The organism is Kitasatospora sp. NPDC029367 (assembly GCF_055569135.1).
This window is the reverse complement of the sequence record NZ_JBVHYH010000078.1, coordinates 1-45,133: the sequence shown is the minus strand read 5'-3', so window position 1 is coordinate 45,133 and position 45,133 is coordinate 1. Positions and strand designations below refer to the sequence as shown.

Sequence of the window (45,133 nt, the reverse complement as noted above, 5' to 3'; positions counted from 1 at the left end):
CCGAGAAGGGGCGGTGCCCCCCCCCCCCCCCCCCCCGACCACCCCCCCCCCCCCCCCCCCCCCCCCCCCCCCCCCCCCCCCCCCCCCCCCCCCCCCCCCCCCCCCCCCCCCCCCCCCCCCCACCGCCATGTCCGCACCGCCTGCGCTACTTCCTCAGCTTCCACACCGGGGCGGCGGCGATCGCCTGCATCTGGTCGTCGGTCAGCACCGGGGCCTTGCGGGTCGCCGGGCTGGTCTGGGTGCCGCTGTTGAACGAGCTGATCACCACCCGCAGGCCGTCCGGGTGCAGGGTGTCGACGGTCCACATGCCCACGCCCGGCTTGTCGCTCCCATGGCGGACGACCACCTTGGTGCCGTCCGGCAGCGTCCTGGCGTCGCCGAACAACGAGTCCCCCCGGTCACCGCTCCAGTCCTGCACGTTGAGCTGCACCATGGACTTGCCCTTGCCGTCGTCGAGCACGAAGTTGGCGTAGCCGAAACCGCTGCCCATGGCCTCCGTCTCGGTCAGCCCGCTCGGCAGCAGTGCGGCGACGTTCTGCAGGATCTCCTGCCCGCTGTACTCCCTGGAGGTGTCGCGCGCCGGGACCGGCTTCGGCTCCGGGATCGCGGCGATCACCGGGTCCCAGGACTTGTCGGTGACGATCGCCCTGAGCTGGTCCGGCGACAGCGGCGGGGTCGGCCGGCTGTCCGGCGCGCCCTTCTCGGCCGGGGAGTTCCACTCCGAGAGCTCGACCTGCCGGCCGTCCTGGCCGATCAGCCTGGCGCTCCAGGACTTGGTGGTGGCCCGCTTGTCCGGGTACTCGTAGCCCTGGAGCACGGTCAGCGAACCGCCGCCCGGCAGACTCGTGCTGGTGCAGGCGTCGTACGGGACCAGCTTCTTGTCCGGGCAGGCATTCTGCGCCCGGTTGGGGTCGTTCGGCGCCAGCCGGGTGAGCGAGATGCCCATCGCGGCCTTGCCCTTGCCGTCGTCGAACAGCAGGGTGGCGCCCGCGTTGCCGCCGCCGCCCGGCTTGCCGGCCGCCGGCTCGGTGCCGGTGCCCTTGCCGTCGGTGACCTGGCCCTTGGGCAGCAGGGCCTGGAAGGCGGCCAGCACCTCGTCGCCGCTGACCGCCTTCGGGGTGGGCGTACCCGTCGAAGCCGGGGTCAGGGCGGCGCTCGTGCCCGTACTCCCGGACGCGGCCCCGGTGGAGGCGGCCGCCAGCGTGGCCGTACCGGAGGGCGAGCCGGAACCGGTCAGGTACACCGCTCCGGTGCCCACCAGGGCCAGCGCGGCGGCGCCGCCCACCACCGCGGCGGCCGAACGGCTGCGCCAGCGGCGGCGGCCGCGCTGGTACCCGCCCGCGACCATCCCGGCCTGGTCGGCCTGCTCGGGGCGGAAGGCCTCACCGGTACGGGTGAGGGCGTAGAGGAGATCGTCTTCGAACTTGTCCTGCTCGGGCATGGCGGATCACCGTCTCCTTGCGTCGCGGAATTGCCGGGGAAATGGGGGGCGTCGGCGGGGCGTGCCGGTGGGTGCGGCGTAGCGATGGGTGTGACGTACCGACGGGCGTGCCGGTGCGCGGGGTGTGCCGGTGGGCGGGACGTTTCAGCGGGCCGAGAGCTCGGCCAGCGAGTCGCCGAGCAGGGTGCGCAGCCGGGCCAGCGCCCGGGTGGTCCTGGTACGGACCGCGCCGGAGGAGAGCCGCAGCACCTCGGCGGTCTGCTCGACACTGCGGTCCTCCCAGTAGCGCAGCACCAGCACGGCCCGGTCCGCGGCGGACATCCGCCCCAGCGCGTCCAGCAGGGTCAGCCGCAGACTGCTGTCCGCGTCCGGCCCGACCGCCTCCGGCAACGCCTCGGTCGGGCGCTCGCCGCTGGAGCGGCGGCGCTGCTGCGCGAGGAAGGTGCGCACCATCACGGTGTGGGTGTAGGCCGCCGGGTTGTCGATCCGGTGGCGGCCGCCGGTGAAGGCGCTGCGCCGCCAGAGCACGTACATCCGGCTGAGGGCCTCCTGCACGAGGTCCTCGGCGTAGTGGGTGTCGCCGCTGGTGAGCAGACAGGCCGAGCGGTACAGGTGCCCGGTGCGGCTGGAGACCAGTTCCAGGAACTCGGCGTCCTTGGCCTCCCGGCCGCCCCCGATCCACCCCATGTGCCCGTCGCTCCCCCGCGTCCGTGTGCCCCGCCGACACTTGATGGATGCGGTGAACCGGCCCCGGTGTTACGGGTGTTCCGCAGGAACTTTTCCGGACCGCGCAGGGGCGCGCGGGCGGGCGGGTCAGTCGGCGGAGCCGCGGCGCCGGTCGCGCAGCACGACGCCGCCGCCGATCAGCAGGGCGACCAGCAGCGCGCCGACGCCGACCACATAGGTGGCGGTACGGCCGTCGCGGTCGGCCTGGGTCTCGCCGAGGCCGACCGGGGCCGGCACGATCGGGGCCGCGGCCAGCTTCACGGGGGCGTCCTGGGCGGGCTCGGACGGCGGGTCCTCCGGCGCCGTGGTGACGGCCTTCACCGGGTCCACCACGCCCCAGCCGATGAACCGGTTCGGGCCGCGCTCGGTGCGCTGGGCGGTCTGCTCGATCCAGGCCCGCACCTGGGCCGGCGTCCACTTCGGGTGCGCGCCGACCAGCAGCGCGGCGAGCCCGGCGACGTACGGGGCGGCGAAGCTGGTGCCGTTGTCCACGCACTGGCCGCCGCCGGGCACCGTGGAGAGCATCTCGACGCCGGGCGCGGCGACCTTCACGAAGGAGCCGTACTGGGAGAACGGGGCGCGCTCGTTGTTGCGGTCGGAGGCGCCCACGGACAGCACGGTCGGGAAGGCGCCCGGGTAGGTGTCGCCCTCGTTGCCGTCGTTGCCGCTGGAGGCGACCACCACGACCTTGTTCTGCTCGGCCCGCTCGATCGCGGCCTTCAACTCCTGGTAGCCGCCGAACCGGGCGTCGCCCGCGCCGCGCACGTCCTGGGAGATGTTGATGACCCCGACGTGCCTGTCGACCGCGTCGTTGATGGCCTTGGTCAGGGTGGAGACGTCGCCGTTGCCCGCGCTGTCGTTCTGCCGGATCGCGTAGATCCTGGCGTCGGGGGCCAGTCCGACGAACCCGGTCCGGTCGCTGCGGCTCGCGGCGATGATGCCGGCCACCTTGGTGCCGTGGCCGACCGTGTCGGTCAGCGAGGTTCCGTCGACGGCCTTGTTGCTCTGCTTGTCGATCAGCAGGCTCGGGCCCGCGTCCACCTTGCCGTGCAGCTGCAGGTTGGTGTCGTCCACCCCGGTGTCGATGACGGCGACCGTCACGCCGCTGCCGGTGGTCGCCCCGCCCTGCCAGAGCTGGTCGAGCAGTATCCGCTGCAGCGACCACGGCACGGTCGGCACGTCGGGCGCGGGTCGGGGGCAGTCACCGGCGGCGGCCAGCCCGGGCCCGCCGTCCGCGTGCGCGGGGGCGGCCAGCGGGCCGCCCAGCACCGTGAGCGCGGCCAGCGCCGCGGCCGTCCTGCGGAACCCGCGTCCGGACACCCTGCCACCCCTCATGTTCGCCACCCCGTGCCGCGCCGCGCGCCGAAGGGCGGGCGCCCGGATCCCGGGCGCCCGCCCCTGTCGTTCCCGTCCGGGAACGGTCGGTCGACCGCTACTGCCAGAGACCGGCGTTCTTCTTCTCGGTCGCGTTGTAGCTCTGCGCGGCGCTCTCCAGCGAACCGGAGATCTTGGCGCAGGTGTCCTTGAGGTTCTGGGCGGCGGAGTCCCACTTGGCCTGCTGGGCGTTGTAGCCCTGCTGGGCCTGGCCCTGCCAGCCCTGGGAGATCTTGGTGACCTCCTTGCGCAGCTCGGACAGCATGCTCTCGATCTTGTTGGCCGAGTTCTGCACGTCCTGCGACGCCTGGTGGAGGGTCTGGAAGTTGACGAGGATGTGGTCGGTCACAATGTCTCCCTTGACGAGGATGCGGAGCACCCGGCGCTCAGCCGCGGGCGCCCCGTCGAACGGACGGTCGGAACAGAGTGCTGGTCAGCTCTTCGACGCTCAGCCCTGCGGGCCGAACAGCGCCTTCTGCTCCTCTTCCGCGCTCGCGTAGTGCTTGGTGGTCAACTCGATCGCGTGCTTGATCGCGGTCAGCGACTTGCGCAGCTCGTCGACGTCCGTGTTGACCTGGTTCTGCAGCACCTTGTAGGCGTCCGCCGCCTGGCCCTTCCAGCCACTGGTGATGTTGTCGACCGTGGTCTGGAGCGCCTTGCGCTCCGCCTCGATCTGGCCGATGGCCGTCTCGATCTTCCCGGCGAAGTCCATCATCTCCTGCGCGGTCACCGTGAACTGGCCGTCACTCATGCTCCACCATCCCCCATGAGACAAACATTGTGTGTACGTAGGGCCCCCCGGGGCCCCGCCGTCGCATCACCCGTCGTGATGTCCAGCAGCACTGTAGTCGGCACACGCAACTCACCCAACATCGAGCGCCCACTAGTTACCAGACCATGACACTGGGGCCAATTCCGTTGCCGGGCTTGGCCGATCAGGCGTTCTGCGGCTGCGCGGCGCTCTTCGCGGTCAGCGGCGGGCCGGCCGGGACCAGGTTCGACCACTCCTTGGGCACCGGCAGCGGCTGGACGTTCTGGTAGCCCAACCGCGCCTGGTTCCCGCCGGGTTGGTCGTCCGGGTTCTGGGTCGGCTGGCCACCCGGACCGGGGTTCTGGGCGCCCGGCGCCGGGGTCGCCGCCTTCGGCGCACCGCCGGGCGTGGCCGACGGGCTGGGGCCGTGGCCGCCGTCGCTGTTGGCCGGGACGGAGTAGCGCAGGCCGGTCTCGGTGATCAGGAAGTCGGTGCCGGAGCCGTCGGCCGCACCGGCGTTGCCGTTCGCACCCGCGTTGGCGTTCGCACCGGCATTGCCGTTGGCGTTGCCGTTCGCACCGCCGGCCGCCGTCGCGGCGGCACCGGCCGCGTTGTCCACCGCCCGGTAGAACAGCCCGTGGCCGGGCGTCACGTACGCCGCGCCCGCGCCGTTGTTGTACGCCGCCGGGTAGGACGTCCCGGCCCAGACGCTGCGCCTGGGCGTGCGGCCGTCCTCGGCCATGCCGTCGAAGGTGCTGCACACCACCTGGCGGGGGTCCTGCCGGTCCGTCCAGTTGTTCACCGGCGCACCGGACTTCAACGGCCAGTCGTCCGGCGTGTTCGGCAGCCGTACGTCCGTGTTGAACCTGGACTGGTCGTCCGGGGTCATCTCGTCGCTGCGCGGCCGCTTGTCCTGGTCGTACTTGTAGAGCATCTGGTAGGCCGGGTTCTGCCGGATCAGCTCCGCCTGGAACGGGGTGATCAGGAACAGGCCGTCCTTGCCGACCACGTAGTTGCGGTCCTGGTAGTGCACCAGCCGGCCGATCCGGCGGTCCGCCGCGTTGCCCAGGGCCACGTTCGAGTTGGGACCCTGGCTGTCCGCCATGTCCTTGACGTCGGGGAAGACGATCGGGCTCGCGGGCACCAGGGTGTCCAGCCACTCGCGCTTCACCCGCTGCGGCACCGCGTTGGGCCCGAAGACCGCGGTGACCAGCGCCCGGCGCTCCTTGTCGTCGGACTTCGGTCCGATCGCGTGCTTGCGGCCCTGCGCGTCGACCAGGAACAGGCTCGCCACCGCCTGGCCCGCCGCCGAGGTGGTCGACACCTGCTGGTCGTCGGCCTGCTGGACCAGCATCAGCTGGTCCGGGCCGAGCATCCGGTCCTTCGCGGACAGCGCCGCCGCGTCCGCCCCGGCCGCCACGAACACCGCCTGGTTGACGGTCTCCCGCTTGTCGTCCGACCCCGGACGGTCGCAGACCGCCCACTTCATCGGCTGGCTCGCGTTGTCCTTGCCCGGCAGCTTGTCCGGGGCGTACGGGATCCCGATGGTCGGGCCGTGGTTGGGGTAGCGGTCCAGCACCCCGTCGTCCACCACCACGACCTTGGCGTCGACCGGCAGCACCAGCCGCGCCGAGGACATGTTGAGCACCTGGTGCAACCGCTTGGTCCGGCCGTCCGGGTCGGTCAGCACCACGTAGCGGGTGGTCGACTGCTTGCCTTGGATGATGTTCTTGCCGCTGTCCCACTGCAGCGGGGCGGCGGGCTTGAACACCCCCCAGAGCCCGAACCCGGCCACCACCACGGCCCCCACCAGCACGCTCGGCAGCACCGCCTTCACCGGGCGCGGCGCGTCCTCGTCACTGCCGCCGCCGGAGGGCAGCAGGAACGCCCCCACCGTGCGTTTGCGGGCGAAGGTGTACGCGTTGAGCTCGTCCCGGCGCGATGCCATCCTCGTCGTCCCCCTCTGTCAGACGTGTGCCGGCGCCGTGCCGGCGGTGCCCGGCCTCCCGTCGGCCCGACCTGCCCGTGGTCCGCACCCGCCGGGCGGGATCCGGCCCGAACCCTCTACGATGCGGCAGCAGACGGTGAGTACGGTACGGGTACGGTCCGCGAACCAGCCAGCCGGGCCGCGGCAACGGATCAGAGAGGGCCATCGGGGGATGCCAAGCCAGACCGCTCCAGAACGCCGCGCGAGCGCGGGCGGCGGGAGGTCGCACCGGTCCGGGCGGGCCCGTCGCGGCGCCGCGCCCACCGGGGCCGCGGCCGGACGGCCGCCGACGGGCGGCGAGGGCGGCCCCGTCCAGGTGCGCGTCAACCCCCGGCCCGGGCTGCTCGGCGGCCGGTTGAAGCTCCAGCAGCTGGTCCTGGTCGAGGTCGCGGTCGCCCTGGTCGCGGTCGGCTGGACGATCAGCCGCCCGGTCGCGGCCGGCTTCGGCGCGGTCTCGCTGGTCCTGCTGGTGCTGGCGGTCGTCCCGCTGCGCGGCCGCACCATCCCGGAGCTGCTGCGGGTCCGCTCGGCCCTCAAGTCCCGCCGCAAGCAGGCGAAGTCGCTGCTGCCGCCGCCCGGCACCGACCCGGCGCTGGCGCCCGCGCTGGAGCTGGAGCCGGCACTGCGCACCTGCACCCACGCCACCGAGGCCGACTTCGGCGGCCGCCCCGTCCGCCGGGAGACCGGCATGGTCGGCGACGGCACCTTCCTCAGCTCGGTGCTGCTCGTCCAGGCCAAGGACCAGCCGCTGCGCCCGGTGCGCACCGCGCTGCCGCTGCCGCTGGACGTGATCTGCTCGGCGCTCACCGTGGACGACATCGCCCTGGAGTCGGTGCAGCTGGTCCAGCACACCCAGCCCGCCCCGGCCCAGCACGTGCCGGAGCAGTCGCTGGCCGCCCGCGGCTACCGCGAACTGCCCGACGGCACCGCCACCCCCGGCCTGCGGCTGACCTGGGTCGCCCTCAAGCTCGACCCGGAGCGCGCGGCCACCGCCGTCCGGGCCCGTGGCGGCGGCGAGGAGGGCGCCCGCAAGGCCCTCCAGCGGGTCACCGACCAGCTGGCCGGACGGCTCAACAGCGCAGGGTTCAAAGCCACCGTGCTGGACGAGCGCGAGCTGATCGCCGCCCTCGCCATCGCCACCTGCGCCAACCCGATCGCGGTGGCCGGGCGCCAGGGCACCGGCAGCGGCGGCGGCACCACCCGCCGCACCCAGGAGGGCAACCGCTTCTGGCGGATCGACGACCGCTGGCACAGCACCTACTGGATCTCCCGCTGGCCGCAGCTGACCCGCCCCGGCGGCGCGGCCGGCCGGATCGGCGCCCCGGACCTGGTCAACCTGATCACCGGCTCCCCCGCGCTGGCCAGCACGTTCAGCCTCACCGCCGGGCACGGCACCGGCGGCTCGGTCACCGTCAGCGGCCACCTGCGGGTGACCGGGCGCAGCGAGGGCGAGGTCGGCGACATCGGCCGCCAGCTGGAGGCGCGGGCGCAGAGCGCCGGCCTCGGCCTGGTCCGGCTCGACCTCGAACAGGCCCCCGGCATGCTCGCCACCCTGCCGCTGGGAGGAGCGTCCTGATGGCGTACCAGACCTACCCCGCCCCCGGTCCGACGCCCGGCACCGAGCAGCGCCGGCCGCGACCGCGGATCCTGCCCGGCTTCGGGCTGCGCGGACCGCGCCGGGAGAAGCACGTGCTGGAGGCCGCCGACCTGGCGGCGCTGGCCTTCCCGGTCGGCGACGACGGCGTGGTGATCGGCGTCGACCCGCAGGGCCTGCCGGCGGTGCTCGGCCTGTTCCGCCCCAGCGCGTACGACCTGGTGCTGGTCGGCGGCGTGTGGACGGCACAGGTGATCGCGCTGCGCGCGGCCGCGATCGGCGCCCGGGTCGCGGTGGAGACCGCCCGCGGCCAGCTCTGGGGCCCGATGGCGCAGGCCGCCGGCGGCGGCCAGCCGTGCGTGACGGTGCACCAGGTCGGACGGCTCGGCCCGCAGGGCGCCTCGGTGGCCTCGCCCGTCCTGGTGGTGCGCGACCTCGGCGCCCGCCCGCCGCGCACCCGGCTCTCCGCCGCGCCCTGGCAGACCACGCTGACCCTGCTGCCCTACCTCGGCCCGAACGCCTCCCGGGTGCTCAACGCGGCCGACCTGGTCGGGGTGCAGCGGATCATGCCCCAGGAGGCGGAGGTGGTCGGCCGGGTGCTGTCGCTGCCGCCGGAGGACGTGGCCGCGCTGCCCGGCCTCGGCGACGACCTCACCCTGTGGGCCACCCGGATGCGGCGCCAGTACGTCCGGACGGTGGCCGGCCAGGCCGAACAGCAGGTGCTCGGCGGCCCGCGCCGGATGGACTGAGGGGCGCGTCCGGGCCGGTCGTTCCCGGTCCGGAACCGAAGCCGCCTTCAACAGGGGCAGCCGAACGGCCTAGTCTTTGTTGCGGCAACGGCACCGCTGAACAAGCGGCGGCGAACACGAGGGAGCCCTAGTGAGCAGCGATCGGGACGGCGTCTACGTCGGCGACAACGCGGCGGAGGACGACGACGACTGGTCCGACGCGCCCGATTACACTCCCCCGTCCTGGTACGTGCAGTCGGGCCCGGCGGCGGCGCCCGCCGCACCGGGCCCGGGGGCGGACGGCGCGGCGGCCGGGGCTCCGGCGGGCGGGGCTCCGACGGCCGCGGCTGCGGCGCCGGAGTCGGCCGCTCCCGCACCGGCCCCGGTGCCGACGGCCGGACAGACGCCCGAGGCACCCCAGCCCACCCCTGCTCCCCAGCCGGTCGCGGCTCCCGCACCGGATCCGGCCGCGCCCCCGGCGCCCGCGCCCGCCCCGGCGGCGGAGCAGGCGCCCCTCCCTGCCCCGGTGCCGCCGGTCGCGCCCGTGCAGGCCGAGGCGCAGCACGTCCCCTTCCCGGTGGCGGCCCCGGCCGTGACGCCGGAGCAGCCGCAGGCGCCGGTCGCCGCCCAGCCCTGGCCGCCGGCTGCGGAGGCGCCGGCCCAGTCGAGCGGGCCGCAGCCGTACCCGGCGGCCGCGCCGGTGCCGCAGGCCGTACCGCCCGCGCAGCCCGGACCGTCCGCGCAGCCCGCCCAGCCCGGCCCGCCGGTGCCGCCGCAGCAGTTCGCGCAGCAGCCGCCGGCCCAGCCCGGACCGCCCCAGGGCCCGACCGCTCCGGCGGCTGACCCGCAGGTGAGCTGGGACCCGCAGGCCGCCTGGGCCGCCCAGCAGTCGGCCGCCGCCCAGCCCCAGCCCCAGCCCGGCCAGCCCTACCCCGGGCAGCCCGAGCAGCACGCGCAGCCGCAGCCGGTCCAGCCGCAGCCCGCGCCGCCCGCTCCGGTGGACCCGCGCCAGGGCGGCTGGCCGCAGCCCGGCGCCTACCAGCAGCCGGCCGCCGCCCAGCCCTACCCCGGGCAGCCCTACCCCGGCCAGCCCGGCCAGCCGCAGCAGCCCGCCCCCGCCCAGCCCTGGCCGCCGCAGGGCGGCGCCGCCACGCCGCCGCCCGCCGCGTTCCAGCAGGCCGCCGCCCCGCAGCAGACCGCCCACGGGGCGCCGCTGGGCTACACCGCCGCCGTCGAGCTGTCCTCGGACCGGCTGCTGCGCAGCCAGCCCAAGCAGCAGCGCCAGCAGCCGCGGTTCCAGTTCGGCGGCAAGGCCGCGGCGGCCGAGAAGGCCCGCAAGCTGGAGATCATCCGCACCCCGGTGCTGAGCTGCTACCGGATCGCCGTGATCAGCCTCAAGGGCGGTGTCGGCAAGACCACGACCACCACCGCGCTCGGCGCCACCCTGGCCAGCGAGCGCCAGGACAAGGTGATCGCGATCGACGCCAACCCGGACGCCGGCACCCTGGGCCGCCGGGTCAAGCGCCAGACCGGCGCGACCATCCGCGACCTGGTGACGGCCATCCCGCACCTGCGCAGCTACATGGACATCCGTCAGTTCACCTCGCAGGACCTCAACTCGGGCCTGGAGATCCTGGCGAACGACGTCGACCCGGCCGTGTCGACGACCTTCAACGACTCGGACTACCGCCAGGTCATCGAGGTGCTGGGCCGCCAGTACCCGATCATCCTGACCGACTCCGGCACCGGCCTGCTGTACAGCGCGATGCGCGGGGTGCTGGACCTCGCCGACCAGCTGATCATCGTCTCCACCCCGAGCGTGGACGGCGCCTCCAGCGCCTCCACCACGCTGGACTGGCTCTCCGCGCACGGCTACGCGGACCTGGTGCAGCGCAGCATCACGGTGGTCTCCGGGGTGCGCGAGACCAGCAAGATGATCAAGGTCGAGGACATCGTCGCGCACTTCCAGACCCGCTGCCGCGGCGTCATCGTGGTGCCCTTCGACGAGAGCCTGGCGGCCGGTGCCGAGGTCAACCTCGACATGATGCGGCCCAAGGTCCGCGAGGCGTACTTCGAGCTGGCCACCCTGGTCGGCGAGGACATCGCCCGGGCCCAGCACGCCGCCGCCCAGCAGGCCGGCTGGCAGCAGCAGGCGCAGGCGGGCCACCAGCAGCCGGGCCCGCCGCAGCCGTACGCCGATCCCCAGCAGCAGGGCTACCCCGCCCCGCCCGCCCCGGGGGCGCCGTGGGCTCCGCAGCCCGGCCAGGCCCCGCCGCCCCCGCCCGGGTACGGCTACCCCCAGCAGCCCGCCCCCGGAGCCCCGTGGCCGCAGCAGCCCGGTGCCCCGCAGCCGGGCCCCGGCTACGGCTACCCGCCGCAGGCGCCCCCGCAGTGACGAGCAGTGACGAGCGGAAGGGGCCCGCCGACTTCGAGTCGGCGGGCCCCTTCGGCATTCCCCGGCAGCGGCGGCCGGGCCGGGCTCAGGCCTCGGTCAGCTCCCGGGCGCGCTTGACGTCGTCGGCCATCCGGTCCAGCAGCGCCTCGATGGAGTCGAACTTCTCCATCCCGCGCAGGTAGGCCAGGAAGTCCACGGCCACGTGCAGCCCGTACAGGTCCAGCCCGACCCGGTCGATGGCATACGCCTCGACGGTACGGGCGGTGCCGTCGAAGGTCGGGTTGGTGCCGACCGAGATCGCCGCCGGCATCCGCTCGCCCTCGGCGGTCAGCCAGCCCGCGTACACGCCGTCGGCCGGGACGGCGCTGTGCGGCACGGTCTCCACGTTGGCGGTCGGGTAGCCGAGCTCACGGCCGCGCTGCGCGCCGCGCACCACCACGCCCTCGACCCGGTGCGGGCGGCCGAGCACCTCGTTGGCACCGGCCATGTCCCCGGTCTCGACCAGGCGGCGGGTCAGGCTGGAGGAGAACGGCTCGCCGTCCCCGGCGGTGCCGGACACCTGGAGGTCCACCACCTCCACCTCGAAGTCGTCCGCCCCGCCCAGCTCGGCGAGCAGCGCGACGTCCCCCGCGGCCCGGTGCCCGAAGCGGAAGTTGGGGCCCTCGATCACCACCCGGGCGTGCAGCGCGTCCACCAGCACCTGCCGGACGAAGGTCTCCGGGGACTCCTGGGAGAACTCGGTGGTGAACGGCAGCACCAGCACCGCGTCCACGCCGAGTTCGGCGATCAGCTCGGCCCGGCGCGGGTGCGGCGCGAGCAGCGGCGGGTGGCTGCCCGGGCGGATCACCTCGCGCGGGTGCGGGTCGAAGGTCACCACGACCGAGGGGAGGCCGAGTTCACGGGCCCGCTCGACGGCCCGCCCGATGATCAGCTGATGCCCGCGGTGCACCCCGTCGAACGAGCCGATGGTGACGACGCTGCGTCCCCAGTCACCGGGGATCTCCTCCAGGCCACGCCAGCGCTGCACCCGACTGCTCCTTGTTCCGTACGGTGCGTGCCCTCGGCACGCTCAAACGCTCACAACCGAACCCCTATAGCGTGCCATGCGCCTGCCCCGGCTCAGGCACCGGAATGGGGGTTGGGCGCACCGGCGCGCGGACGGCCCGCACGGCCGCCGTCCGCTCCGCCTCGGCGGCGGCGTACTGGGCGTCCCGGCCGGCCGCCACCAGGGCCCGCATCCGGGCCAGCCGGGGCCCGTCCGGGGCGGTCGGGGCGGCGTCGGCCGGCCACCGGGCGAGCAGCCGGGCGAAGGCCGCCGAACGCCCCGCGCAGCGCACCAGCAGCTCGTCCGCGCCCGCCAGCCCCGGCACCGCCCGGGCCAGCACGGCGCGCGCCCGGGCCGGGTTCTCGGCCGCGCAGTGCTCGGCGAGGCGCTCCACGGCCGCGGTGAGCACCGCCCGGTCGGCCTCGGTGGCGAGCAGGGTGTCCAGCAGCTCGCAGCGCAGCGCGTCCGCCGCCGGGTCCGCCACCGGGACGGACAGCGCCTCGGCGAAGGGCGTACGGACCGCCGCCTCGGGGGCGGCCAGCACGCCGCCGAGCAGCACCCGCAGCTCCAGCCGGGCGGCCGGCCCGTCGATCGCGGCCCGCCCCAGCCGACGGCCGAGGTAGTCGACGGCGACCGGCCCGGCCAGCGCCGGGTGGCGGCGCAGCAGCCGGGCGGCCAGGTCGGCGCTGCGCCGGGCGGCCACCGGGGCGCGGGCGTCGGCCAGCACCCGCAGGGTCTCGGCGGGGGCCGCGCCGGGCGCCGCCAGGGCGTCGGCGAGTGCGGCCAGCACGGGCTCCGGGTCGCTCTCCAGGGCCGGGGCGAGGGCGCGCGGGGTCAGGAAGGCGTCGCCGCCCGCGCGGTGGCGGGCGAGCGCGGCGTCCAGGTGCCCGGCCCTGGTCACCGGGTCGGCGACCAGCAGGGCCAGCGCGGCGCCGTGCAGGGCCGGTTCGTCCTCCCGGGCGAGCAGGGTCAGCGCGGTGAAGCGCAGCAGTTCGGCCCCGGCACCGCTCGCGTACGGGGCGGTCCGCAGCGCGTGCACGGCGGCCGCGACGTGCCGTTCGGGCCGGCGGTCGTGGCTCCAGCGGTCCACCGCGCGACAGAGCGCGGACGGCTCCTCGGCGGCGAGCACGGTGAGCAGCGCGTCCGCCCGCGGGTGCGCGGCGTCGGCCAGCGCGTCGGCCAACTCGTCCAGGGCGGCGCGGCGGTGGGCGTGCAGCAGCTCGTGGGCGAGGTCCGCCACCGTGCGGCCCGGGCGGCCCGGCAGGCCGGCCGGGTCGTCGAACCAGGTGCAGAGCAGCGGGAACACCGCGACCGGGTCGGCGCGCAGCCGCTCGGCCACCGCCGCGAGGAACTGCTGCCCCGGGCCGTCGGCGGCCACCAGGCGGCGCAGCAGGGCGAGTTCGGCCTCGACGGGCAGGCCGAGACCGGTCCAGAACGCGGGGTCGAAGCGGTTCAGCCCGTCGAGCGCCTCCCAACCGCCCGCGGTGGCCGCCCGTTCGGCCGTCCGGCGGGCCAACTGGTCGAGCAGCGCCAGGTGTTCGACCGGGTCGGGGCTGGCGGCGAGTCCGGCGGTGAGCAACCGGGCCGCCCACCAGGCGGGTTCGCTGCCGGGCGGGCGCAGGTCCAGCGCACGCCAGATCCGGTGCAGCCACGGGTCCAGGGCGGTCGCGCCCCAGGTCTCGGCGACCCGGCGCAGCGCGGCGGCGACCGGGCCGATCCGGTGCCGGGGGACGGCCGGTGCGGGGCCCTGCGGTCCGGGCGGGGTGTCCTCGGCCTCGCCGAGCAGCATCCGCAGCGCCGCGTCCAGGTCCAGGTGTCGGCCCTGCAGCCAGTCGGCGAACTCCCCGTGGGCGAAGCGGAAACCGGGCCCGGCGGGGACGAACAGCCCCTCGGCGAGCACCGCCGTGGCCCAGCCGCCGTCGACCGGGAACAGCTCCTGGAAGGCCTCCCGGCCGAGCGAGCCCGGCTCCTCGCCGAGCATCCGCCGGGCCGCCTCGTGCACCCGCCCGGCCACCGCCGCCGCGAGCCGGCGCACCCGGCCCCGGCGCGCTCCGGCGGGCCGGGCGGCGCCCCGGCGGTGGGCGCCCGGGCGGCGCGGCCGGACGTCCTCGGCCAGTCGCTGGGCCACCCGCAGGCAGAGCAGGTCCAGGTGGGCGCCGAACAGTTCGCTGCGCAGCGCCGGCCCGTCGTGCAGGCCGTGCGCCCACAGCTCGCCGGCCAGCCGGACGGCCAGCGGGTGCCGGGCGTCCTCGGCGGCGGCCGGGCGGCCGGGCGGCAGCCCGTAGCGGCGGCGCACCCGCTCGGCCGCCTCGGCGGGCAGCGGGCCCAGCCGGTGCCCGGCCAGGGTCGGGGTGCCGGGGCCGCCGCCGTCCATCCGGACGGTGGGGGCGCTGGCCAGGTCGCCGTCCGGGCCCGGTTCGGCCGGGCGGGGCACGCCACCGGCGCCGCTGCCCCAGGGCTCGGCCGCCAGCCGTTCCCAGAGCTCCTCGCCGCAGGCGGTGAGCAGCCGTGCCCCGCAGCCGGTGAGCCACTGCCCGGCGCCGCGCAGCCAGCGCGGGTCCAGTTCGGCCGGGGCCTCCTCGGGGCCGTCCAGGACGACCAGCAGCGGGCGCCCGGCCGCCGCGCACAGCGCCGCCACCGGCTCGGGCGCGGGCGCCGGGGTGTCGAGCTCGGCCGCGGCGGCGGCCAGCGCCCGTTCCACCGCCTCGGCGAGCGAGCGGTCCTCGGCGCGCAGGTCGGCGCCGCGCAGCCAGAGGGTGGGCAGCGGCCGGGCCCCGTCGCCGCGGCGGGCGGCCAGTGCGGCGAGTTCGGTGGAGCGGCCGCTGCCGGGGGCGCCGACCAGGGCGGTGACGGTCGCCGCCGGCTCGTCCCCGGCCAGGCCGTCCGGTCGGTCCACCCGGTCGGCGGCCAGCCCGGCCACCCGGCCCGGCCCGGCCCCGGCGGCGGCCAGCTGGGCGCCGGTCAGCCGCAGCACCCCGGCCAGGTTCAGCGCGGGGCCGTACCCGGGTACGGTCGCCGCGTTGCGCGCCAGCACTTCGGCCAGCGCCGGCGCGACCACCGCGCCGCCCCCGGCGGGCACCGCCCACAGCGCGCCGCCGTACGGCGCTCCCCCATACGGCGCTCCCCCGTACGGCGCTCCCCCGTGCTGCGGTCCGCGCAGGGCGGGCGCGGCCAGCGCCACCACCGCGCCGCTGCGGGCGTCCAGCACCGGTGAGCCGGCCGGCACCACGACCCCGGCCACCGCGGGCACGTCCAGCACCGGCACCCCCGCCAGCAGGTGCCCGCCGTACGCCGCGCCGCCGACGCCCAGCAGTCCGCAGCGCAGCACCACCGCCCGGCCGTCCTCGCCGGTCAGGGCGGGCAGCAGCACCTCGTGCCCGGCGCCCAGCGCGGCCACCGGCAGCGGCGGGACGGGGAGCCCGCCGACCGCGTCGGTGCGCAGCAGCGCGAGCCCGTGCTCGGGCAGCGGCAGCACCGCGTCGGTGCCGAGCACCCTGGTCTGTCCGCCGGGGGTGTGCAGCACCAGCCGGTCCAGGCCCGCCACGGCCTCGTGCGCGGTGAGCACCCAGCCCTGCGGGTCGGCGGCGAACCCCAAGCCGTGCAGCCGCCCGTCGAGGTCGCGGATCCGCAGCAGGTACCGCCCCGGATCGCCCTCCGCACACGCCGGCATGGAGCCCCCTCACCCGTCGAGCGGGCCCGTTGCCCGCTCGCCGCCCGGAGCCTGCCCCCCGCGGGGGCGCCCCGACCGCGCCCGCGCCGTTCACCACGGCGGTTCACCTCGCGCGCTCCCCCGTGCGGGTGAAGGACCCCGTTCGGGTGAAGGACCCCGCCGGGGGACCCCCGGACGGGAACGCGCGACCCCCGCCGGGAGGGCTCCCGACGGGGGTCGCGGTACGACGGAGGGCCGCCTCAGCCGACGAACACCGCGACCGGCTTCGCCTGGCCGCCCTTCTCCTCGACCAGCGCGAGGAAGCGCCCGTCCGGCCCGAACACCGCGATCGGCCCGTCCACGCCCAGCCCGGGCGCCTTCAGCCGGGAGCCGTGCGACAGCTTCTCCGCGGAGGCCTCGTCCAGGTCCCAGCGCGGGAACGCGGCCGCCGCCGCCTCCCCGATCGGCAGCACCTCCAGCCCGCTCGCGGACTCGCCGGTGACCGAGTCCTCCAGCTGCTCCAGGGTGCGCGCCGACTCGACCCCGTACGGCCCGACCTTGGTGCGGCGCAGCGCCGTCAGGTGCCCGCCGACGCCCAGCCCGGCGCCCAGGTCGCGGGCCAGCGCCCGGATGTAGGTGCCGGAGGAGCACTCCACGGTCACGTCCAGGTCGATCACCGGGGTGCCGTCCTCGGCGACCGCCGCGCGCTGCTCGTGCACGGTGAAGGAGTGGATGGTGGTGGGCCGGGCGGCGAGCTCGAAGTCCTCGCCCTCGCGCACCCGCGCGTACGAGCGCTTGCCGTCGATCTTGATCGCGCTGACCTTGGACGGCACCTGCATGATCTCGCCGGTGAGCGCCGCGATCCCGGCGTCGATCGCCTCCCGGGTGACGCCGTCCGCCGGGACCGAGGCGGTGACCTCGCCCTCGCGGTCGTCGGTGACGGTGGTCTGGCCGAGCCGGACGGTCGCCTCGTAGGTCTTGGCGGTCAGCATCAGGTGGCCGAGCAGCCGGGTGGCCCGCTCGACGCCGATCACCAGCACGCCGGTGGCCATCGGGTCCAGCGTGCCGGCGTGCCCGACCTTCCTGGTCCCGGCCAGCCACCGCAGCTTGGCGACGACCCCGTGGGAGGTGATGCCCTCGGGCTTGTCGACGATCACCAGGCCGTCCGGGCCGGTGCCTTTGCGCTTCATCGGGTTCTTTCTCTGGAACGTGCGGAAGTTGCTCTACGGGAAGGTCAGTGGAGGGGCCGCAGCGCGCCCCGGAACCGCTCGACCACCGCGGCGACGTCCTCCCGGGCGGAGAAGCCGGCCGCGAAGACGTGCCCGCCGCCGCCCAGTTCACCACAGGCCGCGGCGACGTCCACCGCGCCCTTGGAGCGGGAGGAGCCGCGCAGCGTGCCGTCCGGGTCCTGCTTGAGCACCAGGGCCACCTCGGCCTCGGCGGGCCGGCGCAGGATGTCGATCAGCCCCTCGATCTCCTCGACGGTGACGCTGAACAGCGCCAGGTCCTGGTAGGGCACCCAGGTCCACACCAGGCCCAGCCCGTCCGCCGCCTCCGGCTCGTAGACGGCCCGGTCCAGGGCGGCCGCGAGCACCTTGAGGTAGCCGAAGGAGGAGGTGTCCCACAGCTGCCGGGAGATCAGGTCGTGCCGGATGCCGGTGGCCAGCAGCCGCCCGGCGAGTTCGTGGGTCGCGGGCGTGGTCGCCCGGTACTTGAAGGAGCCGGTGTCGGTGGCGACCCCGGTGTACAGGCAGGTGGCCAGCTCCTGGTCGAGCTCGACGCCGAGCCGGCGCAGCAGTTCGTCCACCAGGACGGCGGTGGCCGGCGCGGTCGGGTCGATCAGCTGGTGGGTGCCGAAGCCCGGGTTGGAGGCGTGGTGGTCGAACACCACCAGGACGGGCGCGGCGAACGCCTTGTCGTGCAGCAGCCCCAGCCGGCTCTGCGCGGCGACGTCGAAGCAGAGCACCAGCTCGGGCACGTCCGGCACCTCGGAGGCCGGCACGATCAGCTCCTGGCCGGGCAGGAAGGCCAGCGACTCGGGCACGATCTGCGGGTCGTCGCCGAAGGAGACCCGCACCTGCTTGCCGAGCGCGCGCAGCGCCAGGGCCGCCGCCAGCGAGGAGCCCAGCGCGTCGCCGTCCGGGCAGATGTGGCAGATCAGGTCGATCGAGCGGGCCCGTCCGATCTCGGCCACCACCTGCTGCCAGATCAGCTCGAAGCCGCTCTCCTCGGCGCGCGGGCCGGGGAGCGCCGCGAGGGCACCCTCCACCGTGCTGGTGGAGGACGCCCCCGTGGTCGATCCGGCTCGCGAGGCGGCCTGCGCCGACTCACCCGCCATGTCTACTCGTCCTCGTCGTCACGCTCGGACGCCGGGACCTTGTACGGGTCCGCGTCACCGGCGTAGGTCGCGCCCGCGGCGGTGGTGCGCACCGCCGCGTCGATGGCCTTGGCCCGGTCGAGCAGGTCGTCGATGTTCCGGGCGTTGTCCGGCAGCGCGTCCGCGACGAAGGTCAGCGTCGGGGTGAAGCGCACCCCGATCTTGCCGACCTCGGAGCGGATCACGCCCTTGGCGCTCTCCAGCGCGGCCGCGGTGGCCTCGCGGTCGGTGTCGTCACCGAAGACGGTGTAGAAGACGGTGGCCTCGCGCAGGTCGCCGGTCACCCGGGTGTCGGTGATGGTCACGAACCCCAGTCGCGGGTCCTTGATCCGCCGCTCCAGGGTCTGGGCGACGACCACCTGGATGCGGTCGGCGAGCTTGCGCGCCCTAGCGGTGTCGGTCACGTTGCCTCCTCGTGCAATGGGCCCGGTACCCGGGAGAGCTGCGCACCCGTCTGGGCCCACGCCCCAAAGTACCGGCCCGCGCCCGGCCTTGCGGGCGCTCTCGGTCCTGATCCGTGTGAGAACGGCGACTTCCGTCGGCCGGCTCCACGGTCCTCATTCGTCGTCGTCGTTGTGGTAGCGCCTCCTCGCGGAGAGGAGCTGCACCTCGGGGCGGCCGGCGACCAACCGCTCACAGCTGTCCAGGACCTCGGTGACGTACCCGGCTTCGCCGGCGACCACCGCGAGGCCGATCTCGGCCCGGCGGTGCAGGTCCTGGTTCCCGGTCTCGGCAGCGCACACGCTGTACTTGCGCTGCAGTTCGGCCACGATCGGCCGCACGATCGAACGCTTCTCCTTGAGCGAGTGGACGTCGCCCAGCAGCAGGTCGAAGGTGAGTGTTCCCACGAACATGTATGACAGGTCTCGCCGACCTGGAAGGCCTCGGGGTGTCGGCGCGGAACCGGCCGACACCCCAGGACCCTACACAGCGAGACCGGGGCCGGTCGACGGAAATACCACCCGTCGACCGGCCCCGGTTGACACCGACTAGGCGCGCGGCTTCTCGCGCATCTCGTAGGTCTCGATGATGTCCTCGACCTTGATGTCGTTGAACGACCCCAGGGTGACACCGGCCTCGAAGCCCTCGCGGACCTCGGTCGCGTCGTCCTTGAAGCGGCGCAGACCCTCGATGGTGAGGCTCTCCGCCACGACCTTGCCGTCGCGCAGCAGGCGGGCCTTGGCGTTGCGGCGGATGATGCCGTCGCGGACCAGGACACCGGCGATGTTGCCGAACTTGGAGGAGCGGAAGACCTCGCGGATCTCCGCGGCGCCGAGGCGCACCTCCTCGTACTCCGGCTTGAGCATGCCCTTGAGGGCGTTCTCGATCTCCTCGATCGCCTGGTAGATGACCGAGTAGTACCGGACGTCCACGCCTTCCTTGTCGGCCGCGGCGCGCGCACGGCCTTCGGCGCGCACGTTGAAGCCGATGATGATGGCGTCCGAGCCCATCGCCAGGTCGACGTCGGACTCGGTGATCGCACCGACGCCGCGGTGCAGCACCCGGAGCTCGACCTCCTCGCCCACGTCCAGCTTGACGAGGGCGTCCTCGAGGGCCTCGACCGAACCGGAGACGTCACCCTTGATGATGAGGTTGAGCTGCTCGATGGAGCCGGCGGCGATGGCCTTGTCCAGGTCCTCCAGGGACACCCGGACCCGACGCTGCGCGAAGGCGGCGTTGCGGTCGCGGGCCGAGCGCTTCTCGGCGATCTGGCGGGCGGTGCGGTCCTCGTCGACGACGATGAAGCTGTCGCCGGCGCGGGGCACCGAGGTCAGACCGAGCAGCAGCACCGGGCGGGACGGGCCGGCCTCGGCGAGGCTGTTGCCGTTCTCGTCCAGCATGGCGCGGACGCGGCCGTAGGCGTCGCCCACGACGATCGAGTCACCGACGCGGAGGGTACCGCGCTGGACCAGGACGGTCGCCATGGCGCCGCGGCCCTTGTCCAGGTGGGCTTCGATCGCAATACCCTGCGCGTCCTGGTGCGGGTTGGCCCGCAGGTCGAGCGAGGCGTCCGCGGTCAGGACCACGGCCTCCAGCAGCTGGTCGATGTTCAGACCCTGGCGCGCGGAGATGTCGACGAACATGGTGTCGCCGCCGTACTCCTCGGCCACCAGGCCGAACTCGGTCAGCTGGCCGCGGACCTTGGTCGGGTCGGCGCCCTCGACGTCGATCTTGTTGACGGCGACCACGATCGGCACACCGGCGGCCTTGGCGTGGTTGAGCGCCTCGACCGTCTGCGGCATGACACCGTCGTTGGCCGCGACCACCAGGATCGCGATGTCGGTGGACTTGGCACCACGGGCACGCATGGCGGAGAACGCCTCGTGACCCGGGGTGTCGAGGAAGGTGATCGGGCGCTCTTCGCCGTTCACCATCGTCGCCACCTGGTAGGCACCGATGTGCTGGGTGATGCCACCGGCCTCGCCGGCCACCACGTTGGACTTGCGGATCGCGTCCAGCAGTCGGGTCTTACCGTGGTCGACGTGACCCATGACGGTGACGACCGGCGGGCGCGGGGCCAGCTGGTCCTCGTCGCCCTCGTTGGCACCGAAGTCGATGTCGAACGACTCCAGCAGCTCGCGGTCCTCGTCGTCCCGGCTGACGATCTCCAGCTGGAAGCCCATCTCGTCCGCCAGCAGCTGCAGCGTGGCGTCGGAGACCGACTGGGTCGCGGTGACCATCTCACCGAGGTTGAACATGACGGAGACGAGCGCGGCCGGGTTGGCGTTGATCTTCTCCGCGAAGTCCATCAGCGAGGCGCCGCTCGACAGGCGAACGGTCTGGCCGTTGCCGCGAGGCAGCATCACACCGCCGACGGACGGGGCCTGCATGGCCTCGTACTCCTGGCGCTTCGCCCGCTTCGACTTGCGACCGCGAGCCGGGCGACCGCCCGGGCCACGACCGAAGGCACCCTGCGTGCCACCACGGGCACCCGGGCCACCGGGACGACCGCCGAAGCCGCCGGGACGGGGGCCGAAGCCACCGCCACCACCGGGGGCGCCGCCACCCGGACGCGGACCGCCGAAGCCGCCGCCACCGGCCGGACGCGAGCCCGGACCGGCCGGACGACCCTGGAAGCCCGGACGGGCGCCGCCGCCACCGGGACCGGCCGGACGGCCGCCGGGGCCACCCGGACCACGGCCACCCGGGCCCGGACGCGGGCCGGCCGGACGCTGCGGCATCATGCCGGGGTTCGGACGCGGCATGCCCGACGGGCTCGGGGCGCCGGGGCGCGGACCGGCCGGACGCGGCATGCCGTCGGGACGGGGGGCACCACCGGGACGCGGGGCACCGGCACCCGGCGCACCACCCGGACGCGGACGGTCGCCACCGGGACGCGGGGCGCCACGGTCAGCACCGGGAGCACCACCCGGACGCGGACGGTCGCCACCCGGACGGGGAGCGCCACCGGCACCCGGCGCACCGGCCGGACGCGGACGGTCGCCACCGGGACGCGGACGGTCGCCGCCCTGCGCACCCGGAGCACCCGGACGGGCACCCGGCGCGCCCGGACGGCGGTCGCCGGGGCGGGCCATGCCGGTCGCACTGCCCGAGGTGAACGGGTTGTTGCCCGGACGCGGGCCGGCCGGACGCGGGCCCGGACGGGCGCCGCCGGAGGCCTGGCCGCTCGGGCGCGGGGCCTGGGAGGCCGGACGCGGGGCGTCGGCACCGGCCGGAGCCGGCGAGGAGAACTCGGCCGCGGGAGCGGCCGGAGCCGCCGGGGTCGCGGGACGCGCCGCCGGGCGCGGGCCCGGGGTCGGCGCACCCGGACGGGCGGCGGCGGGAGCGGCCGGAGCCGCGGGGGCGGCCGGGGCGGCGGGAGCCGCGGCGGCCGGGGTCGGACGGGGACCCGGGGTCGCGGCAGGCCGCGGACCCGGGGCCGGGGCACCCGGCTTGGGTGCACCCGCGGCGCCTGCCGCGGGCTGGGGCGCCGCGGGCTTCCGCGGGCCAGGCTTGGCAGCGCCACCAGTGGGGGCCACACCAAGCGCGTCAGTCAACTTGCGCACGACCGGCGCCTCGATCGTCGAGGACGCCGAACGGACGAACTCACCGAGCTCGGTGAGCTTGGCCATGACGGCCTTGCTCTCCAAGCCAAGCTCCTTGGCGAGTTCATAAACCCGGACCTTAGCCACTTCACTCCTGTCTTGAGTCCGGGGGTCTCGTCCGCCGGACTGTCGCTACTTCATGGGCGTACCCATCGCGTACTCATCGCGTACTCATCGAGTGCTCATCGCAATCTCGACCTACTTCCACATCGCGAGGTACCTGACTGGTGGCACGGCGCGCGGCTGCCCGAGCGCTGTGCTTGTTGCGGTGGTTCTCCGCCGCGGTGAGCGACGGCCGTCACGGGAGGCGGCCCGCCTAGGAGGCTCCGCCCGCCCGCTCCTCGATGAACCCGCGGAGCCGCTCCGTGTCGAGCGATCCCTGGAGCCGGAAGGCCCGGGGGAACGCCCGACGGCGGACCGCGAGGTCGAGGCAGGCCGGGTCGAGGTGCAGGTGAGCGCCCCGGCCCGGCAGTGCGCCACGGGGATCAGGGACGCAGACGCCCTCGACCGCCGTGACACGCAACAGCTGGTGCTTGGCCGCTCGCTTGCGGCAGCCCACGCAGGTGCGTTCCGGGCGTGCTCGGACATGCGTCCGGCCAGACGAAGGCAAGTCTACCCCTCCGAAGGGACATGGCGCCGCCCCGAAGATCCAGGAGGACCGACGGGGACGACAGGAACAACACTCACGACCGGGCTTCGGCTTCCTCGGCCTGGCCCTCGGTGTCCGGCCGGATGTCGATCCGCCAGCCCGTGAGACGGGCGGCCAGACGGGCGTTCTGCCCCTCCTTGCCGATCGCCAGGGACAGCTGGTAGTCCGGCACGATCACCCGCGCGGAACGCTGGGCGGCGTCCACGATCTCCACGCTGGTCACCCGCGCGGGGGACAGCGCGGCGGCGACCATCTCACGCGGGTCCTCGGACCAGTCCACGATGTCGATCTTCTCGCCGTGCAGCTCGCCCATCACGGCGCGCACCCGGGAGCCCATCGGACCGATGCAGGCGCCCTTGGCGTTCAGCCCGGCCCGGCGCGACCAGACCGCGATCTTGGTGCGGTGGCCGGCCTCACGGGCGATCGCGGCGATCTCCACGCTGCCGTCCGCGATCTCCGGGACCTCCAGCGCGAACAGCTTCTTCACCAGGCTGGGGTGGGTGCGCGACAGCGTCACCGACGGCCCGCGGACACCGCGGCGCACCGCGACGACGTAGCACTTGAGCCGGGTGCCGTGCCGGTAGTCCTCGCCCGGGACCTGCTCCTGCGGCGGCAGGATGGCCTCCAGCTTGCCGATGTCGACCAGCACGTTCTTCGGGTCGTTGCCCTGCTGGACGACACCGGTGACGATGTCGCCCTCCTTGCCCGCGTACTCGCCGAAGGTCTGGTCGTCGGCGGCGTCGCGCAGGCGCTGCATCATCACCTGGATGCCGATGCTGGACGCGATCCGGCCGAAGCCGTTCGGGGTGTCGTCGAACTCCTTCGGCTCGACACCCTCCTCCAGCTCCGCCGGGTCCTCCATGGCCCACACGGTGACGTGGCCGCTCTTGCGGTCCAGGTGCACCCGGGCGCGACGGCGCGAGCCCTCGGTGCGGTGGTACGCGGTGAGGAGGGCGGACTCGATGGACTCGACCAGCAGGTCGAAGGGGATGTTCTTCTCGTTGACCAGCGTGCGCAGGGCACTCATGTCGATGTCCACGGCTACGCCTCCTCGTCTTTCGTCACGTTCATGATGGTCGTACGGCAGCCGGATCACTCGGCGCCGTCGTCCCCCTCGTCGAAGTCGGCGGCCTCGTCCAGGAGCTGCTCGTCGTCCTTGCGGTTGAACTCGACCTGGACCCGGGCCCGCGCCACCTCGACGTACTCCAGACGGCGCTCCTTGGGACGGCCGCGCCCCTTCACCGGCTGCACCTCGACCAGCGCGCCGTCCTCGTCCGCCTCCAGCACCCGGGCGACCAGCTCCCCGCCGTCGACCAGGTGGATCTTGGCGAGCCGCCCCTCCGCGCGCTGCCAGTGCCGCGGCAGTTCGAGCGGGCGCTCCGCACCCGGCGAACCGACCTCCAGCAGGTAGGGCTCGTCCCCCATGACGTCCGAGGCGTCCAGGGCCTCGCCGACCACCCGGCTGAACTCGGCGATGGCGTCCATGTCCACGCCGCCGTCGGTGTCGACGTCGATCTGCACCTGTCGGCGGCTGCCCGCCTTGGTGACCTTGACGTCCTCCAGGTCCAGTCCGGCCTGGGCGGCCAGCGGCTCCAGCAACGCGCGCAGCCGGTCGGTGTGGGTGGTGCTCATCCGGGTGGACTCCTCGGCCGCGTCTGCTGTTGTCAGAGGTCGCCCCGTGCCCTCCGCGCCCCACGGGGCGCACACCGGGTCACGGCAGCTCGGCCCAAAGCCTAGCCGGTGAAGCCGCGAACCACCGATTCCGGACCTCCCCCGACCGGTCGCACGCCACCCACTGCGAGCAAGCTCACACCACCCCGCCCATCGCACCGAACCCCCGCAATCATGGGGGTTCTGCGAAGATTCAGCCCAACGAGGGCAGGCGGGGAGGCCGTCCTCCCGTACCCGCTCCGGAGTGACCCCGATGCAGCCGCCCAGCCGACGGACCTTCCTGGCCCTCGGACTGATCACCCTGACCGCCGCCTGCACCACCGAGGGAGCCACACCCCCCACCCCCGACAACTCCGGCCCGGACCCCGACCACCCCGTCCGCCTACGCGCCGTCGCCGCCACCGACACCCTGCTGGCCGCCTACGAGACCCTCCTCACCACCCCCGGCGACCGCACCCCCCTGCTACAGACCCTGCGCGCCGAAACCGCCCAACACCGCGCCGCCCTCGCCCAAGGCCTGCCGCCCACCTCCATACCCCCCAGCACCACCACCAGCAGCAGCACCACCACCCCACCCACCCCTCCCACCCTGGCCACCCTGGAACACCAAACCGCCCAATCCCACCTCGCCGACCTCACCACCGCCCGCCCACCCCTCGCCCGCCTGCTCGCCTCGGTGTCCGCCGCCAACGCCCTGCACGCCACAGCCCTCGGCGCCCCCACCGACCAGCCCACCCCGAGCAGCACCCCCACCCCCACCCCGAGCAACACCCCCACCCTCGAAACAGCGCTCCCCGCCCTCCAGAAGGCCCTGAGCGCCGAACACGCCGCCGTCTACGGCTACGGCATCGTCGGCGCCCACCTCCCCGACGACCAGCAACGCACCGACGCCCGCACCGCCTACGCCGCCCACCAGTCCCAGCGCGACGCCTGGCAACGCCTCATCACCACCCTCGGCGCCACCCCCACCCCCGCCGCCGCCGGCTACCGCCTCCCCTTCCCCGTCACCGACCCCACCACCGCCACCCACCTCGCCGCCCACCTGGAAACCAGTCTCACCACCGTCTACGCCGACCTGGTCGCCGACCTCCCCACCCCCCACCGCCCCACCGCAGCCACCGCCCTCCGCGACTGCACCCTCCGCGCCCACCGCTGGGGCGCCCCCGACACCCCCTTCCCCGGCATCCCCACCCCCCTCCCCACCCCCACCCAAACCTGACCCACACCCCGCACCAACCCACCCACCCCCACCACCCCCCTCCCCCTCACTCACCCCAGGCGAGAGGGACGCGCTGCGGGAGGGGGCGGTGGAGGGGGTGGGTGCGGAGAGGGGCGTGACGGGTGATTTTCAGACCGCCAACGGCGCCCAGCCATGTGCCCACAGAGTCGGCGGTCCGAAAATCACCCAGCCCCCGGAGCGCCCACCCCCGGAACCGCCCCCGGACCCACCCACCCTCCCGAAAGCCCACACCCCCACCCCAGCCCCGCGCAGCGGCCCCCACATGCCCCGACAATGGACCCATGCCCGGACCCGCCCCAAAGCTCACCGCCCCCACCTGGCTGACGACCACCGTCACCGCCACCCACGGCGAGCCCGGCCGCCAGTGGCTCGCCGCTCTGCCGACCGCGGTCACCACCCACCTGGCCCGCTGGAACCTCACCCTCGAACGCACCCTGGACCCCGGCGGCAGCCTCAGCCTGATCGCGTACGTCCACCGCGACGACCTCTCCCCCGCCGTCCTCAAGGCCGGACTGGTCACCCCCGAGACCGCCCATGAGCACACCGCGCTCACCCACTGGGCCGGCCGCGGCGCCGTACTGCTGCTCGACGCCGACCCGGCCGCGGGAGTCCTCCTCCTGGAGCGCCTGCACGGCGACATCCCGCTGCGCTCCCTCGCCGAGGCCAAGGCAATGCTGGAGGCCACCAGCCTGCTGCACCGCCTCTGGGTCGAGCCGCCCGCCGGCACCGAGCCGCCCGCCGGCACCGAACTGCCCACCGCCACCGCGCTACCCACCCTCGCCGACCGGGTCGCCGACACCGCCGCCCGCCTCGCAGAGCACCGCACCCACCCCGCCGCGGCCGCCGCCCAGCCCCTCATCGACGAGGCCCTCGCCACCGGCCGGGCCCTGACCGCCTCCGCCGACGAGAACCTCCTGCTGCACGGCGACTTCCACCACGGCAATGTGCTCGCCGCCGACCGCGCCCCCTGGCTGGCCATCGACCCCCGCCCGCTGACCGGCGAGCGCGCCTACGACCTGGCCCGGCTCGCCCTGGACCGCGCGGACACCCTGATCGGCTCCCCCGGCGCCCCGGCCGCGGTCCGCCGCAGGCTCCAGCAACTCGCAGACGCCCTCGACGTCGACCGGGACCGCCTGCGCGGCTGGACCCTGTTCCGCGCCGTCGACCTGGCCCTTCGCGCACTGGCCACAGGCCGCCTCGAGGACGCCGAACTCCACCTGGAGTTCGCCGGCCACCTCTCCGACTAGACCGGCCGTTCCTCCACCGGCCCGCCCCCCGGCCGCAGCGGCCGCCGCAACGGCAGCCGCGCCCCCATCACCGCGTACAGCCGGTCCGTCGCCGGAAACCGCACCGCCCGGGCCAGGTCCTGGTAGCCCAGCGCCCGGTAGAGCCGCCGGGCCGGTGTCTCCGCGTCGATCGCCGACAGGATGCTGCGATCCAGGCCCGAGCCCTCGCACAGCAGCCGGATCAGCCGCGAGCCCACGCCCTGACCCTGGAACTCCGGCAGCACGTGCAGTTCGGTGACCGCGAACACGCCGTCCAGCCAGTCCCCGTAGCCCCGGGCGGTCAGGTACGGCTCGATGACGGTGCTCCACCAGTGGTCCCGCTGGTTCGGCATCCCGTACCCGAACCCGACCAGTCGGCCGCCGCTCATCGCCCCGAAGGCGATCACCCCGGGCTGCCGGGCGTGCCGACCGACGATGTGCAGCCGGACCGCGACCTCCTCGGGCGTCAGCCCGAACGCCACCGCCTGGACGTCCAGCGCCTGCGGCGCCCAAGCCGCGAGGTCGATGGCCTCGATCGTCACCCCGGTCAGCTGATCCATGCTCCGGACGTTACTACCAGCGGCCCTGTGGCGCGGCCGAAGATCCGAACCCAACAACCGGCGAAACACCGGCGAACCGCGCCCCAACACCGCCCCGCTCCCGGGCACTCGGCTGGACACTCGCCCCGGCACCTGCCCCGGCACCCGCCCGGGCCCCCGGCCCGGATCGCTCAGGGCGAGGTCAGAACAGGACGCTCATGAACGCCCCGACCTCCCGGAACCCGACCCGTCGATACGCGGCCCGCGCCCGCAGGTTGAAGTCGTTGACGTACAGCGAGACCACCGGCGCCACCTCGCGCAGCGCGACGTCCAGCACGGCCGCCATCCCGGTCTCGGACAGCCCCTGGCCACGGTGCTCGGGTGCCACCCAGACGCCCTGGATCTGGCAGGCGCCCTGGGTCACGGCTCCGATCTCCGCCTTGAACACCACCCGGCCGTCCTCGGCGAAGCGCGCGAACGACCGCCCGGTGGTGACGAGTTCGGCCACCCGGGCCTGGTAGAGCAGCCCGCCGTCGCCGGCCAGCGGCGACACCCCCACCTCCTCGGTGAACATCGCCACGCAGGCGGGCATCAGCGCCTCCACCTCGTTGCGCCGCACCCGCCGCACCAGCGGGTCGGGCGCGATCTCCGCGGACGGCGAGGAGGTCGCCAACAGCGGCTGGTGGCCCCGGACTTCGCGCGCGGGGCCCCAACTCCGTTCCAGCAGCGCCCAGAAGGCGGCGGTCGCCCCGGCCGGGCCGACGATCGAGGAGCAGCGCCGGCCCTGCCGCCGGGCCCGCTCCGCGAAGGCGGCGACGGCCTGCGGCCCGGCGTTGACCAGGACGAGGTTCGCCCCGGCGTAGCAGAGGGCGTCGAGCACGCCGTCCGCGCCGTACCAGCCCCACATCTCCCCGCCGAGCCGCCACGGGTCCAGCCCGACGGCCTCGACCCGGGTCGCGACGAAGGCGTTGGCGACCGGGTCGCGGTGGAGGATCTCCAGGGCGTCCGCCAGGTCGGGCGGTTCCAGCACGCGGGTGGTGGCCAGCGCCCGGGCGGCCTGGAAGGAGCTGGGGAGCATCACACCTCGATCGATCATCGAGACAGCACCTCACTGAGACGACTCTGGCCGCACCCTACTCCGTGGCCCCACCCGGCTACGGCCGCGGGGCCGTCCGCGAACGGACGGCCCCGCTTCCGGAAAACTACGCTGCACCCGCATTCGAACCGCTCAGCGGTCACTCCCCGACGACGCGACCACCCGACGGCCACCCCGCGCCCACGTGACCGCTCAGCGGTCACTCCGCGGCGACGCGACCGCCCGACGGCCACCCCGCGCCCACGTGACCGCTCAGCGGTCACTCCGCGGCGACGACGGTCGGCGAACCGGCCTCGACGCCCTCCTCCTGCATCTGCTCGGCGAGCTTGAGCGCCTCCTCGATCAGGGTCTCGACGATCTTCGACTCGGGAACGGTCTTGATCACCTGGCCCTTGACGAAGATCTGGCCCTTGCCGTTGCCGGAGGCGACCCCGAGGTCGGCCTCACGGGCCTCGCCGGGCCCGTTCACGACGCAGCCCATGACGGCGACCCGCAGCGGCACCTCCATGCCCTCCAGCCCGGCGGTGACCTCCTCCGCGAGCTTGTAGACGTCGACCTGGGCGCGGCCGCAGGACGGGCAGGAGACGATCTCCAGCCCGCGCTGGCGCAGCCCGAGCGACTCCAGGATCTGGTTGCCGACCTTGATCTCCTCGGCCGGCGGGGCCGACAGCGAGACCCGGATGGTGTCGCCGATGCCCTCGGCGAGCAGCGCGCCGAAGGCGACCGCGGACTTGATGGTGCCCTGGAAGGCCGGACCGGCCTCGGTGACGCCCAGGTGCAGCGGGTAGTCGCAGGCGGCGGCGAGCTGACGGTAGGCCTGGATCATCACGACCGGGTCGTTGTGCTTGACCGAGATCTTGATGTCGCGGAAGTCGTGCTCCTCGAACAGCGAGCACTCCCAGAGCGCGGACTCGACCAGCGCCTCCGGGGTGGCCTTGCCGTACTTCTCCAGCAGCCGCTTGTCGAGCGAGCCGGCGTTGACGCCGATCCGGATCGGCACCCCGGCGTCCTTGGCGGCCTTGGCGATCTCGCCGACCTTGTCGTCGAAGGCCTTGATGTTGCCCGGGTTGACGCGCACCGCCGCGCAGCCGGCGTCGATCGCCGCGAAGACGTACTTGGGCTGGAAGTGGATGTCCGCGATGACCGGGATCTGCGACTTCTTCGCGATGATCGGCAGCGCGTCGGCGTCGTCCTGGGAGGGGACGGCGACCCGGACGATCTGGCAGCCGGACGCGGTGAGCTCGGCGATCTGCTGCAGCGTGGCGTTGATGTCCGAGGTGACGGTGGTGGTCATCGACTGGACCGAGACGGGGGCGTCGCCGCCGACCGGCACGTTGCCGACCATGATCTGCCGGGAGTAGCGGCGCTTGGCGAGCGGCTTGAGCGGCAGGGACGGAATACCGAGCGAGATCGCGGTCATGTGCGCAGGGTTCCCCGGGGTTGAGGTGTGGTCGACCGCCCGGCCGTTGGGACGGCCGAGGCCGGGCGCGCGGACGATCGCGCACCCGGCCTCCACGGTACGGCACGGTCAGGGGGCCCAGCACACCCGCCGTACCCGAACGCCCTAGCCGATCTTCACCGGGTTCACCAGGTCGGCCACCATCACCAGCAGGGTGAAACCGATGAAGATGCTGGCCACGACGTAGGCGACCGGCATCAGCTTGGCGACGTCGAACGGGCCCGGATCGGGCCGCCGGAACAGCTGTGCGAACCGGCGGCGGACCGACTCCCAGACCGCGCCCGCGATGTGGCCGCCGTCCAGCGGCAGCAGCGGCAGCATGTTGAACAGGAAGAGCGACAGGTTGATGCCGGCCAGCAGGTTCACGAAGATCGCGATCCGCTGGGTGGCCGACTCGTGCAGGGAGAACACCTCGCCGCTGACCCGGGCGGCGCCGACCATGCCGATCGGCGAGTCCGGGTCGCGCGGGGCGTCGCCGACGACGGCGTTCCACAGCCCGGGGATCTTGCCGGGCAGGGCGGCCAGCGACCTCACCCCGTTCTCGGCCATGTCGTACATCCGGTTGACCGACTGCCCGAGGCCGAGCTGGACCGTTTCGCTCTTCGGGGTGAACCCGAGGAACCCGGCCTGGACGGTCTGGCCCTTCACCGGCACGCCGTTGCCGTCGTACTTCTGCACGTCGTTGACGGCGATGGTGGGCGTGAAGGTGAGCTGCCGCCCGCCGCGCTCCACGACGATCGACACCTGCTTGCCCGCCGACTTCCGGATGTCCGCCTGGAGCTGGTCGTAGTCGCGGATCCGGTCGCCGTCGAAGGAGAGCACCTTGTCCCCCTGGCGCAGGCCCACCTCGTTGGCCGGGGTCTTGGGCGCGTCGGCGGGGCAGGTGTCGGTGGGCTGACCGGCCTTGACCACGCACTGGGCGACCGAGCCGATGGTCGGCACCGCCATGGTGACGCCGAAGCCCATCATGACCGTCAGGAACAGCCCGAACGCCAGGACCAGGTTCATGAACGGCCCGGCGAACATGACGATGACCCGCTTCCAGGGCTTGCGGGTGTAGAACAGCCGGCTCTCGTCGCCCTCCTGGAGCTCCTCGTAGGACGCCTCACGGGCGTCCTCGATCATGGACCGCCAGGGCGAGCTGCTGCGCTTGGTGATCCGGCCGTCCTCGCCCGGCGGGAACATCCCGATCATCCGGATGTACCCGCCGAAGGGGATCGCCTTGATCCCGTACTCGGTCTCGCCCTTCCGGCGCGACCAGATGGTCGGGCCGAAGCCGACCATGTACTGGGGCACCCGGATGCCGAAGAGCTTGGCCGTGGAGAGGTGGCCGAGCTCGTGCCAGGCGATCGAGACGAGCAATCCGACCACGAAGACCAGGATGCCGACCACCGTCAAAACCGTTGCCACCGCTGGTCCTCCGTCATGCCGCTCCGCTCATCGTCTGGTCGTACCGCGATCCGTGCCGTGCCGCGGGCCCGGCCGTGCCGGGCACCGCCGCCGGAGTGGGGCCCGTCAGCCCGCCGCCAGCTCGCGGGCCCGGGCACGTGCCCAGTCCTCCGCGTGCAGGACGTCCTCGACGGTCAGGGAAGTTCCCGCCGCCGGGGTCCCGTGCTCGGCCACGACCTTGGCAACAGTGTCCACGATCCCGGTGAAGGCGAGGCGGCCCTTCAGGAAGGCCTCCACGCACTCCTCGTTCGCCGCATTGAACACCGCCGGCGCCGTTCCGCCCAGGGTGCCCACCTCACGGGCCAGCTCGACGGCCGGGAAGGCCTCGTCGTCCAGCGGGAAGAACTCCCAGGTCGCGGCCTTGGTCCAGTCACAGGCGGGCGCCGCGTCCGGCACCCGGTCCGGCCAGCCCAGGCCCAGCGCGATCGGCATCCGCATGTCCGGCGGGCTCGCCTGCGCCAGCGTCGAACCGTCGGTGAACTCCACCATCGAGTGCACCACCGACTGCGGATGGACCACGACCTCGATCCGGTCGAACGGCACGTCGTACAGCAGGTGCGCCTCGATCACCTCCAGGCCCTTGTTCACCAGGGTGGCCGAGTTGATCGTGACGACCGGGCCCATCGCCCAGGTCGGGTGCGCCAGCGCCTCCTGCGGGGTCACCCCGGCCAACTGCTCCCTGGTCCGGGTGCGGAACGGGCCGCCGCTCGCCGTCACGACCAGCTTGCGGACCTCGGCCCGGGTGCCGCCCGCCAGCGCCTGGAACAGCGCCGCGTGCTCGGAGTCCACCGGCACGATCTGGCCCGGCTTCGCCACCGCCTTCACCAGCGGACCGCCGACGATCAGCGACTCCTTGTTGGCCAGCACCAGCACCCGGCCCGCCCGCAGCGCGGCCAGCGTCGGCCGCAGGCCGATCGAACCGGTGATGCCGTTCAGCACCGAGTGGCACTCCAGCGCGGCCAGCTCGGTCGCCGCGTCCGGACCCACCAGCACGGCCGGCAGCGGACGGCCCGCCGCCTTCGCCGCCAGCGCCTCGCGCAGCGCCGGCTCCGCCGCCGGATCGGCCACCGCCACGGTGTGCACGCCCAGCCGCAGCGCCTGCTCGGCCAGCAGCTCCACCCGGCCGCCGGCCGCCGACAGCGCGACCACCCGGAACCGCTCCGGGTTGCGGAGCACGACGTCGATGGCCTGGGTGCCGATCGACCCGGTGGAACCGAGGATCACCAGCTCCCGGGGGCCGGAGGGGTCCGCCACGGTGGGCGTGAAACGCAGCTGCGGGTGGGCGAGCGAAGTCATGCGCCCATTGTGTCCTGTCCGAGACCTTTCCCAGGACGCCCCGGCACTCCCGGGCTACCGTCGGACCCATGCGTACCGTCATCGCCGGGGGCCACGGACAGATCGCGCTCGCGCTCGAACGGCTGCTCGCCGACCGCGGCGACCGCCCCGCCGGGATCATCCGCCGCCCCGAACAGGCGCCGGACCTCGTCGCGGCCGGCGCCGAGCCGCTGCTGCTCGACCTGGAGTCCGCCACCGCCCCGCAGCTCGCCGCCCTGCTCGCCGACACCGACGCGGTGGTCTTCGCCGCCGGCGCCGGCCCCGGCAGCGGCGCCGCCCGCAAGAACACCGTCGACCGCGACGCCGCCGTCCTGCTCGCCGACGCCGCCGAACTCGCCGGCGTCCGGCGCTACCTCATGGTCTCCTCGATGGGCGCCGACGCGGCCGCCCGCCACCCCGCCGACGAGGTCTTCGAGACCTACCTGCGGGCCAAGGGCGCCGCCGACGACGCCGTGCGCGCCCGCACCTCGCTGGACTGGACGGTGCTGCGCCCCGGGCGGCTCACCGACGGCCCCGGCACCGGCCTGGTCCGCCTCGCCCCCGCCGTCGGCCGCGGCGCCATCGACCGGGCCGATGTGGCCACCGTCCTGGCCGCCCTGCTGCACGAACCCGGCACCGCCGGGCAGACCCTGGAACTGGTCGCCGGGAACGCCACCGTCGCCGAGGCGGTCGCCGCCGCGGCCGGACACGGCGCCTGAACGCGGGGGGGGGGGGGGGGGGGGGGGGGGGGGGGGGGGGGGGGGGGGGGGGGGGGGGGGGGAGGGGGGGGGGGGGCGGGGGCACCCACCCTCTCGCCTCCCCCCCCCCCCCCCCCCCCCCCCCCCCCCCCACCCCCCCCCCCCCCCCCCCCCCCCCCCCCCCCCCCCCCCCCCCCCCCGGCGAGCGGTCCCTCAGAGGTCGAGGCCGGTCAGCACCATGACCTTCTCGACGGTGTAGTCCTCCATCGCGTACTTGACGCCCTCACGGCCGACACCGGAGTCCTTGACGCCGCCGTACGGCATCTGGTCGGCCCGGTAGGACGGCGCGTCGCCGATGATCACACCGCCGACCTCCAGCTCCCGGTGCGCCCGGAAGGCGGTCTGCAGGTCGTGGGTGAACACGCCCGCCTGCAGGCCGAACGGCGAGTCGTTGACCGCCGCGAAGGCCTCCTCGACGCCCTCCACCCGGTGCAGCGACAGCACCGGGCCGAACACCTCGGCCTTGGCCAGGATCGCGTCGGCGGGCAGCTCGGCCAGCACGGTCGGGGCGTAGGTCGCGCCCTCGCGGGTCCCGCCGGCGAGCAGCTTGGCACCCTTGGCGACCGCGTCGTCCACCCAGGACTCCACCCGCTTCGCGGCGTTCTCGTCGACCAGCGGGCCGACGTCCGTCGCATCGTCGTTCGGGTCACCGGTGACCTGCGCCGCGACCTTCGCCACGACCTTCTCCACCAGCGCGTCGTAGACCGACGCGTCGGCGATCACCCGCTGCACCGAGATGCAGGACTGGCCGCCCTGGTAGTTCGCGAACATCGCGATCCGGGTCGCCGCCCAGTCCAGGTCCGCCTCCGAGGACCAGTCCGCCAGCACCACGGCCGCGGCGTTGCCGCCCAGCTCCAGGGTGGTGTGCTTGCGCGGCACCGAGTCCATGATCTGGTAGCCGACCTTGTCCGAACCGGTGAAGGAGATCACCGGCACGCGCGGGTCCTGCACCAGGGCCGGCATCCGCTCGTTCGGCACCGGCAGGACCGACCAGGAGCCGGCCGGCAGGTCCGTCTCGGCCAGGATCTCGCCCAGCACCATCGCCGACAGCGGCGTCGCCGGGGCCGGCTTGAGGATGATCGGGGCGCCGACCGCGATCGCCGGGGCGACCTTGTGGGCGACCAGGTTCAGCGGGAAGTTGAACGGGGCGATCCCCAGCACCACACCGCGCGGGAAGCGGCGCACCACCGCGAAGCGGCCCACGCCGCCCGGGTCGGTGTCCAGCCGCATCGTCTCGCCGTTGGTGCGGCGCGCCTCCTCGGCGGCCCAGCGGAAGACCGACACCGCGCGGCCGACCTCGCCGCGGGCCCACTTGACCGGCTTGCCGTTCTCGGCCGTGATCAGCTGGGCGAGCTCCTCGGTGCGCTCCGCCAGCCGCTTGGCCACGTGGTCCAGGGCGGCGGCCCGCTGGTGCGCCGGGGTCGCGGCGAACACCGGCAGCGCGGCCACGGCGGCGTCCAGCGCCTCCTCGACCTGGGCCTCGGTCGGCACGCTGACCCGGCCGACCAGACGGCCGTCCCAGCTGTTGTGCACCTCGAAATCGGCGTCACCGCTCGCCCGGCGGCCGGCGAGCCAGAAATCGTACGTGGTGGTCACCGTGGTACCGGCCCTCTCCTCGTCGTCGTACGGCCCACGGGCGTGGGACCCGAACCCGAGGGTAGGTGCGCGGACCGGCCGACCGGATTGGCCGACTAGGAGCGTTCCGCCCCGGAGCCACTCCACCGCGTCCAGCCGGGGCCGCTACTCCTCACCCCCGCTACTCCTCGCCGGAGCGCAGCGCCAGCCACAGCTCCATCCGCACGTCCGTGTCGTCCAGCGAACGGCCCAGCAGCTCCTCCACCCGACGCATCCGGTAGCGCAGCGTGTGCCGGTGCACCCCCAGGTCCGCCGCGGCGGCGTCCCACTGCCCGTGCCGCGACAGCCACGCCCGCAGCGAGGCCACCAAGTCCCCGCGGGCCGTCCGGTCGTGCTCGCGCAGCGGCCGCAGCAGCCCCTCCGCGAACGCCGTCACCGCGTCCTCACCGAGCAGCGGCAGCAGCGACCCGGCGCCGACCTCCTCGTGGTCCACCGACCGGCGACCACCGCGCAGGGCCACCGCCAACGCCCGCTCCGCCTGCGCGTGCGCCGTCCCCGCCTCCTCCAACGCGGCCGGCGCCGAGACGCCCAGCGACAGGCCCTCGTGCTCCTCCACCGCCCCCAGGCAGGCCCGGTGCACCGCGCCGTTGTCCAGCGCCAGCACCATCAGCCGCGGCCCGTGCGCACCGTCCTCCCGCGCCACCAGCAGCTTCTCGCCCACCCGGGCACCCGCCTGCTCGGCCCGGTCCCCCAGCTCCACCAAGGCCTCCGCGGCCTCCGCGTTCGGCCCCGCCCCGGCCACCAGAACCCTTATCGTCCCCTCCGGCAGACCGCCGAACAGCCCCACCGCCACCTGCCGGGCCGTCGCCACCTCACCCGCCAGCACCATCCGCAGCAGCGCCGCGCCCATCCGCTCCTCGGCCTGCCGCAGCTCGCGCGAACGCTCCAGGGTGAGCGTCAACAGCGCCACCGCCGCGTTCAGCACGTACCGCTCGGTCGGCGTGATCCGGTCCTCGGTCCCGACCGCCAGGAAGCCCCGGGCCCGCCGGTCCGCGCCCAGTGACTGGACCACCACGTAGTCCTCGTCCGCCGTGTCTATCCCGGGCGACCGCCCCTGCAGCGCGGCACTCGACGGCGCCGGCCGCCGGCGCAGCCGGTCCACCTCCGCCGCCAGCCGCCCCGCCCGGCGCGCCGCCCAGTCCGGCGCCACCACCGACAGCGCGCCCGACCCGTCGTACAGCGCCGCCCAGCCCCCCAGCCGGGCCGCCAGCCGGCGCACCACGGCCGTCGTGCCGTCCTTGCCCAGCGCCGCCCGGGTCAGCTCCTCCTGCGCCTCAAAGCTCGTCGTCACCGCCTCGTACTGCTCCGCGGCCAGCGCCGCCGACACCACCTTGCTGATCGCGATGAACGGCGTCGGCTCCGGCACCCGCAGCAACGGCAGACCCCGCTGCTGCGCCGCGTCCACCAGCGGCTGCGGCACCTCGGTGTGCGACAGGCCCACCCCCAGGCCCAGCCCGACCACCCCGGCATCGGCCAGCCGGTGCACGTACGCCTGCAACTGCGCCGCCGTGCGGCCCAGCTTGATACCGGTGGTGAGCAGCAGCTCGCCACCCTCCAGGAACGGCGTCGGGTCGTCCAGCTCGCTGGTGTGCACCCAGCGGACCGGCCGCTCCAGGTGGTCCGCACCGGCGAGCACCGTCAGGTGGAGCGAACTGTTGCGGACGACGGAGGCGAGTGTGGGGGGCATGGCACCTTCGGAGGGTCGACCTGACCGCGCCGTTGCGGCCGGGCGAGGAAAGGGCAGTGGGAGCAGTGGGGAGCAGGGGGACTGGTGAGGGTCTCTTCCCCTTCATTATGGACGCCCCGGACAACCGGCACTGCCGAATCCACCTCGAAGGCGACTTCCCCGGGCCCGGCCGCGGACCCGGCTCAGCCGCGCAGGTCCACCAGCAACGGCGGCACCTGCTCCCCCGACACCGCCGTCAACGACACCACCGCGTGCCCGGCCGGCAACGCGTGCGCCAGATCCGACGGCGACCACCTGAGCCGCTCCACGTCCCGCGTCGTCACCGACTCCGTCTGCGCCGTCGTCCCCGACAACGCCTTCCGCCCGAGCCGCCCGGCCCGACGCACGACCCCACCGGAGGTGTCGGGGGTGTGGGTCACCGCGGTCTCCTGCACCAGGTGCGTCCCCCAGGCCTCCGAGAACAGCCGCCCGTCCCAGGGCGCGATCCCGGGGAAGGCCACCCGGCAGCCCACCGCGCCGAACAGCGGCGCCCGCAGCGCCTCCGGCAGGTCCACCAGGGTGCGCAGCAGCAGCACCGCACCCGCGTTCGCACCGCGCATCCGCTGCAGACCGCGGACGGTGCCGGCATCCAGCGCCGCCGAGGCGTCGTCCACCACCAGTCCGGCGAACAGCGAACGGTCCTCCCGCGCACCGGCCGCCTGGACGAACTGCCCCACCACCAGCCGGGACAGCATCCGGGCCGCCTCCGGGTGACTGCGCTCGGGCAGCTTCACCCGCACCCGCAGCGGGTGGTCCAGCACCCGCATCGCGAACGGGGGCCGGCCCGTCCCGTCGGTCGCGAAGGCCCCTTCGAAGGCGGGCCGCTCCAGCAGCCCCAGCCGGTCCGCCAGCAGCGCCCCCGGGTCGTCCGCCCGGTCCCGCTGGCGCTCCCGGTACTCCAGGTCCCGCTCGTACGCGGCCAGCCGACCCGCCGTGCCGAGCGCCTTCACCAGCGCCGCCAGCGCGTCCGGCTCGCCGCCCAGCAGCGCCCGCAGCTCGCGGACCCCCGGGTAGCGGCGGTACGCGGCGTGGAACGGGCCCACCACCTGCTGCAGCGCCACCCGGGCGTTCTCCGCGCGGGCGGTCAGCTCGTCCGGCAGCAGGGCGTCGGCCAGCCGGGCCGCGGCCTCGTCCGGGTCCCGCGCCGCGCCGTACAGGTCCAGCCCGTACACCGAGGCCGGGTCACCGGGCGCGATCACCACGTCGTACCAGGAGTCCGGGCCCAGGTCGGCCTCCGCCGCCCCGACCACCACCGCGCACGCGGTACCGGCCAGCGCCTGCAGGCACAGCGCCTCGGCCACCGGCCGGGCCAGCCGTGCCGTCTTCCCCGTCCCGGCCGGGCCGACCGCCAGCAGCGAGGTGCCCAGCACCGCCGGGTCCAGGGCGAAGTCCGCCGCCCGGTGGCTCAGCGGGTTCTTCGGCACGTCCTGCGCCACGCCGAGGCAGACCTGGCCCAGCAGCAGGTCGTGCCGCCGCGCCCGGCCGGGCAGCTCGCGCGCCTCGGACGGGTGGGCGAAGGCCGCCGCGCCGCGTGCGGCCACCTGCTCGGTGAACACGGGAACGAACGCCGGGTCCGCCTGCGCGGACTCCCAGGCGCGCTGGATCCGCACGTAGTCGACGTCGCCGACCGCCTCGGCCTCCAGCCGGGCCGCCGCCTCGAACGCCCCGCCCCGCCGCAGCCCGTCCCACGGGTCCCGCCCCCGGACCGCCTCCGCCGCCACCGCCCCGTCCTCCTCGGCGGGCTCCGCGTGCGTCACCGTCCGCGACAGCAGCGGGGCGACGTAGCGGCGCCAGACCTCGGGCCAGCGGCCCATCCGGCCGAAGACCTTGATCACCACGCCGAGCACCAGGACGTTGGCCACCAACAGTGTGAACATGGCCTCCGCCTCGGAGGGCGAGGCGAGCGGCCCGATGCCCGCCTGCCCACCGAACCAGACCAGCACGTACATGAAGAGTTGAGTGCCGTACAAGTACGCGAACCACCCCACCACCGCGTTGAGCGCCGCCCGCAGCAGCAGCGGCCAGGTGGGGACGCGGGCGGCCTCCGCGCGTTCCGGGTCGATGCGGCGGTAGCCGAGGCGGTAGACGCCGGGTTCGGCCTCGGGGCGCGGGGCGGTGGCCCAGGCAGCGAGGTCGAAGGCCCCGCCCGGGGCGGTGGCCGGGCGTTGGTGGGGGACGGGGGTCGGGGGTCTGGTGGTGGTGTAGTCGACCTGGTGGTGTGACCCGTCCTGTGCCATGTACGGCCCCGCTCCCTCGCCCGCCCGGCCCGACCGCCGTCGGTGCCGCCATACCCATGCCGCCGTACCGGCGACACGCCCGCGCTCAGGGTAGTGGAGCAGGGCCTGCGGGTAGTCGTGGCGCCCGGGCTGGCCGTGCCGGACAAGTCGGACGGCGCAGTGCTACCGAGTGGCGCATGCCTGGTCGGGGAGGGCGGCCGTAGCCTGCGAAGCACCGAGCCGAGAAGTCTGGAGATACCCCATGAGCGCCGTAACGCCGCTCCCGCAGGAGCGCCGCCTGGTCACCGCGATCCCGGGTCCGAAGTCGCAGGAGCTGCAGGCCCGCAAGCTGGGTGCGGTGGCGGCCGGTGTCGGCACCACCCTGCCGGTGTACGTCACCCGTGCCAACGGCGGCGTGCTGGAGGACGTGGACGGCAACTCGCTGATCGACTTCGGTTCCGGCATCGCCGTGACCAACGTCGGCAACAGCGCCGAGGCCGTGGTGGCCCGGGCGAGCGAGCAGCTGGCCGCCTTCACCCACACCTGTTTCATGGTGACCCCGTACGAGGGTTACGTGGCCGTCGCCGAGCAGCTGAACGAGCTGACCCCGGGTGACCACGAGAAGCGCACGGCGCTGTTCAACTCGGGCGCCGAGGCGGTCGAGAACGCGGTGAAGATCGCCCGCGCGTACACCAAGCGCACCGCCGTCGTGGTGTTCGACCACGGCTACCACGGCCGCACCAACCTGACCATGGGCCTGACGGCGAAGAACATGCCGTACAAGCAGGGCTTCGGTCCGTTCGCCCCGGAGATCCACCGGGTGCCGGTGGCCTACCCGTACCGCTGGCTGACGGGCGCGGAGAACTGCGCCGCCGAGGCCGCCGCGCAGGCGATCGACATGATCAACAAGCAGATCGGCGCGGAGAACGTCGCCGCGATCATCATCGAGCCGATCCAGGGCGAGGGCGGCTTCATCGAGCCGGCCAAGGGCTTCCTGCCGGCGATCGTGGAGTTCGCGAAGGCGAACGGCATCGTGTTCGTCGCCGACGAGATCCAGACCGGTTTCTGCCGCACCGGCCAGTGGTTCGCGTGCGAGGACGAGGGCATCGTCCCGGACCTGATCACCACCGCCAAGGGCATCGCCGGCGGTCTGCCGCTGGCCGCGGTGACGGGTCGCGCCGAGATCATGGACGCCGCGCACGCGGGCGGCCTGGGCGGCACCTACGGCGGCAACCCGGTGGCCTGTGCCGCCGCGCTGGGCTCGATCGAGACCATGAAGGAGCAGGACCTCGTCGGCAAGGCGCAGCGCATCGGCGAGGTCATGCTGGGCCGTCTGCGGGCCATGCAGGAGAAGTTCGACGTCATCGGCGAGGTCCGCGGCCGCGGCGCGATGATCGCCGTCGAGCTGGTGAAGCCGGGCACCAAGGAGGCGAACGCGGAGGTCACCGCGGCCATCGCCAAGGCCTGCCACGCCGAGGGCCTGGTGGTGCTGACCGCCGGCACCTACGGCAACGTGCTGCGCTTCCTGCCGCCGCTGGTCATGCCGGAGCACCTGCTGAACGAGGGCCTGGACATCCTGGAGGCGGCGTTCGCCGCCGTCTGAGCGGTGCCGCCCGTCAGGTCGTGAGACCCCCCGCCGGAGGGTTGTCCGGACAGCGCTGAACGGCCCGTGGGGACCTCTGGTCCTCGCGGGCCGTTCGGTTTTCCGTCCGGTTCCCGGCCGCTCGTCCGGGCAGCCTCCGGGCGGTTTTCGCACGCCGCCCGGGTGGTCGGGCATGATCGGGGGGACCGTCCGGGGAGCGTCCGGGGCGGGGTGAAGATGATGTGCGGAATCGCTGAAGGCGCTCGGCCGGGAAGGGCGGTTGACGTAGTGTCATCACCGATGGACAGCGAGCCCCAGCCGTTGGCGGGGCCGTCCGCGGGGCCTCCCGGAGGGGCCGGTCCGCGCGGGCCTCGCAAGGACAACCAGTCCGCCCCGGGAGGGGTGGCGCACACCGAAGGCCGATCGACCGACCGTCCGACCCACACCCCCCGGGGCGCACGGAACGGCGATCATCAGAGCCGCCCCGGAGCTCTCCCCCCTGCTCCGGGGCGGCTGTCCGCCGTTCCGGGCCGGGTGGCCCGGGTGGCCCGGGTGGCCCGGTCGGTGGCGGTGCCGGTGGTCGCGGCGGTGGTGCTGCTGGTGGTGTCCTGGCAGGTGGCGGTGGACGGGCCGCTGCTGGGGGTGGACCGCTGGGTGCGCGCGGCCGTCCGGACGTCCCACCGCGATCATCCGAGCGCCCTGCTGAACGGCCTGGGCCACCTGCTGGCGGACCTGGGCGGCGGGGTGCCCGCCGTCCCGGTGCTGCTGGCGGCAGGGGGGCTGGCCGCCTGGTGGTGGCGTCGGACGGGGGCGGTGCGCTGGTGGCTGCCGCTGCCGGTGGCGGCGCTGACGGCGGTGCTGATCCCGCTGCTGGTGGTCCCGGCGAAGGCCGGGTTCGCCCGGCCGGGCCCGCTCGGGGACCCGCTGCTGCCGGGGCAGTGGGGCTGGTACCCGTCCGGGCACACCGCGACGGCGACCTTCTCGTACGGGGTGGCGGCGCTGCTGCTGGCCCGGGCGGCGGGGCGGCGGACGGCCCGGGGGCTGACCGCGGGGGCGGTGGTGCTGGCGCTCGGCGTGGGCGCGGGGCTGGTGTGGAGCGACTTCCACTGGCTGCTGGACGTGCTGGCCAGCTGGTGCCTGGCCGTCCTGGTGCTGTGGGCGCTCGACCGCCGGTTGCCGAGGCCGGACGCCTGAGGGCGTCGGGCCTGCGGGCTCCCGGGGGCGTCAGGCCTCGGGGGTGCCCTGCTCGGGGGCGTCCTCGGCGTCGTTGCGGTGGACGAGACCGGCCTCGCCGTTGTCGCGGTGCCACTCGACGACGAGTTCGTCGCGGGCGCCGAAGCGAACGAGGTGGCGGCCGACGACGTCCTCCAGGCCGGCCAGGTCCTGGCGCTCGCCCTCGACGGTGAGCAGCAGGGCGTCCGGCTGGGCCTCCATGGTGGCGGTGCCGGCCTTGAAGACCAGGGTGCCGTGACCGGTCTCCGGGGAGAAGGAGGTCTCGATCCGCTTGCTCATGTGGGCGGCGAGTTGCTTGGCGTAGCGGGCGGGGCGGTCGGTGGCGACGCGGGCGGTGGAAACGGGCACGGGCACTCCAAGATCGGGAAGGGGAAACTTAGGGTCCCCTCACTCGGAAGCACCGTAACGTAGATACTGAGCTAAGCTCAAGATATTTCTCCGAGCGCGTTCCACGGTCGGCCGCCCGCCCGGGACCGGCCGATACGCTTGGGCCGACCCCAGCCGAGGAGACCGCCGATGACCACCACGCCGACCGACGATCCGGCGGACCCCTCCCCCGGCCCCCGGCCCGGCGCCCCCGGCACCTCCGGCACCTCCGGCACCTCCGGTGTCCCCGCCGAACTGGCGGACGCGATGACCAGGGCGATCAAGCGGATCCGCCGGCAGACCGGCTGGCGGCTGGAGCCGTACGGCATCACCCCCGGCCAGGCCCGGGCACTGCGCACGCTCGCCCATGTGCCCGGCTGCGAGACGCCGGACCGGGCGATGCGGCTGAGCGACCTCGCCGACAAGCTGCACATCGCCCCGCGCTCGGCCACCACGGTGGTCGACGCGCTGGAGGAGGCCGGACTGGTCGAGCGCCGCCCCGACCCGGCCGACCGCCGGGCGGTCCGGATCCTGCTGACCGAGGAGGGGCGCGCGGCGGTGGAGCGGATCCTCCAGGTCCGGGACGAGGTCGCCCAGGACTACTTCGGCGAGGTCAGCCCCGCGGACGAGGAGGTGCTGCTGCGAGTCCTGCGGGCCGCCGAGGCGCGCTTCCTCGAAGCCGGGCCGCCACCGCGGACATCGCCCCCGGGCGCAGCGCGGTGATCCCGATCCCGGCGATCACCAGCAGGGCGGCCGCGGCGGCCGTCGGGGTGACCCGCTCGCCGAGCAGCAGCCAGGCCGAGGACATCCCGAACACCGGCACCAGCAGCGAGTAGGGCGCGACCGCGGTGGCGTCGTAGCTGCGCAGCAGGTAGCTCCAGGCGACGAAGCCGAACAGGGTGGAGACCAGCCCGACGTAGCCGATCACGCCGAGCCCGGCCGGGGTCATCGCGCGCAGCGCCCGCAGGTCCGCGTCCGGGCCCTCCACCAGCAGGGACAGGGCCAGCAGCGGCAGCGGCGGCACGGCGCTGACCCAAACCATCCAGCGCAGCGCGTCCGGCGGCGCGGCCCGGCGGGTCAACACGTTGGACAGGCCCCAGGCGACGGCGGCCAGCACGACCAGGACGAAGGCCCCGAACGGGCCGCCGAGGCCCTGGTCGGCGGCGCTCAGGGCGATGCCCGCGAAGGCCAGGCCCAGGCCGAGCAGCCGCCGCCGGCCGGCGCGCTCGCGCAGCAGGGCGGCGGCGAACAGCGCGGTGAACCCCGCCTGCCCCTGGAGCACCAGGGAGGAGAGGCCGGCCGGCATCCCGGCGTGCATGCCGAGGAAGAGCAGCCCGAACTTGACCACCCCGAGCACCACGCCGACCGCCAGCACCCAGCGCCAGGCCACCCTGGGCGGGCCGACGAAGAAGATCGCGGGCACCGCGACCACGGCGAACCGCAGGGCGCAGAAGAGCAGTGGCGGGAAACGGTCCAGGCCGATGTGGATGAGGACGAAGTTGAGGCCCCACACGGCGGCCACCAGGACGGCCAGGGCGATGTGACGGGGGCGCATGCTCCCGGCGGCCGACGCGGCGGGGATTGAGCCGGCTGACGCGGCGGGGATTGAGCCGGCCGAAGCGCCGGGGGTCGCGGCCGGTGGTGCGGCGGGTGTCGCGGTCATGGGTCGAGCATGGTGGCGCGGGAAGGTTTAGCACCAGCGATGAATACTGAACAGGATTCTTTAGGATCACTGCATGATGGATCTGGGGCGCCTGCGGGCGCTGCACGCGGTGTCGGTGCACGGCTCGGTCGGCGGGGCGGCGGCCGCGCTCGGCTTCACACCCTCGGCGGTCTCCCAGCAGATCGCCAAGCTGGAGCGGGAGACCCGGACGGTGCTGCTGGAGCGGCAGGGCCGGGGCGTGGTGCTGACCGACGCGGCACGGGAGCTGGCCGCCACCGCGCGGACCGTCCTGGGGCTGGTGGAACAGGCCGAGGTGCGGCTGGAGGAGCAGCGCGGCCGGGCGGTGGGACGGCTGCTGGTGGCCGCCTTCGCGACCGGGGCGCGCGGGCTGATGCCCGGGGTGCTGGCCGAACTGCGCCGGCGCTGCCCGGAGTTGGACGTACGGCTGCTGGAGAGCGACCCGTACCCGGCGGCGGAGCTGGTGGCGCGCGGGGAGGTGGACCTGGCGCTGGTGCAGGACTGGCCGACCGTGCCGCTGCCGGTGCAGGCGGGGCTCTCCCGGCTGGACCTCGGGACGGACCCGGTGGACCTGGTGCTGCCCGCCGGGGACGAGCTGGCCGGGCTGGACGCGGTGCCGGTGGAGCGGCTGTGCGGGCAGCGCTGGATCAGCGTGCCACCGGGCAACATCTGCCACGACTGGCTGGTCCGCACCCTGCGCGAGGCCGGGGAGGAGCCGGACGTGCAGTACCAGGTCGGCGACTTCGAGACCCAGATCGCGCTGGTCGCGGCGGGGCTGGGGATGGCCGTGGTGCCCCGGCTCGGCCGGGGCCCGCTGCCGGCCGGGGTGGCGGCCCGCCCGGTCGCCTCGCAGCCGAGCCGGCGGGTGTTCGCGCTCTGGCGCAGCCAGGCCTCCCGGCGGCCGGCCATCACCGAGGCGCTGGCGGCGATGCGGGACGGCTGGGGCGCCCTGCCGGGCTGAGGCGCGTCCCGCGGGCCGGGCCGGGTCCGGCCGGGCCGGGCGGGTCTGACGGGACGAGGCGAGGCCGGGGCGCCCGGGGCAGGCTCCTAGGGCGCGTCTTGTGGATCAGGTCGGACCAGACCGCGGCGTCAGGGTGCGTGCATCGCAAGGCGGAGGAGGGAGTCCATGCGGTGGGGGCAC

General features: G+C 74.7%; 36 protein-coding genes. 10 read left to right on the top strand and 26 right to left on the bottom strand.

What is annotated here, in order from left to right:
- Positions 1-145: 145 nt before the first annotated feature.
- From ACZ4W5_RS31445 to ACZ4W5_RS31420, 6 genes are all read right to left on the bottom strand, one after another.
- The gene (locus ACZ4W5_RS31445) at positions 146-1,441 is read right to left on the bottom strand and encodes a hypothetical protein (protein ID WP_465658366.1); all 1,296 of its coding nucleotides are present in this window, start codon (positions 1,439-1,441) and stop codon (positions 146-148) included.
- A gap of 144 nt (positions 1,442-1,585) precedes the next feature.
- Positions 1,586-2,128 (bottom strand): SigE family RNA polymerase sigma factor, encoded by a 543-nt coding sequence (locus ACZ4W5_RS31440; RefSeq protein ID WP_360244023.1) that lies wholly within the window; start codon positions 2,126-2,128, stop codon positions 1,586-1,588.
- Between the two features lie 126 nt (positions 2,129-2,254).
- Entirely contained in the window at positions 2,255-3,487 is a 1,233-nt protein-coding gene (mycP, locus tag ACZ4W5_RS31435; RefSeq protein WP_360244026.1) for a type VII secretion-associated serine protease mycosin, read from the bottom strand.
- Positions 3,488-3,599: 112 nt separating this feature from the next.
- A complete protein-coding gene (locus ACZ4W5_RS31430; RefSeq protein ID WP_360244029.1) occupies positions 3,600-3,890 on the bottom strand; it encodes a WXG100 family type VII secretion target in 291 nt (96 codons plus the stop codon).
- A 99-nt stretch (positions 3,891-3,989) separates the two neighbouring features.
- Complete coding sequence (locus ACZ4W5_RS31425; RefSeq protein ID WP_360244032.1) at positions 3,990-4,292, bottom strand: WXG100 family type VII secretion target; 303 nt, start codon at positions 4,290-4,292, stop codon at positions 3,990-3,992.
- A gap of 184 nt (positions 4,293-4,476) precedes the next feature.
- Positions 4,477-6,240, bottom strand: coding sequence for a type VII secretion protein EccB (locus ACZ4W5_RS31420; protein ID WP_465658364.1), 1,764 nt, complete (start codon positions 6,238-6,240; stop codon positions 4,477-4,479).
- A gap of 211 nt (positions 6,241-6,451) precedes the next feature.
- On the opposite strand from ACZ4W5_RS31420, the gene eccE reads away from it, so the two are divergent.
- From eccE to ACZ4W5_RS31405, 3 genes are all read left to right on the top strand, one after another.
- Positions 6,452-7,855 (top strand): type VII secretion protein EccE, encoded by a 1,404-nt coding sequence (eccE, locus tag ACZ4W5_RS31415; RefSeq protein ID WP_360244038.1) that lies wholly within the window; start codon positions 6,452-6,454, stop codon positions 7,853-7,855.
- Positions 7,855-8,622 carry a hypothetical protein gene (locus tag ACZ4W5_RS31410; RefSeq protein WP_360244041.1) on the top strand — a complete coding sequence of 256 codons (768 nt, stop codon included), beginning with the start codon at positions 7,855-7,857 and terminating at the stop codon, positions 8,620-8,622. The genes eccE and ACZ4W5_RS31410 overlap by 1 nt, the downstream gene beginning before the upstream one ends.
- A 130-nt stretch (positions 8,623-8,752) precedes the next feature.
- Positions 8,753-10,996, top strand: coding sequence for a MinD/ParA family ATP-binding protein (locus ACZ4W5_RS31405; RefSeq protein ID WP_465658362.1), 2,244 nt, complete (start codon positions 8,753-8,755; stop codon positions 10,994-10,996).
- An 85-nt stretch (positions 10,997-11,081) separates the two neighbouring features.
- Here ACZ4W5_RS31405 and ACZ4W5_RS31400 read toward each other — a convergent pair whose 3' ends face one another.
- The 10 genes from ACZ4W5_RS31400 to rimP all read right to left on the bottom strand — a co-directional run bounded on the left by ACZ4W5_RS31400 (position 11,082) and on the right by rimP (position 24,394).
- Positions 11,082-12,023 (bottom strand): bifunctional riboflavin kinase/FAD synthetase, encoded by a 942-nt coding sequence (locus ACZ4W5_RS31400; protein ID WP_360244047.1) that lies wholly within the window; start codon positions 12,021-12,023, stop codon positions 11,082-11,084.
- Between the two features lie 64 nt (positions 12,024-12,087).
- The gene (locus ACZ4W5_RS31395; protein ID WP_465658361.1) at positions 12,088-15,711 is read right to left on the bottom strand and encodes a serine protease; all 3,624 of its coding nucleotides are present in this window, start codon (positions 15,709-15,711) and stop codon (positions 12,088-12,090) included.
- 239 nt (positions 15,712-15,950) lie between these two features.
- Positions 15,951-16,880 (bottom strand): tRNA pseudouridine(55) synthase TruB, encoded by a 930-nt coding sequence (gene truB / locus ACZ4W5_RS31390; protein ID WP_465658360.1) that lies wholly within the window; start codon positions 16,878-16,880, stop codon positions 15,951-15,953.
- 44 nt (positions 16,881-16,924) lie between these two features.
- Positions 16,925-18,028 carry a DHH family phosphoesterase gene (locus ACZ4W5_RS31385; RefSeq protein ID WP_360244056.1) on the bottom strand — a complete coding sequence of 368 codons (1,104 nt, stop codon included), beginning with the start codon at positions 18,026-18,028 and terminating at the stop codon, positions 16,925-16,927.
- A 2-nt stretch (positions 18,029-18,030) separates the two neighbouring features.
- Positions 18,031-18,471, bottom strand: coding sequence for a 30S ribosome-binding factor RbfA (gene rbfA / locus ACZ4W5_RS31380; protein WP_360244059.1), 441 nt, complete (start codon positions 18,469-18,471; stop codon positions 18,031-18,033).
- 153 nt (positions 18,472-18,624) lie between these two features.
- Positions 18,625-18,921 carry a DUF503 domain-containing protein gene (locus tag ACZ4W5_RS31375; RefSeq protein ID WP_030311386.1) on the bottom strand — a complete coding sequence of 99 codons (297 nt, stop codon included), beginning with the start codon at positions 18,919-18,921 and terminating at the stop codon, positions 18,625-18,627.
- A 135-nt stretch (positions 18,922-19,056) separates the two neighbouring features.
- Positions 19,057-22,200, bottom strand: coding sequence for a translation initiation factor IF-2 (gene infB / locus ACZ4W5_RS31370; protein WP_360244062.1), 3,144 nt, complete (start codon positions 22,198-22,200; stop codon positions 19,057-19,059).
- 229 nt (positions 22,201-22,429) lie between these two features.
- A complete protein-coding gene (locus ACZ4W5_RS31365; RefSeq protein WP_360244065.1) occupies positions 22,430-22,672 on the bottom strand; it encodes a YlxR family protein in 243 nt (80 codons plus the stop codon).
- A gap of 124 nt (positions 22,673-22,796) precedes the next feature.
- On the bottom strand, positions 22,797-23,801 hold the full coding sequence (gene nusA, locus ACZ4W5_RS31360) for a transcription termination factor NusA (protein WP_360244068.1): 1,005 nt from the start codon (positions 23,799-23,801) through the stop codon (positions 22,797-22,799).
- Positions 23,802-23,854: 53 nt separating this feature from the next.
- A complete protein-coding gene (gene rimP, locus ACZ4W5_RS31355) occupies positions 23,855-24,394 on the bottom strand; it encodes a ribosome maturation factor RimP (protein WP_360244071.1) in 540 nt (179 codons plus the stop codon).
- A gap of 292 nt (positions 24,395-24,686) precedes the next feature.
- On the opposite strand from rimP, the gene ACZ4W5_RS31350 reads away from it, so the two are divergent.
- Complete coding sequence (locus ACZ4W5_RS31350; protein WP_465658357.1) at positions 24,687-25,652, top strand: ferritin-like domain-containing protein; 966 nt, start codon at positions 24,687-24,689, stop codon at positions 25,650-25,652.
- A gap of 302 nt (positions 25,653-25,954) precedes the next feature.
- Entirely contained in the window at positions 25,955-26,920 is a 966-nt protein-coding gene (locus tag ACZ4W5_RS31345; RefSeq protein WP_465658356.1) for an aminoglycoside phosphotransferase family protein, read from the top strand.
- On the opposite strand, the gene ACZ4W5_RS31340 is transcribed toward ACZ4W5_RS31345, so the two are convergent.
- The 5 genes from ACZ4W5_RS31340 to dxr all read right to left on the bottom strand — a co-directional run bounded on the left by ACZ4W5_RS31340 (position 26,917) and on the right by dxr (position 32,777).
- Positions 26,917-27,498 (bottom strand): GNAT family N-acetyltransferase, encoded by a 582-nt coding sequence (locus tag ACZ4W5_RS31340; protein WP_402492026.1) that lies wholly within the window; start codon positions 27,496-27,498, stop codon positions 26,917-26,919. The genes ACZ4W5_RS31345 and ACZ4W5_RS31340 overlap by 4 nt on opposite strands.
- Positions 27,499-27,679: 181 nt before the next feature.
- Positions 27,680-28,555 (bottom strand): GNAT family N-acetyltransferase, encoded by an 876-nt coding sequence (locus ACZ4W5_RS31335; protein ID WP_402492032.1) that lies wholly within the window; start codon positions 28,553-28,555, stop codon positions 27,680-27,682.
- A gap of 277 nt (positions 28,556-28,832) precedes the next feature.
- Positions 28,833-29,993, bottom strand: a complete 1,161-nt coding sequence (gene ispG, locus ACZ4W5_RS31330; protein ID WP_360245255.1) for a flavodoxin-dependent (E)-4-hydroxy-3-methylbut-2-enyl-diphosphate synthase — start codon at positions 29,991-29,993, stop codon at positions 28,833-28,835.
- A 144-nt stretch (positions 29,994-30,137) separates the two neighbouring features.
- Entirely contained in the window at positions 30,138-31,442 is a 1,305-nt protein-coding gene (locus tag ACZ4W5_RS31325; protein ID WP_402492023.1) for a M50 family metallopeptidase, read from the bottom strand.
- 105 nt (positions 31,443-31,547) lie between these two features.
- A complete protein-coding gene (dxr, locus tag ACZ4W5_RS31320; protein WP_465658354.1) occupies positions 31,548-32,777 on the bottom strand; it encodes a 1-deoxy-D-xylulose-5-phosphate reductoisomerase in 1,230 nt (409 codons plus the stop codon).
- 68 nt (positions 32,778-32,845) lie between these two features.
- On the opposite strand from dxr, the gene ACZ4W5_RS31315 reads away from it, so the two are divergent.
- Complete coding sequence (locus ACZ4W5_RS31315; protein WP_465658353.1) at positions 32,846-33,514, top strand: NAD(P)-binding oxidoreductase; 669 nt, start codon at positions 32,846-32,848, stop codon at positions 33,512-33,514.
- Positions 33,515-33,706: 192 nt separating this feature from the next.
- Here the strand turns inward: ACZ4W5_RS31315 and ACZ4W5_RS31310 are convergent, their stop codons facing one another.
- From ACZ4W5_RS31310 to ACZ4W5_RS31300, 3 genes are all read right to left on the bottom strand, one after another.
- Positions 33,707-35,149: an aldehyde dehydrogenase family protein gene (locus ACZ4W5_RS31310; RefSeq protein ID WP_360245267.1), complete on the bottom strand. Its 1,443-nt coding sequence runs from the start codon at positions 35,147-35,149 to the stop codon at positions 33,707-33,709.
- Between the two features lie 160 nt (positions 35,150-35,309).
- Positions 35,310-36,875, bottom strand: a complete 1,566-nt coding sequence (locus ACZ4W5_RS31305; RefSeq protein WP_360245270.1) for a PucR family transcriptional regulator — start codon at positions 36,873-36,875, stop codon at positions 35,310-35,312.
- A gap of 182 nt (positions 36,876-37,057) precedes the next feature.
- The gene (locus ACZ4W5_RS31300; protein WP_465658350.1) at positions 37,058-39,151 is read right to left on the bottom strand and encodes a type IV secretory system conjugative DNA transfer family protein; all 2,094 of its coding nucleotides are present in this window, start codon (positions 39,149-39,151) and stop codon (positions 37,058-37,060) included.
- A 241-nt stretch (positions 39,152-39,392) separates the two neighbouring features.
- On the opposite strand from ACZ4W5_RS31300, the gene gabT reads away from it, so the two are divergent.
- Both gabT and ACZ4W5_RS31290 read left to right on the top strand, forming a co-directional pair.
- A complete protein-coding gene (gene gabT, locus ACZ4W5_RS31295) occupies positions 39,393-40,733 on the top strand; it encodes a 4-aminobutyrate--2-oxoglutarate transaminase (RefSeq protein WP_465658349.1) in 1,341 nt (446 codons plus the stop codon).
- 531 nt (positions 40,734-41,264) lie between these two features.
- Entirely contained in the window at positions 41,265-41,906 is a 642-nt protein-coding gene (locus ACZ4W5_RS31290; protein ID WP_465658348.1) for a phosphatase PAP2 family protein, read from the top strand.
- Between the two features lie 30 nt (positions 41,907-41,936).
- On the opposite strand, the gene ACZ4W5_RS31285 is transcribed toward ACZ4W5_RS31290, so the two are convergent.
- Positions 41,937-42,293 carry a DUF2218 domain-containing protein gene (locus ACZ4W5_RS31285; protein ID WP_360245282.1) on the bottom strand — a complete coding sequence of 119 codons (357 nt, stop codon included), beginning with the start codon at positions 42,291-42,293 and terminating at the stop codon, positions 41,937-41,939.
- Between the two features lie 168 nt (positions 42,294-42,461).
- Here ACZ4W5_RS31285 and ACZ4W5_RS31280 point away from each other — a divergent pair, with 168 nt between their 5' ends.
- Entirely contained in the window at positions 42,462-43,034 is a 573-nt protein-coding gene (locus ACZ4W5_RS31280) for a MarR family winged helix-turn-helix transcriptional regulator (RefSeq protein WP_465658345.1), read from the top strand.
- On the opposite strand, the gene ACZ4W5_RS31275 is transcribed toward ACZ4W5_RS31280, so the two are convergent.
- The gene (locus ACZ4W5_RS31275; protein ID WP_465658343.1) at positions 42,925-43,866 is read right to left on the bottom strand and encodes an EamA family transporter; all 942 of its coding nucleotides are present in this window, start codon (positions 43,864-43,866) and stop codon (positions 42,925-42,927) included. The two genes, ACZ4W5_RS31280 and ACZ4W5_RS31275, sit on opposite strands and share 110 nt — an antisense overlap.
- Positions 43,867-44,047: 181 nt before the next feature.
- Here ACZ4W5_RS31275 and ACZ4W5_RS31270 point away from each other — a divergent pair, with 181 nt between their 5' ends.
- Positions 44,048-44,953, top strand: coding sequence for a LysR family transcriptional regulator (locus ACZ4W5_RS31270; RefSeq protein ID WP_465658341.1), 906 nt, complete (start codon positions 44,048-44,050; stop codon positions 44,951-44,953).
- Positions 44,954-45,133 lie beyond the last annotated feature (180 nt).

Excerpts from the sequence above, each read along its gene's own strand:
- ACZ4W5_RS31445 (WP_465658366.1), bottom strand. The coding sequence starts at position 1,441 with ATGCCCGAGCAGGACAAGTTCGAAGACGATCTCCTCTACGCCCTCACC.
- ACZ4W5_RS31440 (WP_360244023.1), bottom strand. The coding sequence starts at position 2,128 with ATGGGGTGGATCGGGGGCGGCCGGGAGGCCAAGGACGCCGAGTTCCTG.
- ACZ4W5_RS31425 (WP_360244032.1), bottom strand. The coding sequence starts at position 4,292 with ATGAGTGACGGCCAGTTCACGGTGACCGCGCAGGAGATGATGGACTTC.
- ACZ4W5_RS31420 (WP_465658364.1), bottom strand. The coding sequence starts at position 6,240 with ATGGCATCGCGCCGGGACGAGCTCAACGCGTACACCTTCGCCCGCAAA.
- eccE (WP_360244038.1), top strand. The coding sequence starts at position 6,452 with ATGCCAAGCCAGACCGCTCCAGAACGCCGCGCGAGCGCGGGCGGCGGG.
- ACZ4W5_RS31410 (WP_360244041.1), top strand. The coding sequence starts at position 7,855 with ATGGCGTACCAGACCTACCCCGCCCCCGGTCCGACGCCCGGCACCGAG.
- ACZ4W5_RS31395 (WP_465658361.1), bottom strand. The coding sequence starts at position 15,711 with ATGCCGGCGTGTGCGGAGGGCGATCCGGGGCGGTACCTGCTGCGGATC.
- truB (WP_465658360.1), bottom strand. The coding sequence starts at position 16,880 with ATGAAGCGCAAAGGCACCGGCCCGGACGGCCTGGTGATCGTCGACAAG.
- ACZ4W5_RS31385 (WP_360244056.1), bottom strand. The coding sequence starts at position 18,028 with ATGGCGGGTGAGTCGGCGCAGGCCGCCTCGCGAGCCGGATCGACCACG.
- ACZ4W5_RS31375 (WP_030311386.1), bottom strand. The coding sequence starts at position 18,921 with ATGTTCGTGGGAACACTCACCTTCGACCTGCTGCTGGGCGACGTCCAC.
- rimP (WP_360244071.1), bottom strand. The coding sequence starts at position 24,394 with ATGAGCACCACCCACACCGACCGGCTGCGCGCGTTGCTGGAGCCGCTG.
- ACZ4W5_RS31350 (WP_465658357.1), top strand. The coding sequence starts at position 24,687 with ATGCAGCCGCCCAGCCGACGGACCTTCCTGGCCCTCGGACTGATCACC.
- ACZ4W5_RS31345 (WP_465658356.1), top strand. The coding sequence starts at position 25,955 with ATGCCCGGACCCGCCCCAAAGCTCACCGCCCCCACCTGGCTGACGACC.
- ACZ4W5_RS31340 (WP_402492026.1), bottom strand. The coding sequence starts at position 27,498 with ATGGATCAGCTGACCGGGGTGACGATCGAGGCCATCGACCTCGCGGCT.
- ACZ4W5_RS31335 (WP_402492032.1), bottom strand. The coding sequence starts at position 28,555 with ATGCTCCCCAGCTCCTTCCAGGCCGCCCGGGCGCTGGCCACCACCCGC.
- ispG (WP_360245255.1), bottom strand. The coding sequence starts at position 29,993 with ATGACCGCGATCTCGCTCGGTATTCCGTCCCTGCCGCTCAAGCCGCTC.
- dxr (WP_465658354.1), bottom strand. The coding sequence starts at position 32,777 with ATGACTTCGCTCGCCCACCCGCAGCTGCGTTTCACGCCCACCGTGGCG.
- ACZ4W5_RS31315 (WP_465658353.1), top strand. The coding sequence starts at position 32,846 with ATGCGTACCGTCATCGCCGGGGGCCACGGACAGATCGCGCTCGCGCTC.
- ACZ4W5_RS31305 (WP_360245270.1), bottom strand. The coding sequence starts at position 36,875 with ATGCCCCCCACACTCGCCTCCGTCGTCCGCAACAGTTCGCTCCACCTG.
- ACZ4W5_RS31300 (WP_465658350.1), bottom strand. The coding sequence starts at position 39,151 with ATGGCACAGGACGGGTCACACCACCAGGTCGACTACACCACCACCAGA.
- gabT (WP_465658349.1), top strand. The coding sequence starts at position 39,393 with ATGAGCGCCGTAACGCCGCTCCCGCAGGAGCGCCGCCTGGTCACCGCG.
- ACZ4W5_RS31280 (WP_465658345.1), top strand. The coding sequence starts at position 42,462 with ATGACCACCACGCCGACCGACGATCCGGCGGACCCCTCCCCCGGCCCC.
- ACZ4W5_RS31275 (WP_465658343.1), bottom strand. The coding sequence starts at position 43,866 with ATGCGCCCCCGTCACATCGCCCTGGCCGTCCTGGTGGCCGCCGTGTGG.
- ACZ4W5_RS31270 (WP_465658341.1), top strand. The coding sequence starts at position 44,048 with ATGATGGATCTGGGGCGCCTGCGGGCGCTGCACGCGGTGTCGGTGCAC.